The sequence below is a fragment of the Streptomyces sp. NPDC043427 genome, from assembly GCF_056436655.1.
The window spans coordinates 91,138-148,808 of sequence record NZ_JBWKCC010000013.1 but is presented as its reverse complement, the minus strand read 5'-3'; the positions used below and the strand labels follow the sequence as shown (position 1 = coordinate 148,808).

At 68.4% G+C, this 57,671-nt stretch carries 48 protein-coding genes and 2 tRNA genes (1 of these 50 running past the window's edge); 29 read left to right on the top strand and 21 right to left on the bottom strand.

Annotation, left to right across the window (positions count from 1 at the left end):
- Positions 1-1,299: the 3' portion of a phosphatase PAP2 family protein gene (locus tag AC067M_RS21995; RefSeq protein ID WP_478698694.1), read on the top strand. The gene continues 45 nt to the left of window position 1, outside the view; the window shows 1,299 of its 1,344 coding nt (coding positions 46-1,344); the start codon falls outside the window, past its left edge; the stop codon is at positions 1,297-1,299.
- Between the two features lie 89 nt (positions 1,300-1,388).
- Here the strand turns inward: AC067M_RS21995 and AC067M_RS21990 are convergent, their stop codons facing one another.
- The gene (locus tag AC067M_RS21990) at positions 1,389-2,069 is read right to left on the bottom strand and encodes a TetR/AcrR family transcriptional regulator (RefSeq protein ID WP_478698693.1); all 681 of its coding nucleotides are present in this window, start codon (positions 2,067-2,069) and stop codon (positions 1,389-1,391) included.
- A 69-nt stretch (positions 2,070-2,138) separates the two neighbouring features.
- Between AC067M_RS21990 and AC067M_RS21985 the strand changes: the two genes are divergently transcribed.
- A complete protein-coding gene (locus AC067M_RS21985) occupies positions 2,139-3,248 on the top strand; it encodes an FAD-dependent oxidoreductase (protein ID WP_478698692.1) in 1,110 nt (369 codons plus the stop codon).
- A 216-nt stretch (positions 3,249-3,464) separates the two neighbouring features.
- Here the strand turns inward: AC067M_RS21985 and dnaB are convergent, their stop codons facing one another.
- Positions 3,465-4,943, bottom strand: coding sequence for a replicative DNA helicase (gene dnaB / locus AC067M_RS21980; protein WP_133928005.1), 1,479 nt, complete (start codon positions 4,941-4,943; stop codon positions 3,465-3,467).
- 460 nt (positions 4,944-5,403) lie between these two features.
- Here dnaB and AC067M_RS21975 point away from each other — a divergent pair, with 460 nt between their 5' ends.
- Complete coding sequence (locus AC067M_RS21975; RefSeq protein WP_478698691.1) at positions 5,404-6,741, top strand: MATE family efflux transporter; 1,338 nt, start codon at positions 5,404-5,406, stop codon at positions 6,739-6,741.
- Between the two features lie 102 nt (positions 6,742-6,843).
- Here AC067M_RS21975 and rplI read toward each other — a convergent pair whose 3' ends face one another.
- The 4 genes from rplI to rpsF form a co-directional block, all read right to left on the bottom strand.
- Positions 6,844-7,290, bottom strand: coding sequence for a 50S ribosomal protein L9 (gene rplI / locus AC067M_RS21970; RefSeq protein WP_073944741.1), 447 nt, complete (start codon positions 7,288-7,290; stop codon positions 6,844-6,846).
- An 18-nt stretch (positions 7,291-7,308) separates the two neighbouring features.
- Positions 7,309-7,545, bottom strand: a complete 237-nt coding sequence (rpsR, locus tag AC067M_RS21965; RefSeq protein WP_003949403.1) for a 30S ribosomal protein S18 — start codon at positions 7,543-7,545, stop codon at positions 7,309-7,311.
- 79 nt (positions 7,546-7,624) lie between these two features.
- Entirely contained in the window at positions 7,625-8,218 is a 594-nt protein-coding gene (locus AC067M_RS21960) for a single-stranded DNA-binding protein (protein WP_478698690.1), read from the bottom strand.
- 69 nt (positions 8,219-8,287) lie between these two features.
- Positions 8,288-8,578, bottom strand: a complete 291-nt coding sequence (gene rpsF / locus AC067M_RS21955; protein ID WP_004950685.1) for a 30S ribosomal protein S6 — start codon at positions 8,576-8,578, stop codon at positions 8,288-8,290.
- 286 nt (positions 8,579-8,864) lie between these two features.
- Here rpsF and AC067M_RS21950 point away from each other — a divergent pair, with 286 nt between their 5' ends.
- The 3 genes from AC067M_RS21950 to AC067M_RS21940 all read left to right on the top strand — a co-directional run bounded on the left by AC067M_RS21950 (position 8,865) and on the right by AC067M_RS21940 (position 11,579).
- A complete protein-coding gene (locus AC067M_RS21950) occupies positions 8,865-9,179 on the top strand; it encodes a hypothetical protein (protein ID WP_478698689.1) in 315 nt (104 codons plus the stop codon).
- Positions 9,180-9,357: 178 nt separating this feature from the next.
- Positions 9,358-10,476 (top strand): peptidoglycan bridge formation glycyltransferase FemX, encoded by a 1,119-nt coding sequence (femX, locus tag AC067M_RS21945; RefSeq protein WP_133928009.1) that lies wholly within the window; start codon positions 9,358-9,360, stop codon positions 10,474-10,476.
- Positions 10,477-10,547: 71 nt separating this feature from the next.
- Positions 10,548-11,579 (top strand): alanine racemase, encoded by a 1,032-nt coding sequence (locus AC067M_RS21940; RefSeq protein WP_478698688.1) that lies wholly within the window; start codon positions 10,548-10,550, stop codon positions 11,577-11,579.
- Positions 11,580-11,687: 108 nt separating this feature from the next.
- Here AC067M_RS21940 and AC067M_RS21935 read toward each other — a convergent pair whose 3' ends face one another.
- Both AC067M_RS21935 and AC067M_RS21930 read right to left on the bottom strand, forming a co-directional pair.
- A complete protein-coding gene (locus AC067M_RS21935) occupies positions 11,688-13,196 on the bottom strand; it encodes a glycosyltransferase family 87 protein (protein ID WP_478698687.1) in 1,509 nt (502 codons plus the stop codon).
- A gap of 131 nt (positions 13,197-13,327) precedes the next feature.
- Entirely contained in the window at positions 13,328-16,021 is a 2,694-nt protein-coding gene (locus AC067M_RS21930; protein ID WP_478698686.1) for a transglycosylase domain-containing protein, read from the bottom strand.
- Positions 16,022-16,393: 372 nt separating this feature from the next.
- Between AC067M_RS21930 and AC067M_RS21925 the strand changes: the two genes are divergently transcribed.
- The 4 genes from AC067M_RS21925 to AC067M_RS21910 all read left to right on the top strand — a co-directional run bounded on the left by AC067M_RS21925 (position 16,394) and on the right by AC067M_RS21910 (position 20,212).
- The gene (locus AC067M_RS21925; RefSeq protein ID WP_133928013.1) at positions 16,394-17,074 is read left to right on the top strand and encodes a PadR family transcriptional regulator; all 681 of its coding nucleotides are present in this window, start codon (positions 16,394-16,396) and stop codon (positions 17,072-17,074) included.
- Between the two features lie 44 nt (positions 17,075-17,118).
- Entirely contained in the window at positions 17,119-18,201 is a 1,083-nt protein-coding gene (locus AC067M_RS21920) for an inositol-3-phosphate synthase (RefSeq protein WP_478698685.1), read from the top strand.
- Positions 18,202-18,320: 119 nt separating this feature from the next.
- The gene (locus AC067M_RS21915; protein WP_478698684.1) at positions 18,321-19,583 is read left to right on the top strand and encodes an MFS transporter; all 1,263 of its coding nucleotides are present in this window, start codon (positions 18,321-18,323) and stop codon (positions 19,581-19,583) included.
- Positions 19,584-19,714: 131 nt separating this feature from the next.
- On the top strand, positions 19,715-20,212 hold the full coding sequence (locus tag AC067M_RS21910; RefSeq protein ID WP_478698683.1) for an LppU/SCO3897 family protein: 498 nt from the start codon (positions 19,715-19,717) through the stop codon (positions 20,210-20,212).
- A 111-nt stretch (positions 20,213-20,323) separates the two neighbouring features.
- Here the strand turns inward: AC067M_RS21910 and AC067M_RS21905 are convergent, their stop codons facing one another.
- Positions 20,324-21,793, bottom strand: a complete 1,470-nt coding sequence (locus AC067M_RS21905; protein WP_478698682.1) for a CCA tRNA nucleotidyltransferase — start codon at positions 21,791-21,793, stop codon at positions 20,324-20,326.
- A gap of 277 nt (positions 21,794-22,070) precedes the next feature.
- Here AC067M_RS21905 and AC067M_RS21900 point away from each other — a divergent pair, with 277 nt between their 5' ends.
- The 7 genes from AC067M_RS21900 to trxA all read left to right on the top strand — a co-directional run bounded on the left by AC067M_RS21900 (position 22,071) and on the right by trxA (position 31,844).
- The gene (locus tag AC067M_RS21900; protein WP_478698681.1) at positions 22,071-24,458 is read left to right on the top strand and encodes a DUF6049 family protein; all 2,388 of its coding nucleotides are present in this window, start codon (positions 22,071-22,073) and stop codon (positions 24,456-24,458) included.
- A gap of 44 nt (positions 24,459-24,502) precedes the next feature.
- Entirely contained in the window at positions 24,503-26,782 is a 2,280-nt protein-coding gene (gene murJ, locus AC067M_RS21895) for a murein biosynthesis integral membrane protein MurJ (RefSeq protein ID WP_478698680.1), read from the top strand.
- Positions 26,783-26,919: 137 nt separating this feature from the next.
- Positions 26,920-28,647: a protein kinase family protein gene (locus AC067M_RS21890; protein WP_478698679.1), complete on the top strand. Its 1,728-nt coding sequence runs from the start codon at positions 26,920-26,922 to the stop codon at positions 28,645-28,647.
- Positions 28,648-28,674: 27 nt separating this feature from the next.
- The gene (sigM, locus tag AC067M_RS21885; protein WP_478698678.1) at positions 28,675-29,400 is read left to right on the top strand and encodes an RNA polymerase sigma factor SigM; all 726 of its coding nucleotides are present in this window, start codon (positions 28,675-28,677) and stop codon (positions 29,398-29,400) included.
- A complete protein-coding gene (locus tag AC067M_RS21880) occupies positions 29,397-30,335 on the top strand; it encodes an anti-sigma factor (protein ID WP_478698677.1) in 939 nt (312 codons plus the stop codon). Before sigM ends, AC067M_RS21880 begins: the two co-directional genes overlap by 4 nt.
- A 167-nt stretch (positions 30,336-30,502) precedes the next feature.
- Positions 30,503-31,471 (top strand): thioredoxin-disulfide reductase, encoded by a 969-nt coding sequence (trxB, locus tag AC067M_RS21875; RefSeq protein WP_478698676.1) that lies wholly within the window; start codon positions 30,503-30,505, stop codon positions 31,469-31,471.
- Positions 31,472-31,511: 40 nt separating this feature from the next.
- The gene (gene trxA, locus AC067M_RS21870) at positions 31,512-31,844 is read left to right on the top strand and encodes a thioredoxin (protein WP_478698675.1); all 333 of its coding nucleotides are present in this window, start codon (positions 31,512-31,514) and stop codon (positions 31,842-31,844) included.
- 95 nt (positions 31,845-31,939) lie between these two features.
- Here the strand turns inward: trxA and AC067M_RS21865 are convergent, their stop codons facing one another.
- The 9 genes from AC067M_RS21865 to rpmH all read right to left on the bottom strand — a co-directional run bounded on the left by AC067M_RS21865 (position 31,940) and on the right by rpmH (position 38,845).
- Complete coding sequence (locus tag AC067M_RS21865) at positions 31,940-32,557, bottom strand: GNAT family N-acetyltransferase (RefSeq protein WP_478698674.1); 618 nt, start codon at positions 32,555-32,557, stop codon at positions 31,940-31,942.
- 323 nt (positions 32,558-32,880) lie between these two features.
- Positions 32,881-33,981 carry a ParB/RepB/Spo0J family partition protein gene (locus AC067M_RS21860; RefSeq protein WP_478698673.1) on the bottom strand — a complete coding sequence of 367 codons (1,101 nt, stop codon included), beginning with the start codon at positions 33,979-33,981 and terminating at the stop codon, positions 32,881-32,883.
- Entirely contained in the window at positions 33,978-35,051 is a 1,074-nt protein-coding gene (locus AC067M_RS21855) for a ParA family protein (RefSeq protein WP_478698755.1), read from the bottom strand. Before AC067M_RS21855 ends, AC067M_RS21860 begins: the two co-directional genes overlap by 4 nt.
- Positions 35,052-35,316: 265 nt before the next feature.
- A complete protein-coding gene (rsmG, locus tag AC067M_RS21850; RefSeq protein WP_478698672.1) occupies positions 35,317-36,033 on the bottom strand; it encodes a 16S rRNA (guanine(527)-N(7))-methyltransferase RsmG in 717 nt (238 codons plus the stop codon).
- Positions 36,034-36,150: 117 nt separating this feature from the next.
- The gene (locus AC067M_RS21845) at positions 36,151-36,663 is read right to left on the bottom strand and encodes a Jag family protein (RefSeq protein WP_478698671.1); all 513 of its coding nucleotides are present in this window, start codon (positions 36,661-36,663) and stop codon (positions 36,151-36,153) included.
- 15 nt (positions 36,664-36,678) lie between these two features.
- A complete protein-coding gene (gene yidC, locus AC067M_RS21840) occupies positions 36,679-37,962 on the bottom strand; it encodes a membrane protein insertase YidC (protein ID WP_478698670.1) in 1,284 nt (427 codons plus the stop codon).
- Positions 37,963-37,965: 3 nt separating this feature from the next.
- Positions 37,966-38,319, bottom strand: a complete 354-nt coding sequence (gene yidD / locus AC067M_RS21835; protein ID WP_478698669.1) for a membrane protein insertion efficiency factor YidD — start codon at positions 38,317-38,319, stop codon at positions 37,966-37,968.
- The gene (gene rnpA, locus AC067M_RS21830) at positions 38,316-38,687 is read right to left on the bottom strand and encodes a ribonuclease P protein component (protein WP_478698668.1); all 372 of its coding nucleotides are present in this window, start codon (positions 38,685-38,687) and stop codon (positions 38,316-38,318) included. Before rnpA ends, yidD begins: the two co-directional genes overlap by 4 nt.
- Before the next feature lie 20 nt (positions 38,688-38,707).
- The gene (gene rpmH / locus AC067M_RS21825; protein WP_005482975.1) at positions 38,708-38,845 is read right to left on the bottom strand and encodes a 50S ribosomal protein L34; all 138 of its coding nucleotides are present in this window, start codon (positions 38,843-38,845) and stop codon (positions 38,708-38,710) included.
- Positions 38,846-39,228: 383 nt separating this feature from the next.
- Between rpmH and dnaA the strand changes: the two genes are divergently transcribed.
- The 9 genes from dnaA to AC067M_RS21780 all read left to right on the top strand — a co-directional run bounded on the left by dnaA (position 39,229) and on the right by AC067M_RS21780 (position 52,156).
- Positions 39,229-41,280, top strand: a complete 2,052-nt coding sequence (gene dnaA, locus AC067M_RS21820) for a chromosomal replication initiator protein DnaA (protein WP_478698667.1) — start codon at positions 39,229-39,231, stop codon at positions 41,278-41,280.
- Between the two features lie 894 nt (positions 41,281-42,174).
- Positions 42,175-43,305 carry a DNA polymerase III subunit beta gene (gene dnaN, locus AC067M_RS21815; protein WP_133928034.1) on the top strand — a complete coding sequence of 377 codons (1,131 nt, stop codon included), beginning with the start codon at positions 42,175-42,177 and terminating at the stop codon, positions 43,303-43,305.
- A gap of 159 nt (positions 43,306-43,464) precedes the next feature.
- The gene (gene gnd / locus AC067M_RS21810) at positions 43,465-44,340 is read left to right on the top strand and encodes a phosphogluconate dehydrogenase (NAD(+)-dependent, decarboxylating) (RefSeq protein WP_478698666.1); all 876 of its coding nucleotides are present in this window, start codon (positions 43,465-43,467) and stop codon (positions 44,338-44,340) included.
- Between the two features lie 70 nt (positions 44,341-44,410).
- The gene (gene recF / locus AC067M_RS21805) at positions 44,411-45,532 is read left to right on the top strand and encodes a DNA replication/repair protein RecF (RefSeq protein WP_478698665.1); all 1,122 of its coding nucleotides are present in this window, start codon (positions 44,411-44,413) and stop codon (positions 45,530-45,532) included.
- Positions 45,529-46,062, top strand: coding sequence for a DciA family protein (locus AC067M_RS21800; RefSeq protein WP_478698664.1), 534 nt, complete (start codon positions 45,529-45,531; stop codon positions 46,060-46,062). Before recF ends, AC067M_RS21800 begins: the two co-directional genes overlap by 4 nt.
- Before the next feature lie 409 nt (positions 46,063-46,471).
- On the top strand, positions 46,472-48,532 hold the full coding sequence (gene gyrB, locus AC067M_RS21795; protein ID WP_478698663.1) for a DNA topoisomerase (ATP-hydrolyzing) subunit B: 2,061 nt from the start codon (positions 46,472-46,474) through the stop codon (positions 48,530-48,532).
- 42 nt (positions 48,533-48,574) lie between these two features.
- Positions 48,575-51,169, top strand: coding sequence for a DNA gyrase subunit A (gene gyrA / locus AC067M_RS21790; RefSeq protein ID WP_478698662.1), 2,595 nt, complete (start codon positions 48,575-48,577; stop codon positions 51,167-51,169).
- A gap of 18 nt (positions 51,170-51,187) precedes the next feature.
- Positions 51,188-51,979, top strand: a complete 792-nt coding sequence (locus tag AC067M_RS21785; protein WP_478698661.1) for a DUF3566 domain-containing protein — start codon at positions 51,188-51,190, stop codon at positions 51,977-51,979.
- 100 nt (positions 51,980-52,079) lie between these two features.
- Positions 52,080-52,156 (top strand) — tRNA-Ile (locus tag AC067M_RS21780).
- A gap of 317 nt (positions 52,157-52,473) precedes the next feature.
- On the opposite strand, the gene AC067M_RS21775 is transcribed toward AC067M_RS21780, so the two are convergent.
- Entirely contained in the window at positions 52,474-52,836 is a 363-nt protein-coding gene (locus AC067M_RS21775; RefSeq protein WP_478698660.1) for a DUF6344 domain-containing protein, read from the bottom strand.
- Between the two features lie 313 nt (positions 52,837-53,149).
- Here AC067M_RS21775 and AC067M_RS21770 point away from each other — a divergent pair, with 313 nt between their 5' ends.
- Together AC067M_RS21770 and AC067M_RS21765 are read left to right on the top strand one after the other, a co-directional pair.
- Entirely contained in the window at positions 53,150-53,278 is a 129-nt protein-coding gene (locus tag AC067M_RS21770) for a DLW-39 family protein (RefSeq protein ID WP_003999697.1), read from the top strand.
- Between the two features lie 129 nt (positions 53,279-53,407).
- Complete coding sequence (locus AC067M_RS21765; RefSeq protein ID WP_478698659.1) at positions 53,408-54,802, top strand: hypothetical protein; 1,395 nt, start codon at positions 53,408-53,410, stop codon at positions 54,800-54,802.
- On the opposite strand, the gene AC067M_RS21760 is transcribed toward AC067M_RS21765, so the two are convergent.
- Together AC067M_RS21760 and AC067M_RS21755 are read right to left on the bottom strand one after the other, a co-directional pair.
- Complete coding sequence (locus AC067M_RS21760; protein ID WP_478698658.1) at positions 54,766-56,292, bottom strand: serine/threonine-protein kinase; 1,527 nt, start codon at positions 56,290-56,292, stop codon at positions 54,766-54,768. The two genes, AC067M_RS21765 and AC067M_RS21760, sit on opposite strands and share 37 nt — an antisense overlap.
- Positions 56,293-56,480: 188 nt before the next feature.
- Positions 56,481-57,029 (bottom strand): helix-turn-helix domain-containing protein, encoded by a 549-nt coding sequence (locus AC067M_RS21755; RefSeq protein ID WP_478698657.1) that lies wholly within the window; start codon positions 57,027-57,029, stop codon positions 56,481-56,483.
- 179 nt (positions 57,030-57,208) lie between these two features.
- Between AC067M_RS21755 and AC067M_RS21750 the strand changes: the two genes are divergently transcribed.
- Positions 57,209-57,281 (top strand) — tRNA-Ala (locus tag AC067M_RS21750).
- Positions 57,282-57,671 lie beyond the last annotated feature (390 nt).

The window sequence follows — 57,671 nt, the reverse complement described above, 5'->3', positions numbered from 1 at the left end:
CAGCCACGGGCGATACTGTGGGGCGTAGCGGGCGTGACGACCCTTGGATTCCTCATCGCACTGGAGATCGCCTCACGTCGCTATGGCCTGCCGGGGCCGATCACCAATCAGGCGCGAGAGGTGATGTTCGCCCCCAAATCGGGACCACTCCTGTACGCCGGTATGGCGTTGATGATGGTGGTGCTCACCTGGCGGGAACGGTTCATCGCGGTCGGAGCCGCGATGGGCATCGATGTCGTCTTCCTGCTGGTGCGGTGGGCGGTCGACGCCAAGATGAGCTTCGGCAACGGCGCACTGTGGGTGATTCTGGGCTGTGCGGTCATCGCGGTCACGCGCCGCGCCGGCCGGGAACGCGTCCTGCTGTTGAAGGGCGTCGGGCTGGGCCTGCTGCTGGTGACCGGCCGCAAGACGGGCGATGCCTGGCTGCTCATCACGTCGAAGACCCGCCCGGCGGTGCTCGACCAGTACGTGGTGACCGCCGATCACGCGCTGGGCGACCCGTCGTGGCTGGCAGGCCGGATCGTTGAAGCCACCGGTCCGATCGGCGCCCATGTCCTCAACTTCGTCTACGCTCAGATCGCGGTGGCCGCGGCCGTCGTCACGCTGTACCAGCTGCGTAACGTGGCGGCCGAGCGCCGCTTCCCGAGCCATCACCTGGTGCGCACCTTCCTGGCGATCGGCCTCGTCGGGCCGGCCATCTACATGATCTTCCCGGTGGTCGGACCGATCTTCATCTATGGCACCGGCGCCTTCGGCACCGGCGGCGGACACTGGGCGATAGCCAACCTGTGGCCGCACACGCTGCCGCCGATCAGCACACCGCACCCGATGCCGTACGACGAGATCACTCCCCGCAACTGCATGCCCAGCCTGCACACGGCGTGGGCCACCGTGATCTTCATTCATTCCCGCAAGGGCCCGAGGATGCTGCGGTTCGCGGGCGCTTTCTGGCTGATCGCCACGCTCTGCGCAACGCTGGGCTTCGGCTACCACTACGGCGTGGATCTCATCGCCGGCGTGGTCTTCGCGCTCACGATCGAGGCAGCCATGCGCTCACTCGCACGTGGCTGGGACCGGTCAGGAATCCAGCTGGTCGCTTACGGCACGACGGTCTTCGCCGCGCTCTTGGTGTCATATCGCTATCTGCCGATGGAGATGGCCGAACATCCGTGGGTGTTCGGACCCGTCCTCCTTCTGGCGATGGCCTCAGTGATCCACGGCTACATACGGACCACCAGGCTGTGGGACCCGAAGGCCGCGCCGGCGCTCCAGCCGGAACCGCAACCCGAACCAGCCTGAGTCACGACGGTGAGGCGCTGCGCCCCGCCGCGCGGTGGTGCGTCAGCGCCGACCTGGTGCTTTGGCCGGTCCAGTCCTTCGGCCGCGCGTCACCTTGAGATGCGGGCTTCGATGCCGTCGAGCAGGAAGTCGAGGCCGATCCGGAAGGTCTGGTCGGCGTCCAGGTGGGCGGCATCGCGCACCACCGTGGCCAGCGCGGGGAACCGGCCAGTGGCGAAATTTCGCTCCAGATAGGGCCCCAGTGAGGCCTGCCAACGCTTTTCATCCATCCCGGTGGCCCGCTCGGCACGCCGCTCGGCGATCTCCCGACGTACCGCGCCGATCACGTACGCGTTGACTGCGGCGACCACGGGCATGACGGCGTCCACGTCGACGTCGCCCAGTGCGGCCGTCACGGTCTCCCCACTGGCCAGCGCGTGCGGCCCGAGCTGGGGTCGGCCACCCAGTAGGTCGGCGAGCCATTCGTGCTGGTGAGCGGCGTGCCGAGTGGCTTCGGCAAGAGACCGGAGCACTTCCCGCCAGCCGTCTCCGACGGGCCGGATCTCGGCGTGGGCGGCGTCGACCATCAGGTCGAGCAACTCCTCCTTGCTGGCGATGTAGCCGTACAGCCGCATCGGACGAACGTCCAGCGCGGTGGCGACCTTGCGCAGCGACACCGCATCCAGGCCGTCCGCGTCGGCCAGCTGAATCGCCGCTCGCACGATCCGTTCCCGGCTCAACGGGGCCGGCACGGGTCGATTCGGTGGCTCCGGCCTCTCCCACACCAACATGCCGCTAACAGTACATCGCATCGGGCGATACGCTGTATCGTCGCCATACGGCGTATCGAAGGGGACCACATGACCATTGCCATCGTCGGAGCCGGCCTCGGCGGCCTGGCTCTCGCCCGTGTGCTGCACGTGAACGGCATAGATTCCGTCGTATATGAACGTGAATCGTCACGCGGTGCGCGCGGTCAGGGCGGCATGCTCGACATCCATTCCGGGCAGCGGGCGCTGCGCGAGGCTGGTCTGATCGACCAGTTCCACGCGATTGCCCGTGGTGAAGGCCAGGACATGCGTCTTCTCGAGCCGGACGGCACCCTGCTGCTCCAGGAGGACACGCCCGACGACGCCCCGCTCGAGCGACCCGAGGTCGACCGCGCCGATCTGCGCAACCTGCTGCTGGATTCCCTCCCCGAAAACGTGGTGCGCTGGGGGCACGCGTTCGAATCCGCCGACAACGGCCTGCTGCGCTTCGCCGACGGCAGCAGTGCGACGTATGACCTGCTGGTCGGCGCGGACGGCGCGCATTCCCGGGTCCGCCCGCTGCTCACCGACGCCCGACCGGCGCATATCGGCCAGAACATCGTCGAGGTCGGCATCCCCGACATCGACCGCACGCACCCCGACCTCGCTGCGATGGTCGGGCGCGGCAACTACTGGGTGCTCGGCAACGGGCTGTCCCTGGCGGCGCAGCGCAACGGCGACGGCCGCGTTCGCGTCGGCCTCAGCTTCTACAACACCGCCGAGGACTGGTTCGCTACCAGCGGGATCCCGTTCGACGACCCGGCCGCCGCCCGGGCGCGGCTGATCGACCTGCTCCCCGGCTGGGACTCACGGTTCACCGCGCTCATCGCGGCCTGCGACGACACGGTGGTGCCGCGGTCGATCACCACTCTCCCGGTCGGCCTGACCTGGCCGTCGACGCCAGGCGTCACGCTGCTCGGCGATGCCGCGCACCTGATGCCGCCGGTGGGAGAGGGCGCCAACATGGCGCTGCTCGACGGAGCCCTGCTCGGTCTCGCGCTGGCCGCGCACCCGGACGACTTTCCCGCCGCCGTCAGAGAATACGAACGCGAGATGTTCGAGCGCACCAGCGCTGCCGCCCGGATGTCCGCGGACATCCACGAATTGCTGAGCTCCCCGGACGCCGCCCAGAAAATGCTCGCATTCTTCCAACCTGGCTGAAGGTAACCACATACGACCAGGAAACCGGTCGTCCAGCCAGCGCGATCACGACCTTCAGCGCGGTCTCCACCCATCGGTCATCGGGCCCGAAGCCCTCGCGCGGCTCGTGTCATATCCCGATGTCGTGACCTGGGGCTTTCCCGTTGTCTCACGGCTTGCCAGGGTATTTCGAGCGGGGATCAGGACACGAAATCTGAGCCCCTGCATCACGTCGGATCAGGTCTGCGCCATGTCCACGAAGCGTGAGTAGTGCCCCTGGAAGGCGACGGTGATCGTGGCCGTCGGGCCGTTACGGTGCTTGCCCACGATGATGTCCGCCTCGCCGGCACGCGGCGACTCCTTCTCGTAGGCGTCCTCGCGGTGCAGCAGGATCACCATGTCGGCGTCCTGCTCGATGGAGCCGGACTCACGCAGGTCGGACACCATCGGCTTCTTGTCCGTGCGCTGCTCGGGGCCACGGTTCAGCTGGGAGAGCGCGATCACCGGGACCTCGAGCTCCTTGGCCAGGAGCTTGAGGTTACGGGACATGTCCGAGACCTCCTGCTGACGGCTCTCGGAGCGCTTGGATCCACCGGCCTGCATCAGCTGCAGATAGTCGATGATCACGAGCTTGATGTCGTTGCGCTGCTTCAGCCGACGGCACTTCGCGCGGATCTCCATCATCGACAGGTTCGGGGAGTCGTCGATGTAGAGCGGCGCGGAGGACACCTCGGGCATCCGGCGCGCCAGCCGCGTCCAGTCCTCGTCCGTCATCGTGCCGGACCGCATGTGGTGAAGGGCGACCCGGGCCTCGGCGGACAGCAGACGCATCGCGATCTCGTTGCGCCCCATTTCGAGGGAGAAGATGACGCTGGGCAGGTTGTGCTTGATCGACGCGGCACGGGCGAAGTCCAGCGCCAGCGTGGACTTACCCATGGCGGGACGGGCCGCGATGACGATCATCTGGCCCGGGTGCAGACCATTGGTGAGGGAGTCGAGGTCGGTGAACCCAGTGGGCACACCGGTCATTTCGCCGCTGCGTGAGCCGATCGCCTCGATCTCGTCGAGGGCGCCTTCCATGATGTCACCGAGCGGCAGGTAGTCCTCGCTGGTGCGCTGCTCGGTGACCGCGTAGATCTCGGCTTGGGCGCGGTTGACGATCTCGTCGACGTCGTCGTCGGCCGCGTATCCCATCTGAGTGATGCGAGTGCCCGCCTCGACCAGCCGGCGCAGGACCGCGCGCTCGTGCACGATCTCCGCGTAGTACTCGGCGTTCGCCGCCGTCGGCACGGTCTGGACGAGGGTGTGGAGATACGACGCTCCACCGACCTTGTTGATCTCACCACGCTTGGTCAGCTCGGCGGCGATCGTGATGGGGTCGGCCGGCTCGCCCTTCGCGTAGACGTCGAGGATCGCCTGGAAGATCGTTTCGTGGGCGGGCTTGTAGAAGTCGTGCCCCTTGATGACCTCGACGACGTCGGCGATGGCGTCCTTGGACAGGAGCATGCCGCCCAGTACGGACTGCTCGGCGTCGAGATCCTGCGGCGGTACACGCTCGAACGACGTGCCGCCGCTCTCCCACTCCCCGTCGTCCCGGCCGCGCTCGTGCTGCTCACCGCGCCCCCGGCCCACATCACCGCGGCGACGGGAGGCGGGCAGACGATCACCGGGACCGCTGTCGGCCCACGGGTCGTCCAAGGGCTCGGAAATGCTCACCCGAGCCACCTCCTCCCGTCCGCCGAGCGGACCTCGCCGTGCCCCTCTGTTCTACGGCACGGCACTGACAACTGAGAGGCCCTCTCCGGTTGTAGCACGCCGGTTTTGTGACGGTTTCACGACCGGCGACACGGAGGGGGCGCCGGACAACGGTAGGCCCGTGGGCAGCGTCAGCCAATCTGGTTATCCACAGGCCATGTGGACGACGGCCCCGATGCTGTGGAGAACTCCACAAAACCTGTGCACGACCCGGTGGACAGCGCTGTGAACAAGCTTTCAACTTTGCCGAGATGATTGCTCTGACCTGCATGTTTACCGTCCACCGGCTGTGCAGAAGAAAAACTTCCTCAGTCGGGCCAAGATCGCCTCGAACAGTGCGCGAGAGCTCACACGGTCGGCACGAATGTAAGGGACACTACGTGCTTGTATCTCTTACCTGTGGACGATTAGATTGGTGGTCATGACACAGGCTCCCGCGGCCCCCGAGGCCACCCGGCGACACCACGATCGAGAGATCGTCGCACTGGCCGTCCCGGCCTTCGGCGCACTGGTCGCCGAGCCCCTGTTCGTCATGGCCGACAGTGCGATCGTGGGGCACCTGGGCACGGCCCAACTCGCCGGACTCGGTATCGCCTCCGCCCTCCTCATGACCGCCGTGAGCGTCTTCGTGTTCCTCGCGTACGCCACCACGGCGGCCGTCGCACGCCGGGTGGGCGCCGGCGAACTCCAGGCCGCCATACGCCAGGGCATGGACGGCATATGGCTGGCACTGCTGCTCGGCGCCGCTGTCATCGCCGTCGTCCTGCCCACTGCGCCCGCCCTCGTGGAACTCTTCGGCGCCTCGGACACGGCCGCTCCGTACGCGACCACCTACCTGCGCATCTCGGCCCTCGGCATCCCGGCCATGCTGGTGGTGCTTGCCGCGACCGGCGTGCTGCGCGGCCTGCAGAACACGAAGACTCCGCTGTACGTCGCCATCGGAGGTTTCATCGCCAACGCCGCTCTCAACGCCGGTCTCGTCTACGGCGCTGATCTCGGCATCGCGGGTTCCGCCTGGGGCACCGTCATCGCCCAGTGCGCCATGGCCGCGGTCTACCTCGTGGTGGTCGTCCGCGGAGCCCGTCGGCACGGTGCTTCCCTGCGCCCCGACGCCGCCGGGATCAGGGCCTCCGCGCAGGCCGGTGCGCCCCTGCTGGTCCGTACGCTCTCCCTGCGGGCGATCCTGATGATCGCCACGGCCGTGGCCGCCCGCCTCGGGGACGCCGACATCGCGGCCCACCAGATCATCCTGTCCCTGTGGAGCCTGCTCGCGTTCGCACTGGACGCCATCGCCATCGCCGGACAGGCCATCATCGGCCGCTATCTCGGTGCCGAGGACGTCCAGGGCGCCCGCGCAGTCTGCCGCCGCATGGTGGAGTGGGGCATCGCCGTAGGAGTCGTCCTCAGTCTCCTGGTGCTGATCACTCGGCCGGCGTTCCTGGCCCTGTTCACCAGCGACCCCGTGGTCAAGGACACCGCCCTTCCTGCTCTGGTGATCGTGGCCGTCTCCCAGCCGATCTGCGGCGTCGTCTTCGTTCTGGACGGCGTTCTGATGGGCGCGGGCGACGGGCCGTACCTGGCGTGGGCGATGCTGCTCACGCTCGCCGTCTTCACGCCCGTCGCGCTGCTCGTGCCTGTCGCAGGCGGTGGTCTGACCGCTCTCTGGATGGCCATGACATTGATGATGGCCGTACGCATGCTGACCCTGTGGATGCGAACCCGCTCGGGACGGTGGCTGGTGACTGGTGCGACGCGCTGAGGTTTCACGTGAAACATGGCCACCCGGACCCTGTCCCAACGCGTAAGGGGCCGCACCCAGCGGGTGCGGCCCCTTCTCAGCTGTTCAAGCCGAGCACGGCGATCAGGCCGCGACGACCTCGATGTTGACCTTGGCGGCAACCTCGGGGTGCAGACGCACGGACGTCTCGTGGGCGCCCAGGGTCTTGATGGGCGCACCGAGCTCGATGCGGCGCTTGTCGACCTCGGGACCACCGGCAGCCTTGATCGCCGAAGCGACGTCGGCCGGGGTGACGGAACCGAAGAGACGACCGGCGTCGCCGGAGCGAACGGCCAGACGGACCTTCACGCCCTCGAGCTGGGCCTTCACAGCGTTGGCCTGCTCGATGGTCTGGATCTCGTGGATCTTGCGAGCACGACGGATCTGCTCGACGTCCTTCTCGCCACCCTTGGTCCAGCGGATCGCGAACTTCCGCGGGATCAGGTAGTTGCGAGCGTAGCCGTCCTTGACGTCGACGACGTCGCCCGCGGCACCGAGGCCGGAAACCTCGTGGGTGAGGATGATCTTCATGATTCGGTCACCCTTCCCTTAGCGCGCGGTGGACGTGTAGGGCAGCAGCGCCATCTCACGGCTGTTCTTGACGGCCGTGGCGACGTCACGCTGGTGCTGCGTGCAGTTGCCGGTCACGCGGCGGGCACGGATCTTGCCGCGGTCGGAAATGAACTTCCGCAGCATGTTCGTGTCCTTGTAGTCCACGTACGTGACCTTGTCCTTGCAGAAAGCGCAGACCTTCTTCTTCGGCTTGCGCACAGGCGGCTTCGCCATGGTGTATCTCCTGTGTGATCAAGAAGTTGGGGTACGACCCGCCTTCGACCGGCCCGGGCCCGAAGGCCCGGCCCAAGGCCTAGAAGGGGGGTTCGTCCGAGTAGCCGCCGCCACCGCCGCCGGAGCTTCCGCCCCAGCCACCGCCACCGCCCTGGTTGCCACCGGCGGGAGCGCCGGTCGCCCAGGGGTCGTCGGCGGGAGCGCTGCCGCCCTGCTGGCCGCCACCGGGGCCGCCGCCCCAGCCGCCGCCACCCTGGCCGCCACCGCCACCGCCGCCGAAGCCACCGCCACCACCCTGGCCACCGCGGCCCGTGGTCTTGGTGACCTTGGCCGTGGCATTGCGCAGGCTGGGGCCGACTTCCTCGACGTCCAGCTCGTAGACCGTGCGCTTGACGCCCTCGCGGTCCTCGTAGGACCGCTGCTTCAGCCGGCCCTGCACGACGACGCGCATGCCTCGCTGGAGCGACTCCGCGACGTTCTCCGCCGCCTGACGCCAGACCGAGCAGGTCAGGAAGAGGCTTTCGCCGTCCTTCCACTCGTTCGTCTGGCGGTCGAAGGTGCGGGGAGTGGACGCGACGCGGAACTTCGCGACCGCCGCACCGGAGGGGGTGAAGCGCAGCTCGGGGTCATCGACAAGATTGCCGATGACCGTGATGACGGTCTCGCCTGCCATGGGGGAACCTCTCGGCGGGTTTGCTGGCTGCTTACTACTCGAATCCCGAGCTCAGCTGAGCGGAAGAGCTCAGTGAGTCTCGGGGCGGAGGACCTTGGTCCGGAGGACCGACTCGTTCAGGTTCATCTGGCGGTCGAGCTCCTTCACGACCGCAGGCTCGGCCTGCAGGTCGATGACCGAGTAGATGCCCTCAGGCTTCTTCTTGATCTCGTACGCGAGACGACGACGGCCCCAGGTGTCGACCTTCTCCACCTTTCCGTTGCCCTCACGGACGACGGAGAGGAAGTTCTCGATCAGCGGGGAGACAGCACGCTCCTCGAGATCGGGGTCGAGGATGACCATCACTTCGTAGTGACGCATGTGGAACCCACCTCCTTTGGACTCGGCGGCCACGGTCGTTCCGTGGCAGGAGGGTTGTGATGCGTTCGCAACGGTATCGGCCGCCACTGACAATCGGGGGCCGCGAGCAGCGTCCCCGGGTCGACCTGGGGAGATCCCCTGGCATTGTCTGGGCAGACACCGGTGCAGACGGTACAGACTACCCGCACAGCGCCGTGCGGTTGAAATCCGGCCGCCAGGACCGTCAGTCTGTACACGTCGGGTGTGTATGGCGCTACGATGCGCCGCCTTCCGCAGGAGGTGCCCCATGGCACAGGCATTGCGACCCACCACCGCCGGATCTCTCTTCGCCACGGACGACAGGCCCCATCCCCTCCAGGACGCGCTGCTCGCGGTGACCCTGGTGCTCGGAGTCACAGCGTTCGTGTCGGGGCTGTTCGATCACCTCCATCTGCTCAGCTCCTGGACCGGCCTGGTGGGGATCTTCACGGGCGCTTACGGACAGTGGATCTCGGAGACCACGCGCCAGCGCTTCGGGCTGGTCCTGGGCCTTGGTGCCTCAGGCGTCGGCTTCTTCCTCGGCATGGCGCACGGCGGCCTCTTCGGCGGCTTGTTCAGCTGATCGCCGGGCACCGCCCCGCAGACGGCTTTTCGAACACCGCGGGAACGCCCCGGCGGCCAACAGGCCGGGGCGAAGCTGCCGTACGCCCAGTCGAGGCGCTCGCAGGGCGCAGTAGGCTTCGCGCGAGAGCCGGAGCCCCTGAACCCATGGGGACACACCAGCCCGAGGAGCGCCCCGAATGAGCCTGACCCTGAGGACCATCAGTCGAGAGCAGCATCTGGCCTACATCCAGAGTCTGCCGTCGGCGAGCCACATGCAGGTCCCGGCCTGGGCTGATGTGAAGGCGGAGTGGCGTTCGGAGAACCTCGGGTGGTTCGACAAGACCGGTCAGCTGGTGGGCGCGGGTCTGGTCCTCTACCGCCAGTTGCCCAAGATCAAGCGCTACCTCGCCTACCTGCCCGAGGGCCCGGTCATCAACTGGTATGCGCCAAATCTGACCGAGTGGCTGGAACCGATGCTCGCGCACCTCAAGCAGCAGGGCGCGTTCTCCGTGAAGATGGGCCCGCCGGTGATCATCCGGCGATGGGAGGCCACGTCCATCAAGGCGGGCATCCAGAACCCCGACGTGAAGCGGCTGCGCGACATCGAGGCCGACTTCATCGAGCCGCGTGCCTTCGAGGTCGCCGACAAGCTGCGCCGTATGGGCTGGCAGCAGGGCGAGGACGGCGGGGCCGGCTTCGGTGACGTCCAGCCGCGCTACGTCTACCAGGTGCCGCTGGCGAACCGCTCCCTGGAAGAGGTGCACAAGAACTTCAACCAGCTGTGGCGCCGCAACATCAAGAAGGCCGAGAAGGCCGGCGTCGAGGTCGTCCAGGGCGGCTACCACGACCTCGAGGAGTGGCAGCGGCTGTACGAGATCACGGCCGTGCGCGACCACTTCCGGCCCCGCCCGCTGTCGTACTTCCAGCGCATGTGGACGGCCCTCAACAGCGAGGACCCCAACCGCATGCGGCTGTACTTCGCCCGCCACAACGGTGTGAACCTGTCGGCGGCGACGATGCTGATCGTCGGCGGCCACGTCTGGTACTCCTACGGCGCCTCCGACAACATCGGCCGGGAGTTCCGCCCCTCGAACGCGATGCAGTGGCGGATGCTGCGCGACGCCTACGCGCTCGGCGCCACCGTCTACGACCTGCGGGGCATCTCCGACTCGCTCGACGAGAGCGACCACCTCTTCGGCCTGATCCAGTTCAAGGTCGGCACGGGCGGACAGGCCGCCGAGTACCTCGGCGAGTGGGACTTCCCGCTGAACAAGCTGCTCCACAAGGCGCTCGACATCTACATGTCGCGCCGCTGAGTCCCGGTCGTCCGCTTCACAGCTCCACCCCTGACACCACCCCCACCACGAGAAAGGTTCCAGGTCCGGCCATGGCGCTCACGCTCTACGTCGACACCGCGCGCTGGCGGGCGCATCACAAGCACGTGCAGGAGCAGTTCCCCGGCCTCGTCCCGGTCTGCAAGGGCAACGGATACGGCTTTGGGCACGAGCGCCTCGCGGAGGAGGCCACACGGCTGGGCTCGGACACTCTCGCCGTGGGCACGACGTACGAGGCCGCGCGGATCAAGGACTGGTTCGGGGGCGACCTGCTGGTGCTGACGCCTTACCGGCGGGGCGAGGAGCCCGTGCCGCTGCCCGACCGGGTCATCCGCTCGGTGTCGTCGATCGACGGTGTGTACGGCCTCGTGGGCGCTCGCGTGGTGGTCGAGGTCATGTCCTCGATGAAGCGGCACGGCATCAGCGAGCAGGACCTGCCGCAGTTGCACGCCGCCATAGAGAACGTTCGTCTCGAGGGCTTCGCGATCCATCTGCCGCTGGACCGCACCGATGGCTCGGACGCCGTCGAGGAGGTCATCGGCTGGATGGACCGCCTGCGCGCGGCGCGCCTGCCGCTGCACACGATGTTCGTCAGCCACCTCAAGGCCGACGAACTCGCCCGGCTCCAGCAGCAGTTCCCGCAGACCCGCTTCCGTGCCCGCATCGGCACGCGGCTGTGGCTCGGCGACCACGACGCCACCGAGTACCGCGGCGCCGTCCTGGACGTCACGCGTGTCGCCAAGGGCGACCGCTTCGGCTACCGCCAGCAGAAGGCGGCCTCGGACGGCTATCTGGTGGTCGTGGCGGGCGGTACGTCGCACGGAGTGGGCCTGGAGGCCCCCAAGGCGCTGCACGGCGTCATGCCGCGCGCCAAGGGCGTCGCCCGGGCCGGCCTCGCCACGGTCAACCGGAACCTTTCTCCGTTCGTCTGGGGCGGCAAGCAGCGCTGGTTCGCCGAGCCGCCGCACATGCAGGTGTCCATCCTGTTCGTGCCCATGGACGCCCCGGAGCCGAAGGTGGGCGAGGAACTCGTGGCTCATCTCCGCCACACGACCACCCAGTTCGACCGGATCGTGGACCGCTGAGCGTCGCCGCTCGGGATCAGGAAACCGACAAGGCCGTACACGGACCCTTCCGTGCACGGCCTTTGCCGTCTCCCGCGTGCCCTGGTGGGCCACCGGCGCCTTGTTCGCTCAGAGCGAACTGCCGCCGGACGATGCCGTGTCCTGGCTTCCCCACTCCACCTGAGGCCCCTCGGCATGGGCCGCGTGCCGCGCCGGACGGGCCGCCGGGCCGAGGACGAACACGTCCTCCGCGCCGTCGAGCACACCGCCCGAGGGGTCGTCCTCACCGGTCCGACGCACCACGTCCCGCTCCGGCATGAGGATGTCCCGCACGATGACCACGCACAGGTAGAGAGTGCCGAGGAGGTGTGCGCCGATGGCCCAGTGGTAGCCGTCGGTCGGCAGGCCCTTGTGGGCGTCTCCGCTCGTCGTGTACGCGAGGTACATCCAGATCCCCAGGAAGTACGCGACCTCGCACGCCTGCCAGATCAGGATGTCCCGCCACTTCGGCCGGGCCAGCACGGCCAGCGGGACCAGCCACAGGACGTACTGCGGCGAGTAGACCTTGTTGGTGAGGATGAACGCCGCAACGATCAGGAAGGCGAGCTGCGCGAAGCGTGGCCTGCGCGGCGCGGTGATGGTGAGCACCGCGATACCCACGCAGCACAACAGCACCAGCGAGGTGGCGAGCGTGTTGACCATCTCGGTGCTGAGCGGGTCGGAGGAGTTCTGGGCCATGATCAGCCAGAAGGACCCGAAGTCGACCCCCCGCTCCTGGCTGAAGGTGTAGAACTTCGACCAGCCATCGAAGGCGAAGTACATCACTGGCAGGTTCACCACGAGCCAGGAGACGGCCGCGCCACCGAAAGCCTTGCCGAAGTCCCGCCACTTGCCGGCACGCCAGCACAGCACGAACAGCGGCCCGAGCAGGAAGACGGGATACAGCTTGGCGGCCGTGGCGAGCCCCAGCAGGACACCGAAGGCGAGGGAACGGCCCCGGGACCACATCAGCATGGCGGCAGCCGTCAGGGCGACCGCCAGCAGGTCCCAGTTGATGGTGGCGGTCAGCGCGAAGGCGGGCGCCAGGGCGACCAGCAGGCCGTCCCAGGGGCGCCGGACCTGGGTGCGGGACACACAGACCGCGATGACGGCGGCGCATGCCATCAGCATCCCGGCGTTGACCATCCAGTACCACTGCTCCTGGTGCTGGATGCTGCCGCTGCCGGGCGTCAGCCAGGCGGCGACCTCCATGAACACACCGGTCAGCACCGGGTACTCGAGGTACTGCATGTCACCGGGGAGCTTGTCGAAGTACGGCACCAGACCGTCGGCGAAGCCGCGCCCCTGGTAGAGGTGCGGGATGTCCGAGTAGCAGGCGTGCGTGTACTGCGAACTGGCGCCGAAGAACCAGGCACCGTCGTAGCAGGGAGCCTTCTGGACGAGTCCGAGGGCGAACATGCCGATCGCCACGAGAGCGACGACCCGCACGGGGGTCCACCAGGCCGCCCCGAGCAGGGCACGCCGTCCGATGGGGCCGCCGATCACCTCACTGCCGGCCACGGCGATCGCATCGTCCTTGGTCGGCCGCACCTGGTCCGGCTCGTGCACGCTCGCGTGCGTCGATTCTGCGCTGGGCATGTGCCACATCCTGCCGTACGTATCCAGGAATACGCCGAGGGCCGCCACACCTCACGAGGTGTGGCGGCCCCTGTTTCACGTGAAACGTCCAGATGTTTCACGTGAAACACCCGCGTCGGGCGATAGGCCGGCTAACCGGTCTGGCCTCCGAAGAGACCACCTCCGTTGCCGTTGCCTCTGTTGTTGCCGTCCAGGCCGCTGTCCGTGGGAGTGGGAGAGGGGCTCACCCCTCCGTCCGTGCCACCGGTATCGGTGTTGCCACCCGTGTCCGTGCCTCCGGTGTCCTCACACCCGAAGAAGCGGTTGCAGGACTCACTCGGGGACGGCGAGGGCGAGGTCAGCGTCTCGCTGGGCGTGGGACTCGGCGTCGGAGTCGACTCCGGGGTCTTGCTGGGCGTCGGAATGACGCTCGGCGACGGGGCCTCGTTGACGACCTCACCAATGGGCTCGGGGGTCGGGAAGTCCTCCGAAGGCTCGCCCTTCAGCGCCTCTTCCATGTAGTCGTGCCAGATCTCGGCCGGGAACGAAGCACCGTGGATCTTCTTCTGACCACCCGTTCCGAACATCTTCAGGAACTCGCGGTTCTTCTTGGACTCGTCGTCGTCGTACCGGAACATCGTGATCGACGTGGACAGCTGCGGGGTGTAGCCCACGAACCAGGCCGACTTGTTGCCGTCGGTCGTACCGGTCTTGCCGGCGACCTGCCGACCGGTGAGCTGGGCGCTGGTGCCGGTGCCCTTCTCGACCACGGTCTTCAGCACGTCCGTGACGTTGTCGGCGACCTTCGGGGTGAACGCGTCCTCCGACTGCACCTTGTGCGTGTAGGCCGTGCCGTCCTTGCTCGTGACCTTCTCGACGGAGTACGGCTCGCGCTGCTTGCCGCTGGCCGCGAAGGTGGCGTACGCACCCGCCATACGGATCGCGCTGGGCTGGGAGATGCCGATGGAGAAGGACGGGTACGTGACGCCGGCCAGGCTGTTCGGCTTGAGACCCGCGCTGACCGCGGCCTCCTTCACCTTGTCCAGACCGACGTCCATACCGAGCTGCACGAAGGCCGAGTTCACCGACTCGCGCATCGCCTCGCGCAGGTCGATCTGGTAGTTGGGGGGAGTGCCGTAGGACACCTGACCGTCGTTGGTCTGGAGCCACTCGTCACCCTTCTCGTTCTTCCAGACCTGCTTGTTGTACTCCTTGACCTTGAGCTTGTTCTTGCCGCTGAACAGGCTCTTCGGGGAGACGATGGTCCGCTCGTCCTGCGCCTGGATCTCGGGGCCGTCGGGGTCGCGCACGCCCCAGGTCATCGCGGCCGCGAGCACGAAGGGCTTGAAGGTCGAACCGACCTGGGCACCGGTGGTGTCGGCGTTGTTGGTGAAGTGCTTGGTCGCGTCCTCACCACCGTAGATCGCCTTGATGGCACCGGTCGCCGGATCCACCGAAGCGCCGCCGAACTGGACGTGGGTGTCCGTCTTCGGGCGCTCCTTGGGCTTGATGTTGGCCTTCTGGACCTTCGTGACCGAGTCCTCGAGCTCCTTGATCTTCTTCTTGTCGAAGGTCGTGTAGATCGAGTACCCGCCCTGCTGCAGCTTGTCGGCACTGATGATCTTGTTGTTGATCACATAGGCCTTGGCCAGGTCGACGAGATAGCCGACCTGCCCCTTCAGCTCACGGTTCGACCGCGGGCTCTGCCACTGGGGGAGCTCGGTGTACTTGGCCCGCGTCGCGGCGTCCAGGTGGCCGTACTCGACCATCTTGTTGAGGGTGTCCTGCATCTGGTTCAGGGCCCGCCGCCTGTTGTCCTGAGGCCTGGCGTTTGCCGAGTCGATGGAGGTCGCCCCCGCCGGGTCGTAGTACGTCGCGCCCTTGAGCATCGCCGACAGGAAGGCGCACTCACCCTCGTTGAGGTCGATGGCGTCCTTGTTGAAGTACGCACGAGCAGCGGCCTGGATCCCGTACGCCCCGCGCCCGTAGTAGGCGGAGTTCAGGTACCCCGCCATGATCTTGTCCTTGGGGACCGTGGCGCCGACCTTGACCGAGACGAGGATCTCCCTGAACTTGCGAGAGATCGTCTGCGACTGGTCGTCCAGCATCGCGTTCTTGACGTACTGCTGGGTGATGGTGGAGCCACCCTGCGTCTGGCCGCCCCTGGCCATGTTGAACACGGCGCGGGCGATGCCCTTCGGATCGATGCCGCTGTCGGTCTCGAAGGTCTTGTTCTCCTGCGAGATGACGGCGTACTGCATCGCCTTGGGGATCTGCGACAGGTTGACGATCTGACGGTTCGTCTCACCACCGGTGGAGACCATCTCGGAACCGTCGGACCAGTAGAAGACGTTGTTCTGCGCCTCGGCCGTCTTCGCGATGTCCGGGACACCCACCATGGCGTAGCCGATGCCCGCCACGGCCACCAGGCTGCCGATGAAGCCGATGCACAGGCCGGAGACGAGCTTCCAGGAGGGCATCCAGCGGCGCCAGCCGTCCTTGCCGGCCCGTGGATAGTCAATGAGGCGTTTCTTGGCGGGGACGGCCGCACGGCCTCTGCCGCGGCCGGGGCCGGTCGGAGCACCACGGCCCCCGCCGCCGGGCTCTGCCCCTCTGCGGCGACCACCCGTGCTTCTCTGTGCCGCGCGCCGGGCCTCGGCGCGGCCGCCGTACGACGGCTCCTCGCCTCCCGACTCGTAGGATCCCGACCCGTACGAGTCGGCTGGCGACCCGGTGGCGCCTCGCGGTGCCGCACGGCGTCCGGAGGACGAGCCGGACTGGCCGCGTCGGGCCGCGGCACGTCCGCCTCCCTGCGGCTGCGGCGGTTTGCGACGGTGCTCGCTCATCGAACGACTACTCCTCGGGCAGGCGCACCCTTGCGCGCCTGGAAACGGCGGCTGGTTTCCGGTCCCCCCGAAGTACGGATGTGGTCGGTTCCGCATTCATCCGTACTGCACCTAGGACGATGACGCCCCCATGCGTCACGTGGTTCCCGGTGGTGTGCATGGCGCACAGACTACGCACCGCCAAAACCTGCCGAGCCCATAAGTTCACCCCAAATCAGGCAACTCGCCTGCAACGAATCGGTGATGTGACCCCGTTCACCATCCCTGACCTTGTCGCATCCGGAAGGCCGTTCTATCGTCGTGATGTATCGAGTCGATACATCAGCGCGAGATAAACCGTCACGGCGCGTCCGCGGCAGAGAGGAGGCGACGATGAGCCGGCGTTCCGGGATCCTCGAGTTCGCCGTACTCGGCCTGCTCCGCGAGTCCCCGATGCACGGCTATGAGCTGCGCAAACGACTCAATACGTCACTGGGTGTGTTCCGCGCCTTCAGCTACGGAACGCTGTACCCCTGCCTCAAGACGCTGCTCGCCAACGGCTGGTTGATCGAAGAGCCGGGGAACACCTCCGAGGACGCCCTCGCCGCACCACTCGCAGGGCGTCGTGCCAAGATCGTCTATCGGTTGACGGCGGAGGGCAAGGAGCACTTCGAGGAGCTGCTCTCGCAGACCGGGCCCGACGCGTACGAGGACGAGCACTTCGCCGCTCGCTTCGCCTTCTTCGGGCAGACCTCACGCGACGTCCGTATGCGAGTCCTCGAAGGACGCCGCAGTCGGCTGGAGGAGCGCCTGGAGAAGATGCGCGCCTCCCTGGCGCGCACCCGGGAGCGCCTCGACGACTACACACTTGAGCTCCAGCGCCACGGGATGGAGTCCGTGGAGCGCGAAGTGCGCTGGCTGAACGAGCTCATCGAGAGCGAGCGGGCGGGCCGGGACCTGAAGGGTCCAGCCCATGGAGAACCCACTCGTGACACCACAGAGGGAGCGCCGGGCGTCCTGCCCCGGCCCGGGGACACCCCCGGGCCGGATACGCCCGGCGACACTGCCACGTGAGGCCCCTGCCAGGGCCTCACTCGTACACACAGGGAGCAACCAGAATGGGTTCGGTGCGCGTAGCCATCGTCGGCGTGGGCAACTGCGCCGCGTCGCTGGTGCAGGGAGTCGAGTACTACAAGGACGCCGACCCGGCGTCCAAGGTCCCGGGCCTCATGCACGTGCAGTTCGGTGAGTACCACGTCCGTGACGTGGAGTTCGTCGCCGCCTTCGATGTCGACGCGAAGAAGGTCGGCCTCGACCTCGCGGACGCCATCGGAGCCTCCGAGAACAACACGATCAAGATCTGCGACGTGCCGAACACCGGCGTGACCGTCCAGCGCGGCCACACACTCGACGGTCTCGGCAAGTACTACCGCGAGACCATCGAGGAGTCCGCCGAGGAGCCGGTCGACGTCGTCCAGATCCTCAAGGACAAGCAGGTCGACGTGCTCGTCTGCTACCTGCCCGTGGGCTCCGAGGACGCGGCGAAGTTCTACGCCCAGTGCGCCATCGACGCCAAGGTCGCCTTCGTCAACGCCCTTCCGGTCTTCATCGCCGGCACCAAGGAGTGGGCGGACAAGTTCACCGAGGCGGGCGTCCCGATCGTCGGTGACGACATCAAGTCCCAGGTCGGCGCCACCATCACGCACCGCGTCATGGCGAAGCTGTTCGAGGACCGCGGTGTCGTCCTGGACCGCACGATGCAGCTGAACGTCGGCGGCAACATGGACTTCAAGAACATGCTCGAGCGTGATCGCCTGGAGTCCAAGAAGATCTCCAAGACGCAGGCCGTCACCTCCCAGATCCCCGACCGGGAGCTCGGCGAGAAGAACGTCCACATCGGCCCGTCCGACTACGTCGCCTGGCTCGACGACCGCAAGTGGGCGTACGTCCGCCTCGAGGGCCGTGCCTTCGGTGACGTCCCGCTGAACCTGGAGTACAAGCTCGAGGTCTGGGACTCCCCGAACTCCGCCGGTGTCATCATCGACGCCCTGCGCGCCGCGAAGATCGCCAAGGACCGCGGCATCGGCGGCCCGATCCTGTCGGCGTCGTCGTACTTCATGAAGTCTCCGCCGGTGCAGTACTTCGACGACCAGGCCCGCGAGAACGTCGAGAAGTTCATCAAGGGGGAGGTCGAGCGCTAGCTCGACAGAACACAGAGCGCCAGCCGACACGGCTCGCTGAAAAACGCTCCTGCCAGGGCTGTCGAGGGTCCCCGGGTCGCACGACCCGGGGACCCTCCCCGTATGTGAGGCTGTGCCCCATGTCCGTCGTCCGTGATCTGCGCGTCCTGCTGCGCTTCCGGGACTTCCGGCGACTGCTCTCGGTACGGCTGCTCTCCCAGGGAGCCGACGGCGTCTACCAGGTCGGGCTCGCCACGTACGTCGTCTTCTCCCCCGAGAAGCAGACCTCCGCCACAGCGATCGCCTCCGCGATGGCGGTCCTGCTGCTTCCGTACTCGCTCGTGGGCCCGTTCGCCGGCGTCCTGCTGGACCGCTGGCGCCGTCGCCAGGTCTTCGTGTACGGCAACCTGATGCGCGCCCTGCTGGCGTCCGTGACCGCCGCCTTGATGGTCAGTCACGTCCCGGACTGGCTCTTCTACATCTCGGCCCTGTGTGTCACCGCCGTCAACCGCTTCGTCCTGGCGGGCCTGTCCGCCGCGCTGCCCCGGGTCGTCGACGCCGAACGCCTGGTGATGGCCAACTCCCTGTCCCCGACGGCCGGAACGCTCGCCGCAACGGCGGGCGGAGGCCTCGCCTTCGTCGTGCGGCTGGTGGCCTCGGACTCCGACGCCGCCGTGGTGCTGCTGGGCTCCGCGCTCTATCTGTGCGCCGCGCTCGCCTCACTGCGCATCGCACCGGGACTGCTGGGGCCCGACCGTGAGTTGGTGCCGCCTCGGCTGACCGCGGCACTCACCGGCACCGCACGGGGTCTCGTGGCCGGTGTACGGCACCTCGCTGAACCGAGGAGACGGGAAGCCGCCTGGGCGCTCGCCTCGATGACGCTGATGCGGTTCTGCTACGGCGCCCTGACCGTCATGGTTCTGATGCTCTGTCGGTACGCCTGGACGACCGACTCGGACGAAGGGTTGGGACTCCTCGGTCTGGCCGTGGGCATCTCCGGCGCGGGCTTCTTCGCGGCGGCCGTCGTCACGCCCTCCACCGCGAGGCGGCTCGGGCCGGGCCGTTGGATCGTCGTCTGCGCGACGGCTGCCGCCGTCCTGGTACCCCCGTTGGGGCTGCCGTTCATCGAAGCCCCACTCATGGCCGCGGCGTTCCTACTGGGGCTCTCCACGCAGGGGGCGAAGATCGCCACGGACACCATCGTCCAGTTCTCCGTGGAGGACGGCTTCCGCGGCCGAATCTTCTCCGTTTACGACGTGCTGTTCAACGTCGCCTTCGTCGGTGCCGCCGGGGTGGCCGCGCTGATGCTGCCCCCGGACGGCCGCTCGGTGCCGCTGGTGGTCACAGTCGCCGTTACCTACGGGGCAGTTGCTATGACTATGGACCGTTTTGAGCGCCGATAAGTGTCACATCAAAGCCACGAAGTTCCCCTCGGCTACAAGGTTGTCAGTGGTGGCCTGTAATTTACGTGCGTCTTACTTCGCGCCACGCGGACATTTGTTCCCGCGCGCCCACGTTCTAGGGGGACCCCCAAGTGTCTACTCCGCCGCCCCAGGGCAACCCGTTCGCTCAGGGCCAGCAGCCCCAGGGCCAGGCCCCGTATCCGCCCCAGGGTGGCTACCCGACGCAGCCCGTCCAGCCCGGCTTCCCGCAGGGTGCCGCTCCGTACGCCCCGGTCCCGCCGGAGCAGCCGCGCCGTAAGGTCAGCTTCAAGCTGATCAAGAACGTCGTCATCGTCCTCGTCGTCGCCGGTGTGGCCATCGGCGGCTACATAAACAGCCGCGACGACGCCAACACGGCGGCGGTCGGCGACTGCATGCACCGTGGCAGCACCGACGACAACAACCCGGACCTCGAGGTCGTCGACTGCAAGTCCTCGAAGGCTCAGTACGTCGTGCTCGCCAAGATCGAGGGCGACTACACCGCGAGCGCCGCCGAGACCAAGTGCACGGAGAAGGCCAAGGACTTCCAGTACTCGTACACCGAGAGCGGCGACGGCAGTGACTTCCTGCTCTGCCTGAAGGACAAGTAGAGGGACAAGTCGGCAGACGGCAATGGGGCGGTGTTTCACGTGAAACACCGCCCCTTCGCGCATCCTGCACGGGGTCATGTTTCACGTGAAACATGACCCCGTTTCGCGCGCTCAGCTCTGCTCGTCGGCCCACCACTCCTTGAGCGCCGCCTCCGCCGCTGCACGCTCCATCGGACCGTTCTCCAGGCGCAGCTCCAGCATGTGCTTGTATGCCTTGCCGACCGCCGGCCCCGGTCCGACGCCCAGGATCTCCATGATCTGGTTACCGTCGAGGTCGGGTCGGATCGCGTCCAGCTCCTCCTGTTCCTGGAGCTGGGCGATGCGCTCCTCCAGGCCGTCGTACGCGCGTGAGAGTGCGGCCGCCTTGCGCTTGTTGCGCGTCGTGCAGTCCGAGCGGGTCAGCTTGTGGAGACGGTCGAGAAGCGGGCCGGCGTCACGGACGTAGCGACGGACCGCGGAGTCCGTCCACTCACCGGTGCCGTACCCGTGGAAGCGCAGGTGGAGTTCGACCAGCCGCGAGACGTCCTTCACCAGCTCGTTGGAGTACTTCAGCGCCGCCATGCGCTTCTTGGTCATCTTGGCCCCGACCACCTCGTGGTGGTGGAACGAGACCCGGCCGTCCTTTTCGAAGCGACGAGTGCGCGGCTTGCCGATGTCGTGCAGCAGGGCGGCCAGGCGGAGGGTCAGGTCGGGACCGTTCTCCTCCAGCGCGATCGCCTGCTCCACAACGATCAGGGTGTGCTCGTAGACGTCCTTGTGACGGTGGTGTTCGTCGCTCTCCAGCCGCAGGGCGGGCAGCTCGGGCAGCACGTGGTCGGCGAGCCCGGTGTCGGCCAGCAGGGCCAGTCCCTTGCGTGGGTTCGCGGAAAGGATCAGCTTGTTCAGCTCGTCCCGGACCCGCTCCGCCGAGACGATCTCGATACGGTCGGCCATCTCGCTCATCGCGGTGACGACCTCAGGGGCGACCTCGAAGTCGAGCTGTGCGGCGAAGCGTGCGGCGCGCATCATCCGCAGCGGGTCGTCGGAGAAGGACTCCTCCGGAGTGCCCGGGGTGCGCAGCACCCGCTCCGCGAGGTCGCCAAGGCCGCCGTGCGGGTCGATGAACTCTTTCTCCGGGAGCGCCAGGGCCATCGCGTTCACGGTGAAGTCACGGCGGACGAGGTCCTGCTCGATCGAGTCGCCGTAGGACACCTCGGGCTTGCGCGAGGTGCGGTCGTAAGCCTCCGACCGGTAGGTGGTCACCTCGATCTGAAAGGTTCGATCAGCGTCTCCGACACGGGCACTCTTGTGTGCACCGACCGTGCCGAACGCGATCCCGACCTCCCACACGGCGTCCGCCCACGGCCGAACGATCTTGAGGACGTCCTCGGGGCGGGCGTCGGTCGTGAAGTCCAGGTCGTTGCCGAGCCGGCCGAGCAGCGCGTCCCGGACCGAGCCGCCGACCAGGGCGAGTGAGAACCCGGCTTCCCGGAAGCGGCGGGCGAGGTCGTCGGCGACAGGAGCGACCCGCAGCAGTTCACTCACCGCGCGGTGCTGCACCTGGCTCAGGGCACTGAGGTTGTCTTCGTTGGCGTTCGGCACAACAGAAGAGGGTACGTGGCCGGGCGCGCCGCCAGCGCCCCCATTACGGGCCGGGGCCTCCGGGAAGAGGGTGCAGAGACCTCCCCCATACCCACACAGGATCGACGCGGGCGGCGGGCGGAGGGGCGCTCCCTTCAAACGGGGATATAGGGGACGGCCCGCCCGCCTTCTCCGATCTTGTGGAGCAGACCGCGGCACTTCCCCTCAGCGCGCATCGTTACCATGCGTGGACGCACATTCCGACGACCACTGACGACGACGAGGGACGGGCGAACGCGTGGCCGAGGCGGCAGACTTCCAGGGGATGAGTCCCTCACCTGCCCGCCGGTGGCTGCGGCGCACCGGCGCACTGCTCGCCGGGGCGCCTCTGCTGGCCGGTCTGCTCCAGCTGCCCGCCTCCTCGCCCGCGCAGGCCGCCGGCCAGGACGCCATGCGCGACGCCTCGGGCTCGGGCACGGTGGCTGTCTCCGTCGACTCCCTCAGCCCCAGCGCCCCCGCCGAGGGGGACACCGTGACCGTCTCCGGCACGGTCACGAACAACGGCAAGCAGGCGGTCACCGACGCCCACGTGGGCCTGCGGGTGGGGTCCGCGCTGCCCACCCGCTCGGCGATCGACTCCACCGCCAAGCGCACCGACTACATGCCGGGCGCCGACGGCTCCGAGGTGGGCGGCAAGTACGTCGAGAAGTTCTCCAAGCTCGCCCCCGGCGTCGCAGAGCCGTTCAGCATCTCCGTACCGGTCGACAAGCTGGACCTGGGTGAGGACGGTGTCTACCCGCTCGGGGTCTCGCTCTCCGGTCAGACGTCTGCACAGTCGTGGGACCAGGTGCTGGGCATCCAGCGCACGTTCCTGCCGTGGCAGCCGGACGAGGCGGAGACGAGGACGAGGACCACGGCTCTGTGGCCGCTGATCTCCACGGCGCACATGACGGCGGAGACCGGGTCCAACGAGCAGCAGACGCCGGTGTTCTCCAACGACGACCTCGCCAAGGAGATCGCCCCCGGCGGTCGGCTGGACCAGATGGTCTCGCTGGGCAAGGACCTCGACGTCACCTGGGTGATCGACCCCGACCTGCTGGCGTCCGTCGACGCGATGGTGGACGGCTACCGGATTCGCGGCGCGGGCGACACCACCACGGTGGGCACACACCAGGCGGTCGCCAAGCGGTGGCTCGACGAGGTGCAGAAGGCGGTGGCGGGCAAGGAGGTCGTCGCCCTGCCCTTCGCCGACCCGGATGTGGCCTCCCTCGCCCACAACGGCACGAACGTCACCGGTTCCCTGAGCCAGCTCAAGGAGGCCACCGACGTCGCCGCCACCACGGTGGGGACGATCCTCCATGTGACGCCGAGCACCGATTTCGCCTGGCCCGTGGACGGCGCCGTCGACCCGTCGATCGTCAAGGTCGCCACCTCCGCCGGCGCGGACAAGGTGATCGCGCGCGGTGACAGCCTGACGGAGACGGGCGGCCTGACGTACACGCCCTCCGCGGCCCGCCCCATCGGCGGCGGTACGACGGCGGTGGTCGCGGACGCCCGGATGTCGACGGCCTTCCAGGGCGACCTGACGAAGGCGTCCTCGTCGACGCTCGCCGTGCAGCAGTTCCTCGCGCAGAGCCTGGCGCTGGATCTGCAGACGAACAAGCAGCGCAGCATCGTCGTCGCCCCGCAACGCATGCCCACCGCGAGCCAGGCGAAGACCATGGCCGAGGCGCTGACAACGCTCCAGGACAGCACCTGGTCGGAGTCCCAGGGCCTCACGGCGGCCGCCAAGGCCAAGCCTGACCCGGGCGCCACCACGAAGGTCCCGGACGCCTACCCCTCCTCGCTGCGCAAGCAACAGCTGCCGCGGTCGGCCTTCGGCGTGATCGCGAACACCCAGGACAAGCTCGACCGGTTCCAGGTGATCCTCACCGACGAATCGCGCGTGGTGACCCCCTTCGGGCGGGCCCTCAACCGGGAGATGTCCACCTCGTGGCGTGGGCGGAGCACCGAGGCGAGCACCTTCCGCCAGGGCGTGGAGGCGTATCTCGACGACTTGGCCGAGCAGGTCAAGCTGATCGACAAGTCCGAGACCAAGCTCTCCGGCCGCAGTGCCACGATCCCCGTGACGGTGCAGAACAACCTGGTGCAGGGCGTCGACCACCTGGTGTTGCGGCTCACCTCGACGAACCCCACCCGCCTCAAGATCGGCGGCGAGGACTACGACGAGCAGCCGATCACGGTCTCCGGCGGGCACAGCCAGACGGTGAAGTTCACCACGTCCGCCAATGCCAACGGGCGGGCCACGGTGATCGCCCAGCTGTACACGGAGGACGGCCAGGCCTACGGTGACGCCGTCACCTTCGACGTGAAGGTCACCGAGATCACAGCCACCGTGATGCTGGTCATCGGCGGCGGCGTCCTGCTGCTCGTCCTCGCCGGCTTCCGTATGTACACGCAGCGCAAGCGCGCTGCAGCCCGGGACGCCGAGGAGGACGGCCCCGACCCCGAGGCCGGAGAGGCCGCCGACGGCCCGGAGAACCCCGAGGGCACCATGGACCGTCTCAGGAAAGAGTCCGGCGCTCGGTCCGGGGCAGGCGACCCGGAGCAGCCGAGTGACCCGACCCCGGACACCGCAGCGGAAAACGCCGACCCGTCCGGCACGGGTGAGAGAGTGGACCGTTGAGGATGTCGTGGCCGGTGGGCCGGGGACGATGAGGTGGGGTAACCATGAACGCGCCGTACGACGGTGACCGCGGCCAGGCCGCGGGCAGCTCGGGGTACCCCGAGGGCCCGCCGCCCGAGCACGGTCAGGTGCCGCCGCAGCACCCCGCGGACATGTACCTCCAGGACGCCTACAGCCAGGACCCCTACCAGGCACAGGACCTCTCCGCCCAGGACCCGGTCGCCGAGGCGCTCTACGACCGTGCCGCGCACCCCCCGCCGCCTCCGGGCACGTACCAGCCGCAGCAGCCGCTCTACGGCCGGCCGCCGCAGTCGCCGTACGCCCCGGACCCGCAGGTGTGGGCGCAGACCCCGGCGCCGGAGCCGGGGGGCCCGACCCAGTACCTGCCGTACGGCGACGACCCTCGCACCACCCAGTTCGTGGGCGTCGACGACCTGGTCAGTCAGGCCGGCGAGGAGCGTCACGAGCCGGACGCCTTCGCGCACCTCTTCCGGGACCAGCAGCAGGGCGGTCTGCCGCAGGGTGGCCTGCACCCGTCGGTGGAGTCGCCGGCGGTTCCCGGCCCGGCCGCGGCTCCGGTCGGGGGCCAGGGACCGTCGCAGTACCAGGGACCACCGCAGTACCAGGCGCCGACAGCGGCGCCCGAGCCCGAGGCGCCACCTGTCCCGGCGCCCGCACCGGCGGCCAAGAAGGGCGGCAAGGCGGCGGGTCTGCTGAAGTCCAGCGCCGTGATGGCGGCGGGCACCATGGTCTCCCGCCTGACCGGTTTCGTCCGCTCGGCGCTGATCGTGTCGGCCCTGGGCCTCGGGTTCCTCGGCGACTCCTTCCAGGTCGCGTACCAGCTGCCGACGATGATCTATATCCTGACCGTCGGCGGCGGCCTCAACTCCGTCTTCGTGCCGCAGCTCGTGCGCGCCATGAAGGAGGACGACGACGGCGGTGAGGCCTTCGCCAACCGTCTGCTGACCCTCGTGATGGTGGCTCTGGCCGCGCTCACGGGACTCGCGATGTTCGCGGCCCCGCTGCTGGTCCGCATGCTGGCGAACCCGGTCGCCGAGAACCCCGCGGCCAACGAGGTCGCCATCACCTTCACCCGCTACTTCCTGCCCTCGATCTTCTTCATGGGCATCCACGTGGTGATGGGACAGATCCTCAACGCCCGGGGGAAGTTCGGCGCGATGATGTGGACCCCGGTCCTGAACAACATCGTCATCATCGTGACGCTCGGCATGTTCATCTGGGTGTACGGCACCTCGGCGGACTCCGGCATGGAGGTCACGAACATCCCGCCGGAGGGTCAGCGCCTCCTCGGCGTCGGCATTCTGCTCGGTCTGGTCGTCCAGGCCCTCGCGATGATTCCGTACCTGCGCGAGACCGGCTTCCGGATGCGGCTGCGCTTCGACTGGAAGGGCCACGGTCTCGGCAAGGCCGCGATGCTCGCCAAGTGGACCATCCTGTTCGTCCTCGCCAACCAGGCGGGCGCGCTCGTGGTCACCCAGCTGTCCATCGCCGCCGGTACCGAGTCCCACGTCAAAGGCACCAGCTTCGCCGCCTACGCCAACGCCCAGCTGATCTGGGGCCTGCCGCAGGCCATCATCACCGTCTCCCTGATGGCCGCGCTGCTGCCGCGCATCTCGCGCTCGGCGGCCGAGGACGACTCGGGCGCCGTCCGCGACGACATCTCCCAGGGCCTGCGCACGACGGCCGTCGCGATCGTGCCCATCGCCTTCGGCTTCGTGTCCCTCGGCATCCCGATGTGCACCCTGGTCTTCGGCTCCTCGGGCACCAGCGAGGCGACCAACATGGGGTACATGCTGATGGCCTTCGGTCTCGGCCTGATCCCGTACTCCGTGCAGTACGTCGTCCTGCGCGCCTTCTACGCCTACGAGGACACCCGGACGCCGTTCTACAACACGGTGATCGTGGCGGCCGTCAACGCCGCCGCCTCCGGCGCCTGCTACCTCGTGCTCCCGGCCCGCTGGGCCGTGGTCGGCATGGCCGCCTCGTACGGCCTCGCCTACCTGATCGGCGTCGGCGTCGCCTGGCGTCGCCTGCGCAAGCGCCTGGGAGGCGACGTGGACGGCGCCCGAGTCCTGCGGACCTACGCACGGCTGAGCATCGCCTCGGTGCCCGCCGCGCTGCTCAGCGGCGCGGCCTGCTACGGCATCGGACACACGCTGGGCCAGGGCGTCCTCGGCTCCTTCGCGGCGCTCATCGCCGGTGGTGCCGTCCTTCTCGCCGTCTTCTACATGGCCGCCCGCCGCATGCGTATCGAGGAGCTCAACTCGCTCGTGGGCATGGTGCGCGGGCGGCTGGGCCGCTGAGAGGGGGTAAGCGCACAACCATCGTCCGCCACCGCGTGTCGTGCATAGCGGCGGACTGTGGGCACAATTGGTTTCGGCGTCGGACGGCGCGCACGGTTGTCGAACGGCGCGCATTGGATGGGGAGGCAGGAACGACGGTGGCGGAACGGAGCACGGCTGCCGTCGACGTGGCAGACAACAGCGGCGACAAGCCGCTGACCGCACAGGCGGACCAGTCCACGGCCGACGGGGTGGCCCAGAACCGGGAGCGGGACACGGACAACGACGAGGCACAGGGGAGTGGCGGGACCCAGGGTCCCGGTAAGGCCTCACCGCCCGAGCTGCACAGCGGCCACAAACTCGCCAGACGCTACCGCCTTGAGGAGTGCGTCACCCGTCTGGACGGTTTCAGCAGTTGGCGTGCGGTCGACGAGAAACTACGTCGCGCCGTCGGCGTCCACATCCTGCCCGCCGACCACACGCGGGCGCGTTCCGTGCTGGCCGCGGCCCGCTCCTCCGCGCTGCTCGGGGATCCCCGCTTCGTCCAGGTCCTGGACGCCGTCGAGGAGAACGACCTCGTCTACGTCGTGCACGAGTGGCTGCCCGACGCCACCGAGCTGACCACGCTCCTCGCCTCCGGTCCGATGGAGCCGCACGACGCCTACCAGATGGTCAGTCAGATCGCCTCCGCCATGGCCGCCGCGCACCGCGAGGGCCTGGCTCATCTCCGTCTGAACCCCAACGCCGTCCTGCGCGCCTCGACCGGCCAGTGGCGCATCCGCGGTCTCGCCGTGAACGCGGCCCTGCGTGGCATCAGCTCCGACACCCCGCAGCGCACCGACACCGAGGCGATCGGCGCCCTGCTGTACGCCGCGCTCACCCAGCGCTGGCCGTACGAGAGCGACGCCTACGGCCTGTCCGGGCTCCCCAAGGACGTCGGTCTGATCGCACCGGACCAGGTGCGTGCCGGCATCCATCGCGGTCTGTCGGAGCTGTCGATGCGCGCGCTCGCCAACGACGGCGCGACGGCCTCCCGCCACGAGTCCCCGTGCACCACGCCGGAGGAGCTGGTGAAGGCGATCGGCGAGATGCCCCGCATCCGCCCGCCGGAGCCCGCGTTCCCCGCGCCGCCCGAGTACCAGCGCACCACGTACCAGCAGGGCACCTACGGCCGTTCCGCGCCGCACCCCGGTGCCACCCAGCCGGTTCAGGCGCCGCCGCCCCCGCTGCAGAGCCGTACCGGCAGGGCCCTGAAGTGGGCCGTCTCGGCGCTACTCATCGCGGCGCTGGGCCTGGGCAGTTGGCAGCTGGCGGATGCCCTCATGGATCAGGGCAACCAGTCCGACGACACCAACCAGACGCAGACCACCGACGGGAACGACAAGAACGGCGACAAGACCAAGCCGGTCAAGACCCTCCCCATCAAGGGCGCACAGGAGTACGTGGCGAGCGGAGACGCCCAGGCGCCCGAGGACGTCGCGAACACCTACGACTCGGACAGCTCCACGTTCTGGCGCACCAAGCGCTACAACGGCGGTCCGACGCTGGCTCCCTACAAGCCGGGTGTGGGCATCGTCTACGACCTCGGCTCGTCCCAGCAGGTCTCGGCCGCGTCAATAGGGCTCCGATACCCGGGCGACCACACGACGGTTCACCTCTACGCCACGGACTCGCTCTCCCCGTCGACGGGGATCGAAGGGATGGAGGAGATCGGAACCGCCACCACGAGTGCCACCTCTCTCCACGTGAAGGCGTCGAAGGCGTCGAAGACGGTGAAGACGCAGTACGTGCTGCTGTGGGTGACGGCCGTGCCGAAGGCACCCACCGACGGCTACAGCACCTCCGGATACAAGCAGGCCATCACCGACGTGAAGTTCACGGGCTGACGTCTCACCGAAGGGGGAGGAGGTCCGATGGCGGAAGGCGCCGGATACGACGAGACGAGCGATCAGGATCTGCTCGCCCGTCACGTCGAAGGCGACCCCGACGCCTTCGGTGAGCTCGTACGGCGACACCGCGACCGGCTGTGGGCGGTGGCGCTGCGCACACTGGGGGACCGCGAGGAAGCCGCTGACGCGGTCCAGGACGCCCTCGTCTCCGCCTACCGGGCCGCCCACACCTTCCGCGGCCAGTCGGCCGTCACAACATGGCTGCACCGCATCACGGTGAACGCCTGCCTCGACCGTGCCCGCAAGGCCGCCTCTCGGAAGACCTCGCCGGTCGACGACACCGAGCGGCTGGAACAGTTGCTGGAGCCGCACGAGTCGGCCTCGGCCCCGGCGGAGCGCAACGATCTGCACCGCCAGCTCCTCGAAGCACTCGGCACCCTCCCACCCGATCAGCGGGCGGCCCTCGTCCTGGTGGACATGCAGGGCTACCCGGTCGCCGAAGCCGCCCGCATGCTCGACGTCCCGACCGGAACGGTGAAGAGCCGCTGCGCCCGGGGCAGAGCCAGACTCCTCCCTCTGCTCACCCATCTGCGGCCGGAAAACACCGGTGAGACCACGCAACCGGGCCAGGGACGGAACCGGGCGCAGGGGACATCCGTCCCACCTGCAGCGGGCCCGCACGACACGGGCCCCCGTGATCCAGGGTCAAGCGATTCAGCTGCTGTGAAGGGCGGAGGTGGGCGAGCGTGACATCCACGACAGACACGGCCGGGCACCCGGACGTCGCGGAGATCTCCGACCTCACCGAGGGCCTGCTCCCCCCGTCCCGCAGCGCAGACGTACGGCGGCATCTGGACGACTGTGAGCTGTGCGCGGACGTCCACGCCTCCCTGGAGGAGATTCACAGTCTGCTCGGCTCCGTCCCGGGCCCGCCCCGCATGCCGGCCGATGTCGCGGGCCGTATCGACGCGGCTCTCGCCGCCGAGGCCCTGCTGAACGCCACGGCGCCCGATCACCCGGATGCACCGACGCCGGGCGACACGGCCCGGGACTACACGGCCCAGGCGGTCTCCAGCATCGACGACAGCAGGCGCGTTTCACGTGAAACATCGCCCGCAGCGGATCGTCCAGCAGGCCACGCCCGCGGCTCCGCCACCGGCCCGGGCCGCAAGAACCGTCTGCGGGGCAAGCGCCGCAAGGTCGCGGTGTTCGGCGCCGCCTTCACGGCCGCCGCCCTGGGGCTCGGGTCCGTGCTGCTGACCTCGCTGATGGGCGGGTCCCCTTCCGGTCCCAAGGCAGAGGGCCGACACACCACCGCCGCCGACACGTTCTCCGAGGGAAAGCTGGAGAAGCAGGTTGAGGGCCTCCTTGCCAAGAGCAAGAGCTCCGGGGGAGGTTCACGCACCCCGGATCAGGGCGTGGAGGGCGGCCCCGACGGCGCGAGCCCCAAGATTTTCAGGCAGCCCATGGTTCCCCCGTGCATCCAGAAGGGCATCGGTCGGAGCGACCAGGCGCTGGCCACCCAGGAGGGCGTGTACGAGGGGCAGGACGTTCTGCTCGTCGTCCTGCCTGACACCTCCGACGCGACCCGGGTCACCGCGTACGTCGTGGAATCTGCGTGTGTGGCACACCCGTCCGCCACCAAGGCAGAGATCCTTCTCAAGGACTCCTACACACGTCCCTGAGCGTCAGGGCTTCGCCTCTGTGCTGCGTGGTATCCCGTACGGTGTCGCCTGGCCGTGTGCCCGGACACACCGGGAATGCGCGCCCCTTAGGATCCGTTGGGTGGGGTGAGAGTTCAGACAGGCTCCCACCGGTCGACCGATGCAGACCAGAGACGAGGAATCAAGCCGTGAGCGACGTCCGTAACGTGATCATCATCGGCTCCGGGCCCGCCGGCTACACCGCGGCGCTCTACACCGCGCGAGCATCGCTGAAGCCGCTGGTGTTCGAGGGAGCCGTCACCGCGGGTGGTGCGCTGATGAACACGACCGAGGTGGAGAACTTCCCGGGCTTCCAGAGCGGCATCATGGGCCCCGAGCTCATGGACAACATGCGCGCCCAGGCCGAGCGCTTCGGCGCCGAGCTCATCCCGGACGACGTCGTCTCCGTGGACCTGGCCGGCGAGATCAAGACGGTCACGGACACCGCCGGTACGGTCCACAAAGCGAAGGCCGTCATCGTCACCACCGGGTCCCAGCACCGAAAGCTCGGCCTACCGAACGAGGACGCCCTCTCCGGCCGGGGTGTCTCCTGGTGCGCCACCTGTGACGGCTTCTTCTTCAAGGACCAGGACATCGCCGTCATCGGCGGCGGTGACACCGCGATGGAGGAGGCCACCTTCCTCTCGCGCTTCGCCAAGTCCGTGACGATCGTCCACCGCCGGGACACTCTGCGCGCCTCCAAGGCGATGCAGGAACGCGCCTTTGCCGACCCGAAGATCTCGTTCGTCTGGGACAGCGAGGTCGCCGAGGTCCAGGGCGACCAGAAGCTGTCCGGTCTGAAGCTGCGCAACGTCAAGACCGGCGAGCTCTCCGACCTGCCGGTGACCGGCCTGTTCATCGCGATCGGCCACGACCCTCGCACCGAGCTGTTCAAGGGCCAGCTGGACCTCGACGAGGAGGGCTACCTGAAGGTCGAGGCACCGTCGACCCGAACCAACCTGACCGGTGTCTTCGGCGCCGGTGACGTGGTCGACCACACCTACCGTCAGGCGATCACCGCCGCCGGCACCGGCTGCTCCGCTGCTCTCGACGCCGAGCGTTTCCTCGCCGCCCTCGCGGACGAGGAGAAGGCCGAGCCCGAGAAGACCGCTGTCTGACCCCCATCCGCCCCACGCACCAACCAGTAAGGAGCCCGCTGTGGCCGGCACCCTCAAGAACGTGACCGACGACTCCTTCGAGCAGGACGTCCTCAAGAACGACAAGCCCGTCCTGGTGGACTTCTGGGCCGCCTGGTGCGGTCCGTGCCGCCAGATCGCTCCGTCCCTCGAGGCCATTGCCGCCGAGTACGGCGACAAGATCGAGATCGTCAAGCTGAACATCGACGAGAACCCGGGTACGGCCGCCAAGTACGGTGTCATGTCGATCCCGACGCTGAACGTCTACCACAACGGCGAGGTCGCGAAGACCATCGTCGGCGCCAAGCCGAAGGCCGCGATCGTTCGTGACCTCGAGGACTTCATCGCCGAGTGACGTTCCTGGTCGCCGAAGCGGCGACATGTTTCACGTGAAACACGAATGGGCCAACCCTTCCGGGTTGGCCCATTCGCTTGCCTGAACCTGGAACCTCATAGCGGGCGCAGCGCTGGTTCCTTCTGCACGGCCCCCAGCAGCCGGTCCAGCGCCATCTCCACGTCTTCCTTCCAGGAGAGCGTCGTCCTCAGCTCCAGCCTCAGGCGGGGATACGTGGGATGCGGCCGAACCGTCTTGAAGCCCACCGACAGCAGATGGTCTGCCGGAAGGACACATGCCGGCTCCTTCCAGCGGGCGTCGCCGAATGCCTCGATGGCTTTGAAGCCCCGTCGCAGCAGATCCTTGGCGACCGTCTGGACCATCACCCGGCCCAGCCCCTGCCCCTGGTACCCCGGCATGATGAACGCCGTAATCAACTGGACCGCGTCCGGCGATACAGGGCTGGTGGGGAACGCCGTCGAGCGGGGGACATAGGCAGGCGGCGCGTAGAGCACAAAGCCGACCGGGACCTCATCGACGTACACGACCCGTCCGCACGAGCCCCAGTCCAAGAGAACGGCGGAGATCCAGGCTTCCTTCTCCAGCGCCGACGTGCCCGCCCTTACCGCGGCCTCACCGCTGACTGGGTCCAGCTCCCAGAAGACGCACGTGCGACAGCGGTGGGGAAGGTCCTGAAGGTTGTCCAGCGTGAGCGGTACGAGCCGACGCCCCATGAAGGCTGTTCCTCGCTTCCTTCGCCCGCAGCAGTGCGAGCGGCTGTCAGAGCGCTCCGTTCCCTGAGCAGACTGCCGACGAATCCGCCGACTGCCCCCAGCCCCAGTCCGGCGCTCATGAGTCCGGTCCGGCTCATCGTTCGCAAGGCCCCCGCCTCTCACTCGGAGATGTTGCCAGGTGGATGCGCTATACCCCACCGCATCGTATCCACGATGCGATGCGATCGATACTGCCTCAATGCAAAGAGCGGGCCGTCACCGGCGTGAACCGGGCGCAGCCCGCTCTCAGGCCGGCCGAGCGCAGACCCGGCCGACCGTCGGTCTCAGTCCTCTGCCTCCTCGGAGTCACCGTCCAGAAGGCTCTTCTGGAGGACGGGGCCCTCACCGGGAGCAAGCGTGCTGAGGATCCGCTCAAGGTCCTCCATGGACGCGAACTCGACGGTGATCTTGCCCTTCTTCTGGCCCAGGTCCACCTTCACCCGAGTCTCGAAGCGATCCGAGAGCCGGCCCGCAAGATCGGACAGCGCCGGTGAGACCCGGGCACCCGCGCGGGGCCCCTTGGAGCGCTGAGCCTTCTGCGGCCGCGAACCCATGAGGGTCACGATCTCCTCGACCGCCCGCACCGAGAGCCCCTCGGCCACGATCCGGTGCGCAAGCCGGTCCTGCTCCTCCGAGTCCTCGACGGCGAGCAGCGCCCGCGCATGCCCCGCGGAGAGAACTCCGGCGGCTACCCGACGCTGAACGGCCGGCGACAGCTTCAGCAAGCGCAGGGTGTTGGACACCTGCGGACGGGAACGGCCGATGCGGTCGGCGAGCTGGTCGTGCGTGCAGTTGAAGTCCTGCAGCAACTGGTCGTAGGCGGCGGCCTCTTCCAGCGGGTTCAGCTGAGCCCGGTGCAGGTTCTCCAGGAGCGCGTCCAGAAGAAGCTTCTCGTCCTCCGTGGCCCGCACGATCGCCGGGATCGCGTCGAGCCCCGCCTCACGACAGGCCCGCCAGCGCCGCTCACCCATGATGAGCTCGTAGCGCCCGGAAGCCAGTTGCCGTACGACGACGGGCTGGAGGAGACCAACCTCCTTGATGGAAGTGATGAGTTCCTGCAGTGCGTCCTCGTCGAAGACCTCACGCGGCTGACGCGGGTTCGGCGAGATGGAGTCGAGGGGGATCTCGGCGAAGTGGGCACCCACGGGAGCCGCAGGCGTCTCCGCGGAGCCGTTGACCGACGGTTCCTCTGTTTCACGTGAAACAGGTGGCAACGTGGCCACCTTTGCCGCGGCCACCCCTCGGTCGGCCGCCAACACCGGTACAGCCGCGGGGGACGTGGAAGCAGTGCCCCCCGCCGCGGTCGATGCCGGCGTCCTCTCGGTCGGGGCAGCAGGGATCAGTGCGCCAAGACCACGGCCCAACCCCCTCCGTCGCTCGCTCACTGGATCCCCTCCACCATGCTCGGGTCGCTCTGTGCGCCGATGTGGGCGTGCGTCGCGTCGTAGCTGACGCCGACACCCTTCAACGCGATTTCTCGTGCCGCCTCAAGATAGGACAAGGCACCACTCGATCCTGGATCGTAAGTCAGCACCGTCTGCCCATAGCTCGGCGCCTCGGAGATACGCACCGAGCGGGGAATGCTCGTCCGTAGAACCTCGTCGCCGAAGTGGCTGCGCACCTCGTCCGCGACCTGGGACGCGAGACGCGTCCGGCCGTCGTACATGGTGAGCAGGATGGTCGACACGTGCAGCGTGGGGTTGAGGTGCCCCCGCACCAGGTCGACATTGCGCAGCAGCTGGCCCAGTCCCTCCAGTGCGTAGTACTCGCACTGAATCGGGATGAGGACCTCCTGGCCCGCCACCAACGCATTGACCGTCAGGAGGCCGAGGGAGGGCGGACAGTCGATGAGAATGTAGTCCAGCGGCTGCTCGTAGGCCTGAATGGCTCTCTCCAGCCGGCTTTCCCGTGCCACCAGGGACACCAGCTCGATCTCCGCACCGGCGAGATCGATCGTGGCGGGGGCACAGAACAGACCCTCGACATCAGGGACCGGCTGGACGACCTCGGCGAGCGGCTTACTGTCGATCAACACGTCGTAGATGGACGGAACATCGGCGTGATGGTCGATCCCGAGAGCGGTGGAGGCGTTGCCCTGAGGGTCGAGGTCGACCACCAGGACACGACCACCATGCAGCGCCAGGGAGGCCGCAAGGTTGACGGTCGTTGTGGTCTTTCCCACCCCACCCTTCTGGTTGGCGACCACGATGACACGCGTCTGCTCGGGCCGTGGCAGGCCCTCGCCGGCGCGGCCGAGAGCCTCGACCGCCAGTTGGGCAGCACGACCGATGGGAGTGTCGTCCATCGGGGGCGGTGTTTCACGTGAAACATCCTCCCCCAGCGACTCGGTACGGGGACCGGGGACCGGATCGGTCATCGGTCCCGCGATGTTGGCGTCGGACCGCAAGGATTCACTCTCCTCGACTTCAGGCTCGCAATGAACAGAGCCTCCCATGTCTTCGGGGTCGTGAACCAGTGAGGCCTGGTGTTCTGTGGAGAAATCCACCTCTGTGGACAACTCCACACCCTCTCCGAGTGAACCGAGAGGCTTACGGTCGCGGGGTTCGGCCGCAGCGCGACCACGACTGATGATGCCGTGCAACAGTGAGCGACGTTTCACGTGAAACACGATGCACAGCAGCAGTGGCCGATCTGGCTCGACACTCCGGTATGCGTAGGTTTGGCAGCTTGTGTGGAGTACGAATCGTCGTCAGGACGGATCAGCGACGGCGACGCGTACGACCGGTTCGAGCCGCCTTGGCCTTCTTCGCAGCGAAGCGCACACCGCCGGGGCTCTCCCCGACCTCCACCCGCACCACGGTGGACAACGGGTCCACGACGCCCTCGCCGACGTGAAGGATCGATGTCTCGACCGCCCCGAGCTTGCTCAGCGCGGTGGCCGCGCTCTTCAGCTCCTCCTCCGCGGTGTCGCCCTTGAGCGCGAGCATCTCCCCGTAGGGCCTGAGGAGCGGAATGCCCCAGGTGGCCAGCCGGTCCAGCGGGGCCACGGCGCGGGCCGTCACCACATGCACCGGTGTGAGCTTGCCCATGACCTCCTCGGCGCGACCGCGAACGACGGTCACATGGTCCAGACCCAGCAGCTCGACGACCTCGGTCAGGAAGGTCGTGCGCCGCAGCAGCGGCTCCAGCAGCGTGATCTTCAGGTCCTCCCGCACAAGGGCAAGAGGGATACCGGGCAGCCCCGCCCCGGAGCCGACGTCGCACACCGTCACACCCTCGGGCACGACCTCGGAGAGCACAGCGCAGTTCAGCAGGTGCCTCTCCCACAGGCGCGGCACCTCTCGCGGGCCGATGAGCCCCCGCTGCACCCCGGCCTCGGCCAGGAGCTCGGCGTACCGGACCGCATCGGCGTAGCGATCGCCGAATACGTCACGCGCCTTCTCAGGCACAGGGGGGAGTTCCGCTGCCTCCGTCACGGGGACCGTCCTTCCGTACCGCATCGGCGCTTCGCGCACCGACCACCAGAACTACCAGGCTGACAAAGTTCGGCCCCGTCTGGGAAACAGACGGGGCCGGAGGAATATGCGTACCGATCAGTTGGGGAGCACGACGACGAACCGCTGCGGCTCCTCGCCCTCGGACTCGCTGCGCAGGCCCGCGCTCTTGACCGCGTCGTGCACGACCTTGCGTTCGAAGGGCGTCATCGGCTTCATCTTCACGGGCTCGCCGGTGCTCTTGGCCTCGGCCGCGGCCTTGGCACCCAGCTCGGAGAGCTCGGCACGCTTCTTGGCCCGGTAGCCCGCGATGTCCAGCATCAGTCGGCTGCGGTCACCGGTCTCCCGGTGCACGGCCAGGCGCGTCAGCTCCTGCAGCGCCTCCAGCACCTCGCCGTCCCGGCCGACCAGCTTCTGCAGGTCGCGGCTGCCCGTGTCGCTGATGATCGACACAGAGGCGCGGTCGGCCTCGACGTCCATGTCGATGTCGCCGTCGAGATCGGCGATGTCCAGCAGACCCTCGAGGTAGTCCGCCGCGATCTCGCCCTCCTGCTCCAGGCGGGTCAGGGTGTCTGCACCCTCGGCGGCGGCGGAGGTGGTGCCTTCCGTCACGGGATGGGCTCCTTCTTACTTCTTGGACGGGGACTTGGGACGCTGCGGGCCCTTGCGCTGCCCGGACTGGGCCTTGCTGCGACCGCCGGCGCCGGGCTTCGCATCGGCCTTCTTGGCAGCGGGCTTGGCGTCCTCCGGCTCGTCGGACTTGGTCAGCGACGTCGACGGCTTCGGCTCGGTCTCGCCGGCTGCCTTCGCACCGCCGGACTGGCGCTGAGACTTGGACTGCCGCTTGGGCTGCTGACGCTTGGCGGCGGTCGCGGTGGTGCTGGTCGCCGTGCCGTCGTCGGTCTGGACGGCCGCGTGGCTCTCGCTCTTCAGCACGGTGCCATCGGCCTGCGCCGCGAGCCCCGCCTTGTTCAGGCCGTTGATGAACTTACGCTCGTGCTCGTTGCGGTCGCGGCCCTTGGTCACGATGGCCTTGACGATGGCCTTCTCACGGCGGTTGCGCGTCTTGCCGTGGCTGGTGACGTGCTTGGCGAGGCGCTCCAGGTACGCGGCCTGAGCCTTGGATCCCGGGGTCGGGTTGTTGCGGATGACGTACATCTGCTGGCCCATGGTCCACACGTTGGTGGTCAGCCAGTAGACGAGGACACCGACCGGGAAGTTGATGCCGAAGACGGCGAACATCACGGGGAAGACGTACATCAGCATCTTCTGCTGCTGCATGAACGGCGTCTTCACGGTCGTGTCGACGTTCTTCGTCATCAGCTGGCGCTGCGTGTAGAACTGCGACGCCGACATCAGGACGATCATGATCGCGGTGACGACCCGGACGTCGGTCAGCGAGGCTCCGAGCGCCTCCACCTTCGACGAGCTGTCGGTGAACTTCGCGGCCAGCGGAGCCCCGAAGATGTGCGCATTCTGCGCGCTCTCCAGCAGGCTCTTGTTGATCACGCCGATGGTGTCGCCCGTCGCGATGCCGTTGAGCACGTGGTACAGGGCGAAGAAGAACGGGGACTGCGCCAGGATGGGAAGGCACGAGGAGAGCGGGTTGGTGCCCGTCTCCTTGTACAGCTTCATCATCTCTTCGGACTGACGCGCTTTGTCGTTCTTGTAGCGCTCCTGGATCTTCTTCATCTCGGGCTGGAGCGTCTGCATGGCCCGCGTCGACTTGATCTGCTTCACGAAGAGCGGGATCAGGCAGATACGGATCAGGATCACCAGGGACACGATCGACAGGCCCCAGGCCCACCCGGTGTCGGGGCCGAAGATGGCGCCGTACACCGTGTGGAACTGGACGATGACCCAGGAGACAGGTGTCGTGATGAAGCTGAAGAGGCTGGCAATCGTGTCCACTAATCATGCTCCTTGGGCATGGGACGGTGTCTCTGCGGCCGGGCTCGAAGCACCATTCGCTTCGGTGGCCGTTTCGGCGGCGGAGGGCCCGCCCCTGCGTGCGCGCCAAGCGCCTCGCAGCATTTCGTGCCACCGCGGACGCTTGCGCGGCGGGACATGGTCCACACCGCCCAGCGACCACGGATTGCATCGAAGGATGCGCCAGGCGGTCAGTGCCGTTCCCTTGATCGCGCCGTGCCGGTCGATGGCCGTGTAGCCGTAGTGGGAGCACGACGGGTAGTACTTGCAGACCGGCCCGAGCAGCGGACTGATCGTCCACTGGTAGAGCTTGATCAGAGCCAGCAGCGGGTACTTCATCGCGCGCCCCCTCCCAGTAGCCGCTGAAGGGCGGCATCCAGGTCTTGGGCCAGCTGTGCATGGTCGGCGTCACCCGCACCGGGCAGCGCTCGTACGACTACCAGGCTACCGGGGGGAAACAGGGCGACTCGGTCACGCATCAGGTGGCGTAGCCGGCGCTTCACGGTGTTGCGTACGACCGCTCCGCCCACGGCCTTGCTCACGACGAAACCCGCACGCGTCGGGAGAGCGCTCTCCCCAGGCGCGTGCGGGTCCGTGGCACCGCTACGAAGATGGACGACGAGGAGCGGGCGGCCTGCCCGGCGACCCCGTCGTACCGCGGTCGCGAAGTCTTCGCGCCGCCTCAGCCGATGCTCGGTAGGCAGCACGACGTCATGACCTGATCAGATCAGGCGGAAAGGCTGGCGCGACCCTTGCTGCGGCGGTTCGCGAGAATCGCGCGGCCGGCACGGGTACGCATCCGCAGGCGGAAGCCGTGGGTCTTCGCGCGGCGACGGTTGTTCGGCTGGAAGGTGCGCTTGCTCACTCGGGGGCTCCAGAAGAAATCGGTAGTTGCGGGGTGCCGTCCTGGCTGTCACCGTGCGCCCACGAGTAGCTCTCGTTACGCCCGTGTGCACCGCTTTCCGATCACCTGACGCGATCTGTGCCCATCGGAGGCAGGCGGCAGCAGCCATCGACAACTCGACCTGGTTACGGTACGCGCGGCTACGCCATCCGGTCAAACCAGGGATCCACGAGCAACTACGGAGAGACACTATCCACAGGCTGGGGACAACAACTTGAACCGCAGCCGTCGCCCTGACTACCGTGACTGGACTCCGATTCGTTCCCTTATCCCTGCCCCACCCGATTTACATCCCGACCCGTCCCACACCACACGTTCGTGGGACCTGCGAGAGAGCGTGCCCTGTGGCTGACGTACCTGCCGATCTTGCCGCAGTGTGGCCACGCGTACTGGAACAGCTTCTCGGTGAGGGTCGCGGCCAGGGTGTCGAGACGAAGGACGAGCACTGGATCCGGCGCTGTCAGCCGCTCGCGCTGGTCGCCGACACCGCGCTGCTCGCCGTACCGAACGAATTCGCGAAGGGCGTGCTCGAGGGCCGCCTCGCCCCGATCGTCAGCGAGAGCCTGAGCCGCGAGTGCGGCCGCCCGATCCGTATCGCGATCACCGTGGACGACTCCGCGGGCGACCCCCCGGCCCCGTCGGCGCCCCCCACCCGTCCTCAGTCGCGCTACGACGACCAGCCGAGGTACGACGAGAAGCCCCGCTACGACGAACAGCCGCGTTACGAAGACCCGTCGAGGTACGAGGAGCCCGAGCTCCCCTCCACCCCCTACGGCGGCTACGGCCGCCACCGCGCGGACGACCACGGACCGGGCCGCGGCGAACAGATGCCCGACGGCGACCCGCAGCCCCCCACGCGCGCGGACCAACTCCCGACGGCCCGCCCCGCGTACCCCTCGGAGTACCAGCGCCCCGAGCCCGGCGCCTGGCCGCGTCCCTCGCAGGAGGAGTACGGCTGGCAGCAGCAGCGGCTCGGCTTCCCGGAGCGCGACCCCTACGCGTCCCCGTCGCAGGAGTCGTACGGCGGTCGCGGCCAGGACTCCTATGGCGGTCAGGGACATGACGCTTACGGCGCTCCGGCGCAGGACGCGTACGGCTCGCCCGCGCAGGACTACCGCCCGCAGCCCATGGAGCGCCCGCCGTACGACCAGCAGCGCTCCGATTACGACTCGCCGCGAGCCGACTACGACTCCTCCCGCGCGGGCCACGACCAGCGCGACGGCGGCCGCCGTGACCTGCCCGAGCCACCGGTCGGTTCCGGGCACGTCCACCGCGGTGGCCCCGTCGGCTCCAACCTGCCCACCACCGGCGCGCCCGGCCCGCTGGCCGCGCAGCCCGCGCCGGCGACCGGGCCCGGGGAGCCGACCGCGCGCCTGAATCCGAAGTACCTCTTCGACACGTTCGTCATCGGCGCGTCGAACCGCTTCGCCCACGCGGCCGCGGTCGCCGTGGCCGAGGCGCCGGCGAAGGCGTACAACCCGCTCTTCATCTACGGCGAGTCCGGGCTCGGCAAGACGCACCTGTTGCACGCGATCGGACACTACGCGCGGAGCCTCTACCCGGGCACGCGCGTGCGCTACGTGAGCTCGGAGGAGTTCACCAACGAGTTCATCAACTCCATCCGCGACGGCAAGGGCGACAGCTTCCGCAAGCGGTACCGCGAGATGGACATCCTGCTCGTCGACGACATCCAGTTCCTGGCGGACAAGGAGTCGACGCAGGAGGAGTTCTTCCACACGTTCAACACGCTCCACAACGCCAACAAGCAGATCGTCCTCAGCAGTGACCGGCCGCCGAAACAGCTGGTGACCCTGGAGGACCGGCTGCGGAACCGTTTCGAGTGGGGCCTGATCACCGACGTGCAGCCGCCCGAGCTGGAGACGCGCATCGCGATCCTGCGCAAGAAGGCGGTCCAGGAGCAGCTCAACGCCCCGCCGGAGGTTCTGGAGTTCATCGCCTCGCGGATCTCGCGCAACATCCGCGAGCTGGAGGGCGCGCTGATCCGGGTGACGGCGTTCGCGTCGCTCAACCGGCAGCCGGTGGACCTGGGCCTGACCGAGATCGTCCTGAAGGACCTGATCCCCGGTGGCGAGGACTCGGCGCCCGAGATCACCTCGACGGCGATCATGAGCGCGACGGCCGACTACTTCGGGCTCACCGTGGAGGACCTGTGCGGCACCTCGCGCGGCCGGGCCCTGGTCACCGCCCGCCAGATCGCCATGTACCTGTGCCGTGAGCTCACGGACCTGTCGCTGCCGAAGATCGGCGCGTTGTTCGGCGGCCGCGACCACACGACGGTCATGCATGCCGATCGCAAGATCCGCAATCTGATGGCCGAGCGGCGTTCCATCTACAACCAGGTCACCGAGCTCACCAACCGCATCAAGGCCGGCTGACAGCAGCCGCCACGCGTCACTGAGGGCGCCCCCGGGAGGACATCCCGGGGGCGCCCTTCGTCTTCCCCGGGCCGCTGCGAGGGCTCGCCCCTGGTCATGGCGTGGACAGCCGCTGTTCGAATAGCTGCCGGGTTACGGCCACTCTCCACAGATTCGACGACTTTTTCCCGTCCACACCCTGGGGACTGCGAAGTTGTCCATACGGTGTCCACAGGGCGTCCTGTTGAGGGACCATCGGGCCAGGTCAACTGGTTGTGGATTCGTGGACGAAGGATCTCCACAGCCTGTGGACGAAGAATTGATCCACAAGCTGTGCACGAAGTTGTCCACGGGCAACCCACAGGCTGGGGCCGGTTGTCCCCAGCGTTGGGCCGCTTCTCCACATGCCTGTCCACTGTTCGGCAACGCGACGCACCTGCTCACCGTGTCGAGTGAAAGGCGTCACACGAAGCTGCCGGGTTGGCCTGTGGGAAAGGTGGGTAAAGCTGGGGACGCCGCTGGGGAGAACTCGCCTCAGGCTGTGCATGGGGTGTGCAGAACTTTCTGTTCTCCACAGACACCCCGGGTTGTCCACCGCCTCCACCCACAGGGCCAGTGGACAAAATTCCCGCTCTGAGCTGGGAAAACGTAGTTATCCACGGTATCCACAGCCCCTACTACTACTCCCAACTAGAGAGAGCTGGGAATCCGTTTCGAAGTGGGCCCTGTGCACAACTCGCTCTTCGGCGCTCGGCTGCCCCTCGTCACGACTTGACCCCGAGAGGCACCTACTGTCAGTGCGGTGCGTCAGACTGTTCCCCGGTGTCCTTCCCACCACGGGAACCGGCGACACCGAGACAGACGACGAGGGCCAGGCAGAGCGAGAAGCGCCGGCAACAGCAGGAGGCGGCAACAGTGAAGATCCGGGTGGAACGCGACGTACTCGCGGAGGCAGTTGCCTGGGCGGCGCGCAGCCTCCCGGCCCGTCCGCCGGCGCCTGTCCTCGCCGGCCTGCTGCTGAAGGCCGAGGACGGCCAGCTGAGCCTGTCCAGCTTCGACTACGAGGTCTCCGCGCGAGTGTCGGTGGAGACCGAGGTCGAGGAGGAGGGCACCGTCCTCGTCTCCGGCCGTCTGCTGGCCGACATCTGCCGTGCCCTCCCCAACCGCCCGGTGGAGATTTCCACAGACGGTGTACGGGCGACCGTGGTCTGCGGCTCCTCGCGGTTCACACTCCACACCCTGCCTGTGGAGGAGTACCCGGCTCTGCCTCAGATGCCGAACGCCACGGGCACGGTCCCCGGCGAGGTCTTCGCCTCCGCCGTGCAGCAGGTCGCCATCGCCGCCGGCCGTGACGACACGCTGCCCGTCCTGACCGGTGTGCGCATCGAGATCGAGGGTGACACCGTCACGCTGGCCTCCACCGACCGCTACCGCTTCGCGGTCCGCGAGTTCCTGTGGAAGCCGGAGAACCCGGAGGTCTCCGCGGTCGCCCTGGTGCCCGCCAAGACCCTCCAGGACACCGCCAAGGCGCTCACCAACGGCGACAGCGTGATCCTGGCGCTGTCCGGCTCGGGCTCGGGCGAGGGCCTCATCGGCTTCGAGGGCGCCGGACGTCGCACGACGACGCGCCTGCTGGAGGGCGACCTCCCGAAGTACCGCACGCTGTTCCCGACCGAGTTCAACTCCGTCGCGGTGATCGAGACCGCCCCCTTCGTGGAGGCCGTCAAGCGCGTGGCCCTGGTCGCCGAGCGCAACACCCCGGTGCGGCTCAGCTTCGAGCAGGGCGTGCTGATCCTGGAGGCCGGCTCCAGCGACGACGCACAGGCTGTGGAAAGGGTCGACGCCCAGCTGGAGGGCGACGACATCTCCATCGCCTTCAACCCGACCTTCCTGCTGGACGGCCTGAGCGCCATCGACTCCCCCGTGGCCCAGCTCTCCTTCACGACGTCCACGAAGCCCGCGCTGCTCAGCGGCAAGCCGGCGGTGGACGCCGAGGCGGACGAGGCATACAAGTACCTGATCATGCCGGTGCGCCTCAGCGGCTGACGGCGTTCCTCAGAGAACCCGCAGGTCGGGGCATACGTCTGAGCGCGTATGCCCACAGATGTGAGCGAGCGTCCGGGTCTAGGCTCGGACGCGGGTACGAAAGTGCCGCGGCACCTGTGTGCCGTCACGCCACGTCGCAGAACCTAAGGAACACAACTGATGGAGCTCGGTCTCGTCGGCCTCGGCAAGATGGGCGGCAACATGCGCGAGCGGATCCGCCGCGCGGGCCACACCGTCGTCGGATACGACCGCAACCCGGACCTCGCGGATGTCCACACCCTGAAGGAGCTTGTGGACAGCCTCAAGGGCCCGCGCGTCGTATGGGTGATGGTCCCGGCAGGTGCCGCCACCCAGTCGACCATCGACGAGCTCGCCGAGCTCCTCGAACCCGGTGACGTCGTCGTGGACGGCGGCAACTCCCGCTGGACCGACGACGAGAAGCACGCCGAGGAACTGGCCGCCAAGGGCATAGGCTTCGTCGACTGCGGCGTCTCCGGCGGCGTCTGGGGCCTGGAGAACGGCTATGCGCTGATGTACGGCGGCGACGCGGAGAACGTCGCCAAGGCGCAGCCGATCTTCGACGCCCTCAAGCCGAAGGGCGACCTCGGCGCCGTGCACGCCGGCAAGGTCGGCGCGGGCCACTTCGCGAAGATGGTCCACAACGGCATCGAGTACGCCATGATGCAGGCCTACGCCGAGGGCTGGGAGCTCCTGGAGAAGGTCGACTCCGTCACGGACGTGCGCGAGGTCTTCCGCTCCTGGCAGGACGGCACCGTCATCCGCTCCTGGCTGCTCGACCTCGCGGTCAACGCCCTCGACGAGGACGAGCACCTGGACCGGCTGAAGGGTTTCGCACAGGACTCCGGCGAGGGACGCTGGACTGTGGAAGCCGCCATCGACCACGCGGTGCCGCTGCCGGCGATCACCGCGTCGCTGTTCGCCCGGTTCGCGTCCCGCCAGGACGACTCGCCGCAGATGAAGATGATCGCGGCGCTGCGGAACCAGTTCGGCGGCCACGCGGTCGAGAAGAAGTAACCCGGTACGTCGACGAGACGTCACCCGGCAATCCGTACCCGAGCACTGTGGGGGAGGTCGGCACCCGACCATGCACGTCACGCACCTGTCGCTGGCCGACTTCCGCTCGTACGCCCGGGTCGAGGTCCCGCTCGACCCGGGCGTCACCGCCTTCGTCGGCCCCAACGGGCAGGGCAAGACGAACCTCGTCGAGGCCGTCGGCTATCTCGCCACCCTCGGCAGCCACCGCGTCGCCTCCGACGCGCCCCTGGTCCGTATGGGCGCCGACCGCGCGGTCGTCCGCGCGCAGGTCCGCCAGGGCGAGCGGCAGCAGCTCATCGAGCTGGAGCTGAACCCCGGCAAGGCCAACCGCGCCCGTATCAACAGGTCCTCCCAGGTCAGGCCCCGTGACGTGCTGGGGATCGTCCGGACCGTCCTCTTCGCGCCCGAGGACCTCGCCCTGGTCAAGGGCGACCCCGGAGAGCGACGCCGCTTCCTGGACGAGCTGATCACCGCCCGCTCCCCGCGCATGGCGGGCGTGCGCTCCGACTACGAGCGGGTGCTCAAGCAGCGCAACACCCTCCTGAAGTCGGCCGCGCTGGCCCGTCGGCACGGCGGCCGCTCCATGGACCTGTCCACACTCGACGTCTGGGACCAGCACCTCGCGCGCGTGGGCGCCGAACTGCTTGCCCAGCGCCTCGACCTGATCGCCGCGATCCAGCCGCTGGCCGACAAGGCCTACGAGCAACTGGCGCCCGGCGGCGGCCCCGTGGCCCTGGAGTACAAGCCGTCCGCGCCCGGCGAGGCCCACACGCGCGAGGACCTCTACGCCCAGCTCATCGCGGCGCTCGCCGACGCCCGCAAGCAGGAGGTCGAGCGGGGCGTCACTCTCGTAGGGCCTCATCGGGACGATTTGATTCTCAAACTCGGTCAGTTGCCGGCCAAGGGATACGCCTCCCACGGCGAGTCCTGGTCCTACGCGCTGGCGCTGCGGCTGGCCTCGTACGACCTGCTGCGGGCCGAGGGCAACGAGCCGGTGCTGATCCTCGACGACGTCTTCGCCGAGCTGGACGCCAGGCGCCGGGAGCGGCTGGCGGAGCTGGTCGCGCCCGGTGAGCAGGTACTGGTGACGGCCGCGGTCGACGACGACGTACCGCATGTGCTGGCGGGGGCGCGGTACGCCGTGGCCGACGGGGCGGTGGAGCGCGTATGAGCGCCGACGAACCGGCCCCGAAGACGCCCGAACCCTCCGGCGTCGACCTCGCGCGCGTGGCGCTGCGCGCGGCCCGGGAGCAGGCACGCGCGCGTGGGGACGCGGCGCAGCAGCGGAAGCAGGCGCGTCGCGGGGGCGGCCTGCGCTCCGGTGCGCGTGCCGACGGCCGCGACCCGATGGCGCTCGGCGCCGCGATCAACCGGTTGCTCACCGAGCGCGGCTGGGAGGCCCCGGCCGCGGTGGGCGGCGTCATGGGCCGCTGGCCGGAGATCGTCGGCGAGGACGTGGCCAAGCACTGCGTACCGGAGCGGTACGACGAGGACGAGCGGGTCCTCGTGGTGCGCTGCGACTCCACGGCCTGGGCGACCAACCTGCGCCTGCTCGCCCCGACGCTGGTCGCCCGCCTGAACGAGGACCTGGGCCACGGCGCGGTGAAGCAGATCAAGGTCTACGGACCCGGGGGTCCCGCCCGCCGCTACGGCCCGCTGCGCGCCCCCGGGAGCACGGGTCCCGGCGACACCTACGGGTGACCTCTGTCACATTGCTGTCGGTGCCGAAGTGGCGTCGGCGCCTTTGTCATGCCACCGCGACGGGCCCGCGACACCCTCGCACACCGATGCGGAAAGCGACCTGACCCGGGGGTAGCAACGGGTTGACACCCGGAAGCTCTGAGTGCCGCTGTGAGCCTCTTGGAGCCCCCATCCACATATCGGGACCCGTCCGAGACCGGTTGAGGGCGGCACATCAGGACTCAGGTACCGGCAAACCCCCATCACTGTCGGCGCTACCGGTAGACTGGAAGACAATCCCGCCCCGAACGTGGGGACCGTCCGGGAAAAGCTGAGCAACGCTGACCAAGGCTTACCAACGCAACATGCCGCGGCCGCTCCGGCAACCCGCCGACGAGCCCGGCTCGTGCTGTGCCAGAAAGGGCGCTTCGTGGCCGATTCCGGCAACCCCAACGAGAACATCCCGTCCACCGACACCGGCGCCGACGCCGCGGTGACCTCGTCGAACGGCGAGGTCACCGCCTCGTACGACGCCAGCGCCATCACCGTCCTCGAGGGTCTGGACGCGGTCCGCAAGCGACCCGGTATGTACATCGGTTCCACCGGTGAGCGTGGCCTGCACCACCTCGTGTACGAGGTCGTCGACAACTCCGTCGACGAGGCCCTGGCCGGGCACGCGGACACGATCGAGGTGACGATCCTCGCCGACGGTGGCGTCCGCGTCGTCGACAACGGCCGTGGCATCCCGGTGGGCATCGTCGCGTCCGAGGGCAAGCCGGCCCTCGAGGTCGTGCTGACCGTGCTCCACGCGGGCGGCAAGTTCGGTGGCGGCGGCTACGCGGTCTCCGGTGGTCTGCACGGCGTCGGTGTCTCGGTCGTGAACGCCCTGTCGAGCAAGGTCTCCGTCGAGGTCCGGACCGACGGTCACCGCTGGACGCAGGACTACAAGATGGGCGTCCCGACTGCCCCGCTCGCGAAGCACGAGGCCATCGAGGAGACCGGCACCTCGGTCACCTTCTGGGCCGACGGCGACATCTTCGAGACCACCGAATACTCCTTCGAGACGCTCTCGCGGCGCTTCCAGGAGATGGCGTTCCTCAACAAGGGTTTGACGATCAAACTCACGGACGAGCGCGAGTCCGCCAAGGCCGTGACCGGTGCCGACGAGGCCGGTGCGGACGCCAAGGACGAGGTCAAGACCGTCACGTACCACTACGAGGGCGGCATCGTCGACTTCGTGAAGTACCTCAACTCCCGCAAGGGGGACGTGGTGCACCCCACTGTCATCGACCTGGAGGCCGAGGACAAGGACAAGAGCCTGTCCCTCGAGGTCGCCATGCAGTGGAACGGCGGCTACACGGAGGGCGTGTACTCCTTCGCCAACATCATCCACACGCACGAGGGCGGTACGCACGAAGAGGGCTTCCGCTCGGCGCTCACCAACCTGATCAACAAGTACGCGCGCGACAAGAGGCTGCTGCGGGAGAAGGACGACAACCTCACGGGTGACGACATCCGCGAGGGTCTGACCGCGATCATCTCGGTCAAGTTGAGCGAGCCCCAGTTCGAGGGGCAGACCAAGACCAAGCTGGGCAACACGGAGGCCAAGACCTTCGTCCAGAAGGCGGTCTACGAGCACCTCAACGACTGGCTGGACCGCAACCCGGTCGAGGCGGCGGACATCGTCCGCAAGGGCATCCAGGCGGCCACCGCGCGAGTGGCGGCCCGCAAGGCCCGTGACCTGACGCGTCGCAAGGGCCTCCTTGAGTCGGCCTCTCTGCCGGGCAAGCTCTCCGACTGCCAGTCGAACGACCCCATCAAGTGCGAGATCTTCATCGTCGAGGGTGACTCCGCCGGCGGTTCGGCCAAGTCCGGCCGCAACCCGCAGTACCAGGCGATCCTCCCGATCCGCGGCAAGATCCTGAACGTCGAGAAGGCCAGGATCGACAAGATCCTGCAGAACCAGGAGATCCAGGCGCTGATCTCCGCCTTCGGCACCGGAGTCCACGAGGACTTCGACATCGAGAAGCTCCGTTATCACAAGATCATTCTGATGGCGGACGCCGACGTCGACGGCCAGCACATCAGCACCCTGCTGCTCACCTTCCTGTTCCGCTTCATGCGGCCGCTGGTCGAGGCCGGGCACGTGTACCTCTCCCGTCCTCCGCTGTACAAGATCAAGTGGGGCCGGGACGACATCGAGTACGCGTACTCGGACCGCGAGCGCGACGCGCTGATCGAGATGGGCCGCCAGCGCGGCAAGCGCATCCGCGAGGACTCCATCCAGCGCTTCAAGGGTCTCGGCGAGATGAACGCCGAGGAACTGCGTGTGACCACGATGGACCAGGAGCACCGGGTCCTCGGCCAGGTCACCCTCGACGACGCCGCCCAGGCCGACGACCTGTTCTCGGTCCTCATGGGCGAGGACGTCGAGGCCCGCCGCCAGTTCATCCAGCGAAACGCCAAGGACGTCCGCTTCCTCGACATCTGAGTCGGTCTCAGCTGACCGCACCAGGAAGGATCTTCACCAGCAATGGCCGACGAGAACACTCCCGTCACCTCTGAAGAGGGCGGCATTATCGCCCAGCGTGTCGAGCCCGTCGGGCTCGAGACCGAGATGCAGCGCTCGTACCTCGACTACGCGATGTCCGTCATCGTCTCGCGTGCGCTGCCCGACGTCCGGGACGGTCTCAAGCCCGTCCACCGCCGCGTCCTGTACGCCATGTACGACGGCGGCTACCGCCCCGAGCGCGGCTTCTACAAGTGCGCGCGCGTGGTCGGCGACGTCATGGGCAACTACCACCCCCACGGCGACAGCTCGATCTACGACGCCTTGGTCCGCCTCGCCCAGCCGTGGTCGATGCGGATGCCGCTGGTGGACTCCAACGGCAACTTCGGCTCCCCGGGCAACGACCCGGCGGCGGCGATGCGCTACACCGAGTGCAAGATGGCGCCGCTGTCGATGGAGATGGTCCGCGACATCGACGAGGAGACCGTCGACTTCACGGACAACTACGACGGCCGCTCCCAGGAGCCGACCGTCCTGCCGGCACGCTTCCCGAACCTGCTGATCAACGGCTCGGCCGGTATCGCGGTCGGCATGGCGACCAACATCCCGCCGCACAACCTGCGCGAGGTCGCGGCCGGCGCCCAGTGGTACCTGGAGAATCCCGAGGCGTCCCACGAGGAGCTCCTTGATGCGCTCATCGAGCGCATCAAGGGCCCCGACTTCCCGACCGGCGCGCTCGTCGTGGGCCGCAAGGGCATCGAGGAGGCGTACCGTACCGGCCGCGGCTCGATCACGATGCGCGCGGTCGTCGCGGTCGAGGAGATCCAGAACCGCCAGTGCCTGGTGGTCACGGAGCTGCCCTATCAGGTCAACCCCGACAACCTCGCGCAGAAGATCGCCGACCTGGTGAAGGACGGCAAGGTGGGCGGCATCGCCGACGTCCGCGACGAGACGTCGTCTCGTACGGGGCAGCGGTTGGTCATCGTCCTGAAGCGCGACGCGGTCGCCAAGGTCGTCCTGAACAACCTCTACAAGCACACGGACCTGCAGACCAACTTCGGCGCCAACATGCTGGCGCTGGTCGACGGCGTCCCGCGCACGCTCTCCCTGGACGCGTTCATCCGCCACTGGGTGACGCACCAGATCGAGGTCGTCGTCCGCCGTACGCGCTTCCGGCTGCGCAAGGCCGAGGAGCGGGCGCACATCCTGCGCGGCCTGCTGAAGGCCCTGGACGCCATCGACGAGGTCATCGCGCTCATCCGTCGCAGCGACACCGTCGAGATCGCGCGCGGGGGCCTGATGGAGCTCCTGGAGATCGACGAGATCCAGGCCAACGCCATCCTCGAGATGCAGCTGCGGCGACTGGCCGCCCTGGAGCGCCAGAAGATCGTCCAGGAGCACGACGAGCTCCAGGCGAAGATCAACGAGTACAACGAGATCCTCGCGTCGCCGGTCCGTCAGCGCGGCATCGTCAGTGCGGAACTCGCCGCGATCGTCGAGAAGTTCGGCGACGACCGCAAGACCATGCTGGTGCCCTACGACGGTGACATGTCCATCGAGGACCTGATCGCCGAGGAGGACATCGTCGTCACCGTCACGCGCGGTGGCTACGTCAAGCGCACCAAGACCGTCGACTACCGGGCGCAGAAGCGCGGCGGCAAGGGCGTGCGCGGCGCGAAACTGAAGGAAGACGACATCGTCGACCACTTCTTCGTGTCGACCACGCACCACTGGCTGTTGTTCTTCACCAACAAGGGCCGCGTGTACCGCGCCAAGGCGTACGAGCTCCCCGACGCCGGCCGTGACGCGCGCGGACAGCACGTCGCCAACCTGCTGGCCTTCCAGCCGGACGAGGCTATCGCCGAGATCCTCGCCATCCGCGACTACGACGCGACGCCGTACCTGGTTCTCGCGACCAAGGCCGGCTTGGTCAAGAAGACGCCTCTGAAGGATTACGATTCCCCTCGTTCCGGCGGTGTGATCGCGATCAACCTCCGTGAGCGGGAGGACGGTTCCGACGACGAACTGATCGGAGCCGAACTGGTCTCGGCGGACGACGACTTGCTTCTGATCAGCAAGAAGGCGCAGTCGATCAGGTTCACCGCCACGGACGAGTCGCTGCGTCCCATGGGTCGCGCCACCTCCGGTGTCAAGGGCATGAGTTTCCGTGAGGGAGACGAACTGCTCTCGATGAATGTTGTTCGACCCGGTACGTTCGTGTTCACTGCCACAGACGGTGGGTACGCGAAGCGGACTGCCGTCGACGACTACCGCGTTCAGGGTCGCGGCGGCCTCGGTATCAAGGCCGCCAAGATCGTCGAGGATCGCGGTTCGCTCGTCGGCGCGCTGGTGGTCGAGGAGACCGATGAGATCCTCGCCATCACGCTGTCGGGCGGTGTGATTCGTACGCGAGTCAACGAGATCAGGGAGACGGGCCGTGACACCATGGGCGTCCAACTGATCAACCTGGGCAAGCGCGATGCCGTGGTCGGCATCGCCCGTAACGCCGAGGCGGGACGCGAGGCGGAGGAGGTCGACGGCGATGTGGTCGTCGACGAGACCGCCGACAGTGTCGCGCCCACCGGCACGGACGAGGGTGAGGCGCCCTCGTCCGAGTAGCACGAGGAGTGAGTCATCGTGAGCGGAGCCACGGGCGCCGGGTCGACCGGTTCCGGTACCTCCACCGGTACGGAAACGGACGGCGGCGGCCGTGGCTCCGCCGCGCGTGCGACGGATACGCACACGACCCAGCTGAAGGCGATCAAGGCACCCGTGGCCGACTCGCAGTCGCATGACGCCCAGGGACCCCAGGGGGGAGCTGTGACGGACTCCCGAGGTCCGCAGGCCCAGCACAAGGACGCCGGCGCGCAGGGACAGCCGCAGGCCCGGCCCGCGGCGCCGCAGCCGGCCTCCGCGCCGCCCGCATCGCCGCTTCCGGGGGAGCGCTCCCCGCAGCAGGCCGCGGGGCCGTACCACCCGCCGCAGGCTTACCAGGCGCAGGCACCCGCCCCCTCCGGGGCCGTACGCCGCCCGCGCACGGGGGCGAGCACCACGCCCCGCGTCCGCAAGGCGCGTCTGCGGGTGGCCAAGGCAGACCCGTGGTCCGTGATGAAGGTCAGCTTCCTGCTCTCCATCGCGCTGGGCATCTGCACGATCGTCGCGGCGGCCGTGCTGTGGATGGTCATGGACGCGATGGGTGTCTTCTCCTCGGTCGGCGGCACGATCGCGGAAGCCACCGGCTCCAACGAGTCGAACGGCTTCGACCTCCAGTCGTTCCTCTCCCTCCCCCATGTGCTGATGTTCACGTCGGTCATCGCGGTCATCGACGTCGTCCTCGCGACGGCCCTCGCGACCCTCGGCGCGTTCATCTACAACCTCTCCGCGGGCTTCGTCGGCGGGGTCGAGCTGACGCTGGCCGAGGACGAGTGAGGGTCGCCTGACGGTCCTCCGACAACCGATTTTGGGACTGCCCACGTCGTGCGCTAATCTTCAGGAGTCAGCGCGCGGGACACACACCGCAGAGCGCGGCGGGGCTATAGCTCAGTTGGTTAGAGCGCATCCCTGATAAGGATGAGGCCACAGGTTCAAATCCTGTTAGCCCCACCAGCGAGAAGACCCCCGGTCCACACGGATCGGGGGTCTTTGCATTGACGGCTGACATCGGCCGCCGGGGTCGTGTCCGGGAAGCGGAGTGCGCGACGGGAAGCAGGGCCACCAAAGCCGCACGGAGGCGGTGTGGAGCGGGTCTGCCCGACTCGACTGTTCGCAGCGCCGGGGCCGCATCGACGCAGGGGAACAGCGACCTCGCTGAGGGGCAGCGGGGGTGAGTCATGGCAAGAGGCCCGGGCGCTCCTGGGGGAGCGGCCGGGCCTCTTGGGGCGTACGCAAGTTCGCCGTTGGGTTGTGCTGGTGGGGCGGGGGTGTCAGCGCTGGAGGGGGATGGCGGGCCTGGGTGGGGTGTCGCAGGCGGGCTGGGAGGCTCGGGTGGTGGCTTGCGCTTGCGGGTCGGCGAGGGGGCGGTGGCGGCAGCTGGGGGACTTGCCGTGGGCCTCGGCTCGGATGCGCTGCTTCATCGTGGGGGGCAGGGCCCGGGCATGGGACCAGGCCCAGGGGGTCATCGCCGGTGGTGTCACGTGTGCGGTGCTGTCGTCGCTGCTGTTGCGTGCGGTTCCGGTCTCCTGTACGGCCGCGGCGGCGGTCGTCGTGACGAGGCCGAGCGTCGTGCACAGCGCGAGGAAGGCGGTGACGATGGCGGTCCACAGCTTCATGACCTGGTTCTGGGCCATGACCCCTCACTTTCGGGTTGGGCGAGTTGCGTACTTTCCTCATGATGTGTACGGGGGGCGCGAAGTGGTGGACCTACGCCCGTGGCGCGTCGATCTTCGGATGAACACCACTCGGATGGACCTATGAGGGGCGAAAGGTAAGAAGAGCGGAGAAAGGGGGGCACTCGGTGCACACTCGGAATACCGGCATCCGCTTCTACTGAGCCGTACCGAACGGTAGTTGGCGATCGACGTAGGTCACCGATCGATATCGATCGGTGTGTATAGTCGGGCGGCAGAGGTCCCCTACGTCAAGGAAAGACGAGGTCGCGCGGTGAAGAAGCTGCTCCTGGTCGCACTGGCCGCCATCGGCGGGCTCCTCGTGTACCGCCAGATCCAGGCGGATCGCGCCGAGCAGGATCTGTGGACGGAGGCGACTGACTCCGTGCCCACGGGTTCGTGAGTCCCGACACCGGAATCTGAACAGACCCCGACCGCCCTCGCGGTCGGGGTTTTGCGTCGTCTCGGGGGTGTCGTACGGCCCGGCGAGGCAGGATGGGCCACGGTTCGGGCAGCGACGAGGGGGCGTGCGATGGGGCGGCGTACGACGGCGTGGCGGCGCGCGGGAGAACGGCGCGGACGGCGCGGTCGTCGGCCCGCGCCCCCGCGCGTGACCGTCGCCGGTGCCGTACTCTGCGCCGCCGTCGCACTCCCCGCGCCGGGCGCGCTGGCGGTCGGACTGCCGACCGCCGGGGCCTACGCCTTCGCCGACGACGCCCGGGCCGTCGAGGGCGCGACGAGCACCACCGACGCCGAACGCCTGGAACCCGGCCGCACCTACCGGAGCACCCTCCCGGCCGGCGGGAAGATCTACTACCGCCTCGAACTCGACGACACCTCCAACGCGTACGTCTCCGCCACCGCCGTCCCCGGCCCCGGCACCACCGTCGCCGCCACCGACGGGCTCAAGGTCACCGTGCAGGACGCCGACAGCCACAGCTGCTCCGTCGAGAGCCAGACCCTCGGGGCCGCGCGCAGCCCCCATCCGATCGCGGCCTGGGGCGAGCGCGAGGTGGCGCCGGGCAAGAGCCTGTGCCAGGGAGCGGGCACGTATTACGTGGTCGTCGAGCGGCTCCGTACGACAGGCGGCTCTTCGGCCGGCTCCTCTACAGGCTCCTCTGCGGACGACTGGGATCTGGAGCTCGCCCCCGTCTCCGAGCCGCCGCTACGGCAGGCCGGCGCGACCAGCGCGCCCGAGGTCTGGGACTCCGCCACGCCCGCACCCCTCAGCGGTGAGCCCGTGAATCGCGAGGGCGGAGCCGGCTTCAGCACCGCCACCCCCGTGGGCCAGGGCGTCTGGCACAGCGACATCGCACCCGGGCAGACCCTCTTCTACGCGGTGCCGGTCGACTGGGGCCGACAGCTCCACGCCACCGCCGAGCTGGGCAGCGCGCCCGACGGCGAGGGCTACGCGGTCGCCGCCCTGGAGATGTCGCTGTACAACCCGGTGCGCGCGCACGTCGAGGACGTCGGCGTCGGCTACGACGGACGGCAGAAGTCGGCTTCGCTCGCCCCCGTGCCGCCGGTCGCGTACGCCAACCGCCACGACGTGGGCGACCAGGTCCGGGGCATGCGGTTCGCCGGCTCCTACTACCTCGTCGTCCACCTGGCCGCGCAGGTGGCCGACCGGTTCGGCGACGGGCCGTTCGGGCTGACCCTGCGGGTACGGGTCGGCGGGGCGGGGGAGCCCGGCCCCGCATACGCGGGGCAGTCCGTGCCGCGGGGCGTCTTCGAGATCACGGCACAGGACCGTCTGGCCGCGGCCGAGGGCGCCGCCGCCGATGACACCACCGCGATGCGGGCGCTCGCCGTCGGAGGCATCGGGACGGGTACCGCGCTCCTGGTCGTCCTCGGGGTGTGGACGGGGACGGCCCGGCGCAGGGCCTCCGCTCAGATACGTGCGAGCGCCCAGAACCCGACGCCGTAGCAGACCAGCGCGAGCAGCAGCAGCGGGACCGCGATCCTGGCGGGCGGCCCGGGCCGCCGGGCGCGATGCCGAGCCGTGTCCTGGGCCGGGAGGGGAGCCTGCGGGGTCTGAGCCGTGTACGAGGCAGTGGCGGTGTGAGGGCGCGTGGGCAACGCGTAGGTGGGATCGTGAGGGGCGTGCGAGGCGTGGTGGGCCGACGACGGGTACGCCGCCTGCGCCGGTGTGTACGCCGGGTCCGCCGGCGGCCGCACAGCGGGTGGCTGAGGGGCCGAGACCGGTTGGGGGGAGGACACGGAGGGCTGCGGAGGCGGCAGGTGGAAGCTGCCGGTGTCCGACATGCTGAGCGGCTGTGAGGGCGTGGACGGCTGCGCGGGAGTCGCGGGCATGGCCTGCTGGGACGGCACGGGCGGCTGCGAAGCCCTGGACGGCTGCGGCGGTCCACTTCGGCGTGGATCGTCGGGTACGACGCCGGAGGCGGGCCGGGAGCCCGTCGTGTCCCCGACCGGCTGCCCGACCGGCTGCCCGGGCGGCACCCCCACGGGAGGTGTCCCCCCAACAGGCGTCCCCTCCGCAGGAGTCACCCCCCTTCCGTCCACCCCCGGCACCCGTCTCAGCGGCCCCTCGGGGCCGAACCCCTTTGGCAGGGGCCCGAGTTGGTCGAAGATCTCGATCAGCTCGTCGTCGGGGCCCGGCTCGGGCAGCAGCTCCACAGCGGCGGCCAGCGCCTTGCGGGCCCCCGTGGCCGTGCGGAAGCGAGCCTGCGGATCCGGCTGCAGCAGGGACGCCACGACCTGCCACAGGGGCTCCGGAACGCTCTTGGGGGCAGCGGGCGTTCCGTGCTCCGCGAAGTACTGGACGAGTGCCTTGGCGTCCGGCTTCGCGCCCTCGAGCAGGTAGAGCGCGACGAGGCCGACGGCGAACAGGTCGGCGGGGAAGTCCGGTTCGGCCCCCATCATCTGCTCGGGGGCGAGATAACCGGGCGTCCCCACCACGAGGTTGGTCTCCGTCAGCCGCGGTTCGCCCAGCCGCATCGCGATGCCGAAGTCGGACAGACGCAGCCGCGGCCGACCGGTGCCGGTGGCTTCCAGCAGCACGTTGGCGGGCTTGATGTCCCGGTGGACGACGCCTTCGTCGTGCACCGCGGCGAGCCCGGCGAGCAACTGGTCCAGCAGGGTGCAGACGAACGCCGGTGGCAGCGGACCGTAGTCACCCACGAGGTGGACCAGTGAGCCGCCGGCGACGAGGTCCATGGTGAACAGGACCTTGTCGTCGTCGGCGGCCCAGCTGGCGGGCGCGAGCACATGGGGGTGGTCGATCCGCAGCGCCTGCTCGCGGACGAACCGCAGCAACGAGTGGGCGTCGCTCTGCTGGAGGACCTTGGCGGCCACATAGCGACGGCGCCGATGGTCCCAGGCGCGCCAGACGGCGCCGACTCCGCCGCGTCCGATCGGGTCGGCCAGTTCGTACCGGCCGGCGAACACCTCACCCATGGCTGCGCGCTGCTCCTCCCCCTCAGGCCTCCCCCGTTCCCTCCCCCATGGAGAGGGCTACGACCCCTCGAGTCCCCCTTGATGAGTGATACGCCCGTGCCCCTCGCGGGTACCCCCTGCCGCTGGTCTGCGACTCCCCCTGCCGTCGGCCCGGTTGCCGAACCCCCTTCGGTGACCGGGCCGTGGGCTCAGGACTGGTGGGACTGGTAGTGCGCCACCGCGTCGGACGTGCGGCCGGCGCCGTACACCTTGAGGAACTCGGCCAGTTCCGGATGGCTCGTGGCCAGGGTGTCCGCGGCCTCGATGATGTCGCCCGCGGCGGCCACCGAGCGCAGCAGCGACTGGATCTCGCGGACCACACGCTTGACTGTGGGTGCCCCCGAACTGTTCGTCGTCTGTGTGGTGTTGCTGAGCACCGATCCCCCCTGTGACCTCTTGATCTCGTCCATGCGGTCGGTCGCCTCGGCGGCGCTCACGCTGCCGTCCGCGACCTGTCCGGCCAAGTCCTGCAGCAGCTGCACCCGCTGGACCACGGCCGGATTGCCGATCTTCGCCCGCTGACCGCTCATCAGCTGCGACAGCATCGGTGCGGACAGTCCCAGTACCCCCGCGAGACGAGCCTGGTTGAGACCAAGATCGTCGATGAGCTTACGGAAGAGCGCCCCCAGCGGCTCCCCGTACCAGTTCCGCTGCAGTTCCCGCGCTCTCGCGGTCGCTTCCTGCTGTGCGGCGTCCATTGCGTCTCCCCATCGCTTCCCCAAATACCGCGGTTCGCTGTAGCGAACCACGACGAGCATCTTACGGAGAGTGGCCGTCCGCGGGGACCCCCCATATTTTGCGAGATACCGGGGGCGACCCGGTACTCTGGTCTGCGGCGCCCACCGGTATGGGGATCCTCCGGTGAGGCGTTCCTTTCGGGGCCTTAGCTCAGTTGGTAGAGCGCTGTCTTTGCATGGCAGATGTCAGGGGTTCGACTCCCCTAGGCTCCACTTCCCGGACCGGTCGGATGCGCCTCACGGCGCCCGGCCGGTCCTTTGTCTGTATCGGGTGATGTGTATCACTCGAAGGGGCGGGCGGAGTGGCGCCGCCCTTTGCGCAAACTGGCGCGAACGGTGTGACGTGGGTGCCTGCCCCGCAGGTGGCGGAAGCGTGGTAGCGCTCCCACCTGGTCTGATGCAAACAACGCGGTCGTGGTTCCACGTGAAACAACGCCAGGTGTGAAACGAGCGGTGTGAAACGAGTGGCGTGAAACAGTCGGTGTGAAACAAGCGGTGTGAAACACACAGCGCTGTGGGGGGGGGGGGGGGGGGGGGGGGGGGGGTGGGGGGGGGGTGGTGTGTCGTTGGGTGTCTTTTTTCTTGGTTCTGTGGGGGTACGAG

What these genes read in the sequence shown, in the direction of transcription:
- rpsF (WP_004950685.1), bottom strand. Translation starts at nt 8,578, where the DNA reads ATGCGTCACTACGAAGTGATGGTCATCCTCGACCCCGATCTCGAGGAG.
- AC067M_RS21930 (WP_478698686.1), bottom strand. Translation starts at nt 16,021, where the DNA reads ATGAGCGAGCACCGTCGCAAACCGCCGCAGCCGCAGGGAGGCGGACGT.
- rpsR (WP_003949403.1), bottom strand. Translation starts at nt 7,545, where the DNA reads ATGGCGAAGCCGCCTGTGCGCAAGCCGAAGAAGAAGGTCTGCGCTTTC.
- AC067M_RS21755 (WP_478698657.1), bottom strand. Translation starts at nt 57,029, where the DNA reads ATGGACGCCGCACAGCAGGAAGCGACCGCGAGAGCGCGGGAACTGCAG.
- AC067M_RS21925 (WP_133928013.1), top strand. Translation starts at nt 16,394, where the DNA reads ATGAGCCGGCGTTCCGGGATCCTCGAGTTCGCCGTACTCGGCCTGCTC.
- recF (WP_478698665.1), top strand. Translation starts at nt 44,411, where the DNA reads ATGCACGTCACGCACCTGTCGCTGGCCGACTTCCGCTCGTACGCCCGG.
- gyrA (WP_478698662.1), top strand. Translation starts at nt 48,575, where the DNA reads ATGGCCGACGAGAACACTCCCGTCACCTCTGAAGAGGGCGGCATTATC.
- AC067M_RS21950 (WP_478698689.1), top strand. Translation starts at nt 8,865, where the DNA reads ATGGCACAGGCATTGCGACCCACCACCGCCGGATCTCTCTTCGCCACG.
- murJ (WP_478698680.1), top strand. Translation starts at nt 24,503, where the DNA reads ATGAACGCGCCGTACGACGGTGACCGCGGCCAGGCCGCGGGCAGCTCG.
- AC067M_RS21765 (WP_478698659.1), top strand. Translation starts at nt 53,408, where the DNA reads ATGGGGCGGCGTACGACGGCGTGGCGGCGCGCGGGAGAACGGCGCGGA.
- AC067M_RS21935 (WP_478698687.1), bottom strand. Translation starts at nt 13,196, where the DNA reads ATGCCCAGCGCAGAATCGACGCACGCGAGCGTGCACGAGCCGGACCAG.
- femX (WP_133928009.1), top strand. Translation starts at nt 9,358, where the DNA reads ATGAGCCTGACCCTGAGGACCATCAGTCGAGAGCAGCATCTGGCCTAC.
- AC067M_RS21975 (WP_478698691.1), top strand. Translation starts at nt 5,404, where the DNA reads ATGACACAGGCTCCCGCGGCCCCCGAGGCCACCCGGCGACACCACGAT.
- AC067M_RS21865 (WP_478698674.1), bottom strand. Translation starts at nt 32,557, where the DNA reads ATGGGGCGTCGGCTCGTACCGCTCACGCTGGACAACCTTCAGGACCTT.
- yidD (WP_478698669.1), bottom strand. Translation starts at nt 38,319, where the DNA reads ATGAAGTACCCGCTGCTGGCTCTGATCAAGCTCTACCAGTGGACGATC.
- AC067M_RS21920 (WP_478698685.1), top strand. Translation starts at nt 17,119, where the DNA reads ATGGGTTCGGTGCGCGTAGCCATCGTCGGCGTGGGCAACTGCGCCGCG.
- AC067M_RS21775 (WP_478698660.1), bottom strand. Translation starts at nt 52,836, where the DNA reads ATGGCCCAGAACCAGGTCATGAAGCTGTGGACCGCCATCGTCACCGCC.
- AC067M_RS21985 (WP_478698692.1), top strand. Translation starts at nt 2,139, where the DNA reads ATGACCATTGCCATCGTCGGAGCCGGCCTCGGCGGCCTGGCTCTCGCC.
- AC067M_RS21760 (WP_478698658.1), bottom strand. Translation starts at nt 56,292, where the DNA reads ATGGGTGAGGTGTTCGCCGGCCGGTACGAACTGGCCGACCCGATCGGA.
- AC067M_RS21960 (WP_478698690.1), bottom strand. Translation starts at nt 8,218, where the DNA reads ATGGCAGGCGAGACCGTCATCACGGTCATCGGCAATCTTGTCGATGAC.
- AC067M_RS21855 (WP_478698755.1), bottom strand. Translation starts at nt 35,051, where the DNA reads ATGGGAGGCTCTGTTCATTGCGAGCCTGAAGTCGAGGAGAGTGAATCC.
- gnd (WP_478698666.1), top strand. Translation starts at nt 43,465, where the DNA reads ATGGAGCTCGGTCTCGTCGGCCTCGGCAAGATGGGCGGCAACATGCGC.
- AC067M_RS21940 (WP_478698688.1), top strand. Translation starts at nt 10,548, where the DNA reads ATGGCGCTCACGCTCTACGTCGACACCGCGCGCTGGCGGGCGCATCAC.
- AC067M_RS21990 (WP_478698693.1), bottom strand. Translation starts at nt 2,069, where the DNA reads ATGTTGGTGTGGGAGAGGCCGGAGCCACCGAATCGACCCGTGCCGGCC.
- AC067M_RS21800 (WP_478698664.1), top strand. Translation starts at nt 45,529, where the DNA reads ATGAGCGCCGACGAACCGGCCCCGAAGACGCCCGAACCCTCCGGCGTC.
- sigM (WP_478698678.1), top strand. Translation starts at nt 28,675, where the DNA reads ATGGCGGAAGGCGCCGGATACGACGAGACGAGCGATCAGGATCTGCTC.
- rplI (WP_073944741.1), bottom strand. Translation starts at nt 7,290, where the DNA reads ATGAAGATCATCCTCACCCACGAGGTTTCCGGCCTCGGTGCCGCGGGC.
- AC067M_RS21915 (WP_478698684.1), top strand. Translation starts at nt 18,321, where the DNA reads ATGTCCGTCGTCCGTGATCTGCGCGTCCTGCTGCGCTTCCGGGACTTC.